General features: G+C 55.7%; 54 protein-coding genes and 1 pseudogene (1 of these 55 only partly in view). 17 read left to right on the top strand and 38 right to left on the bottom strand.

The genetic code is table 11. The annotated features are described in order from the left end of the window. Window positions 1-8: 8 nt before the first annotated feature. The 5 genes from creD to ACYZT0_RS28130 all read right to left on the bottom strand — a co-directional run bounded on the left by creD (window position 9) and on the right by ACYZT0_RS28130 (window position 4,786). A complete protein-coding gene (gene creD, locus ACYZT0_RS28150; protein ID WP_462043937.1) occupies window positions 9-1,379 on the bottom strand; it encodes a cell envelope integrity protein CreD in 1,371 nt (456 codons plus the stop codon). A gap of 89 nt (window positions 1,380-1,468) precedes the next feature. Continuing rightward, complete coding sequence (gene creC, locus ACYZT0_RS28145) at window positions 1,469-2,887, bottom strand: two-component system sensor histidine kinase CreC (RefSeq protein ID WP_462043936.1); 1,419 nt, start codon at window positions 2,885-2,887, stop codon at window positions 1,469-1,471. Continuing rightward, complete coding sequence (gene creB, locus ACYZT0_RS28140) at window positions 2,887-3,567, bottom strand: two-component system response regulator CreB (RefSeq protein WP_462043935.1); 681 nt, start codon at window positions 3,565-3,567, stop codon at window positions 2,887-2,889. Before creB ends, creC begins: the two co-directional genes overlap by 1 nt. 59 nt (window positions 3,568-3,626) lie before the next feature. After that, a complete protein-coding gene (gene rloA2 / locus ACYZT0_RS28135; RefSeq protein WP_462043934.1) occupies window positions 3,627-4,133 on the bottom strand; it encodes a retropepsin-like aspartic peptidase RloA2 in 507 nt (168 codons plus the stop codon). A gap of 98 nt (window positions 4,134-4,231) precedes the next feature. Beyond that, entirely contained in the window at window positions 4,232-4,786 is a 555-nt protein-coding gene (locus ACYZT0_RS28130) for a DUF2780 domain-containing protein (protein WP_462043933.1), read from the bottom strand. 215 nt (window positions 4,787-5,001) lie between these two features. On the opposite strand from ACYZT0_RS28130, the gene ACYZT0_RS28125 reads away from it, so the two are divergent. From ACYZT0_RS28125 to ACYZT0_RS28115, 3 genes are read left to right on the top strand one after another with little or no spacing between them, the layout of a single operon-like run. Continuing rightward, entirely contained in the window at window positions 5,002-5,592 is a 591-nt protein-coding gene (locus ACYZT0_RS28125) for a fasciclin domain-containing protein (protein ID WP_462043932.1), read from the top strand. A gap of 54 nt (window positions 5,593-5,646) precedes the next feature. Beyond that, window positions 5,647-6,282 carry an RNA polymerase sigma factor gene (locus ACYZT0_RS28120; RefSeq protein ID WP_462043931.1) on the top strand — a complete coding sequence of 212 codons (636 nt, stop codon included), beginning with the start codon at window positions 5,647-5,649 and terminating at the stop codon, window positions 6,280-6,282. Next, window positions 6,279-6,953 carry an anti-sigma factor gene (locus ACYZT0_RS28115; protein ID WP_462043930.1) on the top strand — a complete coding sequence of 225 codons (675 nt, stop codon included), beginning with the start codon at window positions 6,279-6,281 and terminating at the stop codon, window positions 6,951-6,953. The genes ACYZT0_RS28120 and ACYZT0_RS28115 overlap by 4 nt, the downstream gene beginning before the upstream one ends. Before the next feature lie 162 nt (window positions 6,954-7,115). Here ACYZT0_RS28115 and fdhA read toward each other — a convergent pair whose 3' ends face one another. From fdhA to ACYZT0_RS28075, 8 genes are all read right to left on the bottom strand, one after another. Further along, the gene (gene fdhA, locus ACYZT0_RS28110) at window positions 7,116-8,315 is read right to left on the bottom strand and encodes a formaldehyde dehydrogenase, glutathione-independent (protein WP_282380524.1); all 1,200 of its coding nucleotides are present in this window, start codon (window positions 8,313-8,315) and stop codon (window positions 7,116-7,118) included. Window positions 8,316-8,510: 195 nt separating this feature from the next. After that, the gene (gene purU, locus ACYZT0_RS28105; RefSeq protein WP_449645317.1) at window positions 8,511-9,368 is read right to left on the bottom strand and encodes a formyltetrahydrofolate deformylase; all 858 of its coding nucleotides are present in this window, start codon (window positions 9,366-9,368) and stop codon (window positions 8,511-8,513) included. 191 nt (window positions 9,369-9,559) lie between these two features. Beyond that, window positions 9,560-10,192: a sarcosine oxidase subunit gamma gene (locus ACYZT0_RS28100; RefSeq protein WP_462043929.1), complete on the bottom strand. Its 633-nt coding sequence runs from the start codon at window positions 10,190-10,192 to the stop codon at window positions 9,560-9,562. A gap of 133 nt (window positions 10,193-10,325) precedes the next feature. Beyond that, window positions 10,326-13,343, bottom strand: coding sequence for a sarcosine oxidase subunit alpha (locus tag ACYZT0_RS28095; RefSeq protein ID WP_462043928.1), 3,018 nt, complete (start codon window positions 13,341-13,343; stop codon window positions 10,326-10,328). After that, on the bottom strand, window positions 13,340-13,669 hold the full coding sequence (locus ACYZT0_RS28090; protein ID WP_109635425.1) for a sarcosine oxidase subunit delta: 330 nt from the start codon (window positions 13,667-13,669) through the stop codon (window positions 13,340-13,342). Before ACYZT0_RS28090 ends, ACYZT0_RS28095 begins: the two co-directional genes overlap by 4 nt. A gap of 14 nt (window positions 13,670-13,683) precedes the next feature. Beyond that, window positions 13,684-14,934 (bottom strand): sarcosine oxidase subunit beta, encoded by a 1,251-nt coding sequence (locus tag ACYZT0_RS28085; protein WP_038981138.1) that lies wholly within the window; start codon window positions 14,932-14,934, stop codon window positions 13,684-13,686. Between the two features lie 23 nt (window positions 14,935-14,957). Beyond that, window positions 14,958-16,211: a serine hydroxymethyltransferase gene (gene glyA / locus ACYZT0_RS28080; protein ID WP_461966772.1), complete on the bottom strand. Its 1,254-nt coding sequence runs from the start codon at window positions 16,209-16,211 to the stop codon at window positions 14,958-14,960. 168 nt (window positions 16,212-16,379) lie between these two features. Next, window positions 16,380-17,111, bottom strand: coding sequence for a TraX family protein (locus ACYZT0_RS28075; RefSeq protein ID WP_462043927.1), 732 nt, complete (start codon window positions 17,109-17,111; stop codon window positions 16,380-16,382). A gap of 131 nt (window positions 17,112-17,242) precedes the next feature. Here ACYZT0_RS28075 and ACYZT0_RS28070 point away from each other — a divergent pair, with 131 nt between their 5' ends. Beyond that, the gene (locus ACYZT0_RS28070; protein WP_462043926.1) at window positions 17,243-18,283 is read left to right on the top strand and encodes a threonine aldolase family protein; all 1,041 of its coding nucleotides are present in this window, start codon (window positions 17,243-17,245) and stop codon (window positions 18,281-18,283) included. Between the two features lie 160 nt (window positions 18,284-18,443). Here ACYZT0_RS28070 and ACYZT0_RS28065 read toward each other — a convergent pair whose 3' ends face one another. Next, on the bottom strand, window positions 18,444-19,613 hold the full coding sequence (locus ACYZT0_RS28065) for an IS4 family transposase (RefSeq protein ID WP_462041955.1): 1,170 nt from the start codon (window positions 19,611-19,613) through the stop codon (window positions 18,444-18,446). A gap of 222 nt (window positions 19,614-19,835) precedes the next feature. Between ACYZT0_RS28065 and ACYZT0_RS28060 the strand changes: the two genes are divergently transcribed. Then, window positions 19,836-20,369 (top strand): REP-associated tyrosine transposase, encoded by a 534-nt coding sequence (locus ACYZT0_RS28060; protein WP_462043925.1) that lies wholly within the window; start codon window positions 19,836-19,838, stop codon window positions 20,367-20,369. 190 nt (window positions 20,370-20,559) lie between these two features. Here the strand turns inward: ACYZT0_RS28060 and gbcB are convergent, their stop codons facing one another. Next, a complete protein-coding gene (gene gbcB, locus ACYZT0_RS28055) occupies window positions 20,560-21,660 on the bottom strand; it encodes a glycine-betaine demethylase subunit GbcB (RefSeq protein WP_462043924.1) in 1,101 nt (366 codons plus the stop codon). Between the two features lie 287 nt (window positions 21,661-21,947). Here gbcB and gbcA point away from each other — a divergent pair, with 287 nt between their 5' ends. Continuing rightward, a complete protein-coding gene (gbcA, locus tag ACYZT0_RS28050) occupies window positions 21,948-23,243 on the top strand; it encodes a glycine-betaine demethylase subunit GbcA (protein ID WP_462043923.1) in 1,296 nt (431 codons plus the stop codon). Window positions 23,244-24,007: 764 nt separating this feature from the next. Here the strand turns inward: gbcA and ACYZT0_RS28045 are convergent. From ACYZT0_RS28045 to ACYZT0_RS27995, 11 genes are all read right to left on the bottom strand, one after another. Next, window positions 24,008-24,412, bottom strand: a complete 405-nt coding sequence (locus ACYZT0_RS28045; protein WP_462043922.1) for a hypothetical protein — start codon at window positions 24,410-24,412, stop codon at window positions 24,008-24,010. 122 nt (window positions 24,413-24,534) lie between these two features. Continuing rightward, the gene (locus ACYZT0_RS28040) at window positions 24,535-25,365 is read right to left on the bottom strand and encodes a lipid II-degrading bacteriocin (RefSeq protein WP_462043921.1); all 831 of its coding nucleotides are present in this window, start codon (window positions 25,363-25,365) and stop codon (window positions 24,535-24,537) included. A gap of 10 nt (window positions 25,366-25,375) precedes the next feature. Then, window positions 25,376-25,561 carry a Com family DNA-binding transcriptional regulator gene (locus ACYZT0_RS28035; RefSeq protein ID WP_462043920.1) on the bottom strand — a complete coding sequence of 62 codons (186 nt, stop codon included), beginning with the start codon at window positions 25,559-25,561 and terminating at the stop codon, window positions 25,376-25,378. A gap of 977 nt (window positions 25,562-26,538) precedes the next feature. After that, entirely contained in the window at window positions 26,539-26,802 is a 264-nt protein-coding gene (locus tag ACYZT0_RS28030; RefSeq protein WP_462043919.1) for a hypothetical protein, read from the bottom strand. Window positions 26,803-26,895: 93 nt separating this feature from the next. Beyond that, window positions 26,896-27,462, bottom strand: a complete 567-nt coding sequence (locus ACYZT0_RS28025) for a GNAT family N-acetyltransferase (RefSeq protein ID WP_462043918.1) — start codon at window positions 27,460-27,462, stop codon at window positions 26,896-26,898. Between the two features lie 21 nt (window positions 27,463-27,483). Continuing rightward, window positions 27,484-28,254 (bottom strand): electron transfer flavoprotein subunit beta, encoded by a 771-nt coding sequence (gene etfB, locus ACYZT0_RS28020; protein ID WP_462043917.1) that lies wholly within the window; start codon window positions 28,252-28,254, stop codon window positions 27,484-27,486. A gap of 15 nt (window positions 28,255-28,269) precedes the next feature. Then, window positions 28,270-29,490 carry an electron transfer flavoprotein subunit alpha gene (gene etfA / locus ACYZT0_RS28015; protein WP_462043916.1) on the bottom strand — a complete coding sequence of 407 codons (1,221 nt, stop codon included), beginning with the start codon at window positions 29,488-29,490 and terminating at the stop codon, window positions 28,270-28,272. Beyond that, the gene (dgcB, locus tag ACYZT0_RS28010; protein ID WP_462043915.1) at window positions 29,490-31,439 is read right to left on the bottom strand and encodes a dimethylglycine demethylation protein DgcB; all 1,950 of its coding nucleotides are present in this window, start codon (window positions 31,437-31,439) and stop codon (window positions 29,490-29,492) included. The genes etfA and dgcB overlap by 1 nt, the downstream gene beginning before the upstream one ends. Window positions 31,440-31,612: 173 nt before the next feature. Beyond that, entirely contained in the window at window positions 31,613-33,673 is a 2,061-nt protein-coding gene (dgcA, locus tag ACYZT0_RS28005) for a dimethylglycine demethylation protein DgcA (RefSeq protein ID WP_462043914.1), read from the bottom strand. Window positions 33,674-33,688: 15 nt separating this feature from the next. After that, window positions 33,689-34,219 carry a DUF5943 domain-containing protein gene (locus ACYZT0_RS28000; RefSeq protein WP_008033249.1) on the bottom strand — a complete coding sequence of 177 codons (531 nt, stop codon included), beginning with the start codon at window positions 34,217-34,219 and terminating at the stop codon, window positions 33,689-33,691. Window positions 34,220-34,297: 78 nt separating this feature from the next. Next, window positions 34,298-35,275: a dipeptidase gene (locus tag ACYZT0_RS27995; protein WP_008033250.1), complete on the bottom strand. Its 978-nt coding sequence runs from the start codon at window positions 35,273-35,275 to the stop codon at window positions 34,298-34,300. 234 nt (window positions 35,276-35,509) lie between these two features. Here ACYZT0_RS27995 and ACYZT0_RS27990 point away from each other — a divergent pair, with 234 nt between their 5' ends. Continuing rightward, window positions 35,510-35,911 carry a lysozyme inhibitor LprI family protein gene (locus ACYZT0_RS27990; RefSeq protein WP_462043912.1) on the top strand — a complete coding sequence of 134 codons (402 nt, stop codon included), beginning with the start codon at window positions 35,510-35,512 and terminating at the stop codon, window positions 35,909-35,911. A 4-nt stretch (window positions 35,912-35,915) separates the two neighbouring features. Here the strand turns inward: ACYZT0_RS27990 and ACYZT0_RS27985 are convergent, their stop codons facing one another. Together ACYZT0_RS27985 and ACYZT0_RS27980 are read right to left on the bottom strand one after the other, a co-directional pair. Further along, on the bottom strand, window positions 35,916-37,154 hold the full coding sequence (locus ACYZT0_RS27985; RefSeq protein ID WP_462043911.1) for a type II toxin-antitoxin system HipA family toxin: 1,239 nt from the start codon (window positions 37,152-37,154) through the stop codon (window positions 35,916-35,918). Then, a complete protein-coding gene (locus ACYZT0_RS27980) occupies window positions 37,151-37,447 on the bottom strand; it encodes a helix-turn-helix domain-containing protein (RefSeq protein WP_462043910.1) in 297 nt (98 codons plus the stop codon). The genes ACYZT0_RS27985 and ACYZT0_RS27980 overlap by 4 nt, the downstream gene beginning before the upstream one ends. Before the next feature lie 330 nt (window positions 37,448-37,777). Between ACYZT0_RS27980 and ACYZT0_RS27975 the strand changes: the two genes are divergently transcribed. The 3 genes from ACYZT0_RS27975 to ACYZT0_RS27965 are packed head-to-tail and all read left to right on the top strand — an operon-like array spanning window position 37,778 to window position 38,787. Then, window positions 37,778-38,032, top strand: a complete 255-nt coding sequence (locus tag ACYZT0_RS27975) for a type II toxin-antitoxin system RelE family toxin (protein ID WP_462043909.1) — start codon at window positions 37,778-37,780, stop codon at window positions 38,030-38,032. Further along, on the top strand, window positions 38,016-38,339 hold the full coding sequence (locus tag ACYZT0_RS27970; protein ID WP_462043908.1) for a helix-turn-helix domain-containing protein: 324 nt from the start codon (window positions 38,016-38,018) through the stop codon (window positions 38,337-38,339). The genes ACYZT0_RS27975 and ACYZT0_RS27970 overlap by 17 nt, the downstream gene beginning before the upstream one ends. A gap of 31 nt (window positions 38,340-38,370) precedes the next feature. Next, on the top strand, window positions 38,371-38,787 hold the full coding sequence (locus tag ACYZT0_RS27965) for a DUF3010 family protein (RefSeq protein ID WP_462043902.1): 417 nt from the start codon (window positions 38,371-38,373) through the stop codon (window positions 38,785-38,787). A gap of 115 nt (window positions 38,788-38,902) precedes the next feature. On the opposite strand, the gene ACYZT0_RS27960 is transcribed toward ACYZT0_RS27965, so the two are convergent. The 9 genes from ACYZT0_RS27960 to ACYZT0_RS27920 form a co-directional block, all read right to left on the bottom strand. Then, entirely contained in the window at window positions 38,903-39,268 is a 366-nt protein-coding gene (locus ACYZT0_RS27960; RefSeq protein WP_462032433.1) for a helix-turn-helix domain-containing protein, read from the bottom strand. Between the two features lie 263 nt (window positions 39,269-39,531). Further along, window positions 39,532-40,881, bottom strand: coding sequence for a KamA family radical SAM protein (locus ACYZT0_RS27955; protein WP_462031130.1), 1,350 nt, complete (start codon window positions 40,879-40,881; stop codon window positions 39,532-39,534). 162 nt (window positions 40,882-41,043) lie between these two features. Next, complete coding sequence (locus tag ACYZT0_RS27950) at window positions 41,044-42,171, bottom strand: pyridoxal phosphate-dependent aminotransferase (protein ID WP_462043907.1); 1,128 nt, start codon at window positions 42,169-42,171, stop codon at window positions 41,044-41,046. Window positions 42,172-42,189: 18 nt separating this feature from the next. Then, window positions 42,190-43,278, bottom strand: a complete 1,089-nt coding sequence (locus tag ACYZT0_RS27945) for an aspartyl/asparaginyl beta-hydroxylase domain-containing protein (protein WP_462043906.1) — start codon at window positions 43,276-43,278, stop codon at window positions 42,190-42,192. Between the two features lie 128 nt (window positions 43,279-43,406). Beyond that, window positions 43,407-44,747, bottom strand: coding sequence for an MATE family efflux transporter (locus ACYZT0_RS27940; RefSeq protein ID WP_462046649.1), 1,341 nt, complete (start codon window positions 44,745-44,747; stop codon window positions 43,407-43,409). Window positions 44,748-44,784: 37 nt separating this feature from the next. Continuing rightward, window positions 44,785-45,624, bottom strand: coding sequence for a hypothetical protein (locus tag ACYZT0_RS27935; protein ID WP_462043905.1), 840 nt, complete (start codon window positions 45,622-45,624; stop codon window positions 44,785-44,787). 75 nt (window positions 45,625-45,699) lie between these two features. Beyond that, a complete protein-coding gene (gene blsG / locus ACYZT0_RS27930) occupies window positions 45,700-46,812 on the bottom strand; it encodes an arginine 2,3-aminomutase (protein ID WP_051414796.1) in 1,113 nt (370 codons plus the stop codon). 5 nt (window positions 46,813-46,817) lie between these two features. Beyond that, window positions 46,818-48,380, bottom strand: coding sequence for an asparagine synthetase B family protein (locus ACYZT0_RS27925; protein ID WP_462043904.1), 1,563 nt, complete (start codon window positions 48,378-48,380; stop codon window positions 46,818-46,820). Beyond that, window positions 48,381-49,784, bottom strand: coding sequence for an ATP-grasp domain-containing protein (locus tag ACYZT0_RS27920; protein ID WP_462043903.1), 1,404 nt, complete (start codon window positions 49,782-49,784; stop codon window positions 48,381-48,383). Between the two features lie 588 nt (window positions 49,785-50,372). Between ACYZT0_RS27920 and ACYZT0_RS27915 the strand changes: the two are divergent. Together ACYZT0_RS27915 and ACYZT0_RS27910 are read left to right on the top strand one after the other, a co-directional pair. Continuing rightward, window positions 50,373-50,534, top strand: a pseudogene (locus ACYZT0_RS27915) (helix-turn-helix domain-containing protein); the annotation flags it as partial. Between the two features lie 31 nt (window positions 50,535-50,565). Continuing rightward, window positions 50,566-50,982, top strand: a complete 417-nt coding sequence (locus ACYZT0_RS27910) for a DUF3010 family protein (protein WP_462043902.1) — start codon at window positions 50,566-50,568, stop codon at window positions 50,980-50,982. 115 nt (window positions 50,983-51,097) lie between these two features. On the opposite strand, the gene ACYZT0_RS27905 is transcribed toward ACYZT0_RS27910, so the two are convergent. Then, window positions 51,098-52,045, bottom strand: a complete 948-nt coding sequence (locus ACYZT0_RS27905; RefSeq protein ID WP_462043901.1) for a GlxA family transcriptional regulator — start codon at window positions 52,043-52,045, stop codon at window positions 51,098-51,100. Between the two features lie 370 nt (window positions 52,046-52,415). Between ACYZT0_RS27905 and choX the strand changes: the two genes are divergently transcribed. The 5 genes from choX to ACYZT0_RS27880 all read left to right on the top strand — a co-directional run. Continuing rightward, window positions 52,416-53,360: a choline ABC transporter substrate-binding protein gene (choX, locus tag ACYZT0_RS27900; protein ID WP_462043900.1), complete on the top strand. Its 945-nt coding sequence runs from the start codon at window positions 52,416-52,418 to the stop codon at window positions 53,358-53,360. Between the two features lie 74 nt (window positions 53,361-53,434). Beyond that, window positions 53,435-54,322 carry a beta-keto acid cleavage family enzyme gene (locus ACYZT0_RS27895; RefSeq protein ID WP_462043899.1) on the top strand — a complete coding sequence of 296 codons (888 nt, stop codon included), beginning with the start codon at window positions 53,435-53,437 and terminating at the stop codon, window positions 54,320-54,322. Between the two features lie 139 nt (window positions 54,323-54,461). Further along, on the top strand, window positions 54,462-55,427 hold the full coding sequence (locus ACYZT0_RS27890) for an L-carnitine dehydrogenase (RefSeq protein ID WP_462043898.1): 966 nt from the start codon (window positions 54,462-54,464) through the stop codon (window positions 55,425-55,427). Between the two features lie 131 nt (window positions 55,428-55,558). After that, entirely contained in the window at window positions 55,559-56,035 is a 477-nt protein-coding gene (locus ACYZT0_RS27885) for a thioesterase family protein (RefSeq protein WP_462043897.1), read from the top strand. A 13-nt stretch (window positions 56,036-56,048) separates the two neighbouring features. Further along, window positions 56,049-56,441: the beginning of a gamma-butyrobetaine dioxygenase gene (locus ACYZT0_RS27880; RefSeq protein WP_462043896.1), read on the top strand. 771 nt of this gene lie beyond the right edge of the window; the window shows 393 of its 1,164 coding nt (coding positions 1-393); the start codon lies at window positions 56,049-56,051; its stop codon lies off the right edge, out of view.

Here is a 56,441-nt window from a genome sequence, read left to right as displayed (position 1 = left end):
CGACCGGCTCATTCCACAGCCCCAATATCAAACGTCAGCGGTTTGGCCGACTTCTGCCCAATCCCATACCAGTCCAGCTTGCGGGTCAGCACCATGAACACGCCCAGCAAACCGAACAACAGCAGCGACCCCATCAACAACGCGTAATCCTCAGCACTCAGCAAGCCATAGAGCAAGCCGTAAAACGCCGCCAATCCTCCCGAAAAACCCAAGCCATGACGTACGCTGCGCAGCACATGGCAGACGTAAAAACCGATCAACAACACACAGCCGCTCGCCGACAGCAAATACGCCAGGGCAAAGCCGATGTGCTCGGACAGCGACAGCAACAACAGATAGAAGAACGCCAGGGCCACGCCGACCAGCGCGTATTGCACCGGGTGCACCGCCAGGCTTTTCAGCACTTCGAAGAGGAAGAAACCGGCGAAGGTCAGGACGATAAACAGCAACGCATATTTGATCGCCCGATCGCTTTTCAAGTACTGATCCACCGGGTCGATGAAGCTCACCCCGAAACTGCGGCCGGTGTAGGCTTCGCAACCGCCGCCGGACACACAGCTGCTCAAGGCCTCTTGCAAGTTGGTCGAGAAAAACGAGGTCTGCCAATGGGCAGTGAAGCCCTGATCGCTGACTTCACGCTGGGCCGGCAGGTAGTTGCCGATGAAACTCGGATGCGGCCAATTGGCGGCCAGCGAAACCTTGCTGGTCTTGCCCACCGGGAGGATCTGTAACTGACCAGTGCCTTGCAGACGCAGGTCGAAACCGAAGGCCAGTTCCGTGGCTTGTTTCGCGTTGAGCGCCGGCAGGGTTACATGCACGCCCTCCCCCAACCAGCCCACCTGGCTACCGGGAACGAAGTCGAGTTTCTGGCCATTGAGCTCGAGTATCAGGGCGTTTTCGATGCCGCGAATGTCGCTGATCCCGACTGCCAAAAACGGCTGGTCGAACTGGTAATCGACGAAGTCGTCCTTGATACCCAATTGAGCCGGGACCGAAAAATGCCCGCTGATGCGGTTATCCGCATGAAACAGACGCGCCTCGTAAATGCCCCGAGCACGCAGTTCGGTCTGGACGTCGCCGTCGAGTTCGAAGCGCTCCGGGAGGAAATACAAACGACCGCGTTCTTCACCCACTTCCTGGTAACGCTGGTTGGTTTTCTCGTTGCGCTTCCAGGCGCGCACCACTTTGCGATACGGCACCACCATCAGCGGCCCGCTCAGTTGCTGGCTGGAGCTGGAGCTGCGGGCGATGTCTTCGAGGACACCGTCGCGCAGTTGCTGACGGTCCTGGATGATGCCGTTGATCATCAGCAACGGGATGAGCAATAGCAGAATCAGAAGGGCAATTGCCCCGAGTTTTAGGGTCAGGCTGCGGTTCATGGGACTCTCCCTGTTTGGATGGGGGAGAGTCTGGGATGGGTGTGTGGGGAATTTATGGGAGAACTGTGGAGAGTGTGTGGAGACTGACGCTAAGGCAGGTGCAACATGACCTCTACACCACCATCGGCGTTGCCGATGCTCATCACCCCACCATGCAGCTTCACCACTTCCTCAACAAAGTTAAGCCCCAACCCCGTGCTCTTGCGCCCGCTGTCCGGTCGCGGCAATGAGTAAAACCGCTCGCTCAACCTCGGCAGCGCATAGTCGGGAATCGCCTCGGCCTGGTTGAACAGCCTGAACTCGATCTGCTGCCCAATGCGCTCGGCGCTGAATCGCAGCAAGCCCTGAGCCGGAGTGAAATCCAAAGCATTTTCCAGCAGATTCCCCAGCGCCTGACGCAATAGAAACGGTTCGCCGAGCAGGTTCAAATCCGCCGCAATTCGTTGTTCCACGCGCAACTTTTTGCCTTCGATGCGCGCCGCCTGAGCGCTCAGCAATTCATCTACCAGCTTCGCCAGCGGCACCGCCACCTGCTCCTCCAATCCTTGGCGCTGTTCAACTTGAGCCAGGTTCAACAGCCGCTCGATCAACTGCTGCATCCGCACACTTTCGCTGTCGATGTTGCTGACGAAACGTTGCCGCTGGGCCTGCGGCATCTCGCCTTGCAGCAACTCCGCCGCGCCGCGAATCGCCGCCAGCGGGCTTTTCAGTTCGTGGGTCAAGGTATGTACGTAACGCTCGACGTAGGCTTTGCCTTCGAGTTGCGTACGCATCTGTTCAACCGCCGTCGCCAGTTGTTCCAGTTCGCCGCCACGATAGTGCGGAACCTCGACCCTGCGGCCCTCACTCACCGCTTGGGCGTACGCCGTCAACCGCCGTAATGCAGCGCTCAGCCACCAGGACAACAACGCGCCGAACAGCAGACCAAGGCCGATTAGCCCGGCCCCCCAGGCGAGTAATCGCCGTTCAGTGCGATCAACGTAAGGCTGCAACGAGCTGTTGGGTTTGGCCACGGTGACCACGCCGATGATCTGGCCGTTGTCGCGAATCGGGGCACCGACGTGCATCACCGAGGAGTTCGGATCGCTCGGATCGCTGCGGCTGGAACGAGCGCCATATTCGCCGCGCAGGGTCAGTAAAACGTCGTTCCAGCGCGAGTAGTCCTGGCCCACCGCGACGCCACTGGAATCCAGAACGACAATGCCCTTGGCATCGGTGACGTAGATGCGGTGGTTGACCTGGTTCTTCGGCAACCCCCAGATGCTCGCCTTTGGTTGCCGTTCGCCATAGGCCTTGAGCAGTTCGGGCCAGCGGTTCTGATTCAGGGTGCCGGCCTTGAAGTCGTCGCGCAGGATTTCGGCCATCAGGTTGGCAGTGTCGACCAGCGTTTCTTCGGTGGACTGGCGCACGCCGGGACGGATTTCTTCCATCACGGTGTTCAGCACAAAGTAGCCGGTCAGGCCGATAAACAGCACGTAAACTAGAAAAATCCGGATCCCCAGAGGCATCAGCTACGCCCCGGGCTGTAGCTGTAACCGAGGCCGCGATGGGTCTGGATCGGGTCTGCGTCGGCCTTCACCAGGCGCAGTTTGGCGCGCACGCTCTTGATGTGGCTGTCGATACTGCGTTCGTAACCGGCATCAGCGGCGACCCCCAGCGCGTCGAGCAATAGCTCGCGGCTGAAAACGCGTTCGGGTTGCTCCAGCAGGCAGTGCAGCAGGCGGAACTCATGGCGAGTCAGGGTCAGAGGCTGACCGCGATAGCTGATCTGCACCCGCTCGCTGTCAATGCGAAACAGTGCCGAAGACACCTCGGCGGTCGCTCGCGGCGCCATGCGTTTGAGAATCGCCCGGACCCGCGCCGCCACTTCCCGTGGGCTGAACGGCTTGACCACATAATCGTCGGCACCGATTTCCAGGCCCACAACGCGATCGATTTCAGCATCACGGGCGCTGAGGAAGATCACCGGCACTTCGCTGAAACGCCGCAATTGCTTGCAGGTCTCGAAGCCGCTGATGTCCGGCAGACCAATGTCGAGAATAATCAAGTCGGCCGGGGTCTGGCGCTGATGCTCCAACGCCGCCGCGCCAAGGCTCAACCAGGTGGTGGTAAAGCCCTCGCCCTGCAACGCGAACGTCAGGGTGTCGGCAATCGCCACTTCGTCTTCGACAATCAGGATATGAGGCATGGCGTCCGAGCCCGGCAGTTAAGTGGGCGAACGGTGCCCCAAGGCTGATTCGCCGTCAATCAGCAGTCGGGTTTGTCCGCCGTAAAGCGCCGCGCCGGGTTCACCGCCGCGCCGAATTCACGCAAGGCTTTGGCGCCGATCAACAAAGGGTAGTTGAAGCTGCTGCGGTCGGTGAGGTTGACCTCCACGGTGCGCTTGACGTTGCCCAGGCACAGTTCCAGATCGACCACCGGACGCTTGGTGGGTTCGATCGCTTGCTTGTCATCCTCGTCTTCTTCGGAGCGGGTCTTGATTTTGCTGATCCGCGCAACTTTGTGTTCGTAGACCTTGTTGCTCGCGTCTTTGGTGCCGAGGCGAAAACGCACCCACTCGTCGCCATCGCGGGTGAAGGTTTCGATGTCTTTGGCCGACAGCGACGCCGTCAGGGCACCGGTGTCCATTTTGGCCTTGAGGACTTCGCCGCCGATTTCCGGCAGCGCGATGTATTCGTAGCGCCCGTACAGGGTCGGCTCAGCGGCCAGGACCGGCAGGGCCACGAGGGAAAGCAGTGCAAGGAGGGATTTCACGTATTGGGCTTCCTTGAGTAGTGGACAACGGGATTTTAGACCGTTGTTGAGTTGATCGTTCCCACAAGGTTAACGATCCCAAGGTAAAACATTCGTCGTCAACTACCGGTGCCTGCGCCCCAGATCCCGCCCAGGTTTTCCAGCAGCGAACCGCCGACGCCCTGCTGACCGAAAAATTGCAGAAGCACCGGGGCAAACTGGCCGATCATGCCGCTGTCCATGCCCAATGCGCTGAAAGCGTTGTTCAGGTCGATGATGTTCTTCACGTTGCCCAAGGCATTGTCCAGACCTGCCGCTGTACCGGATGAGCCGAGCAAGCCGCTGAGGGCACCCAGCTCACCACCGCCGGACAATATGTCGATCCCCGGTACGCTTTTGGCCAACGCTGAGTAATCGGTCGAACTCAATTGATTCTTCGCCAGACCGAGCATCGCCCCGGCACCGCCAACGGCTTGTTGTGGCGTCACGTTCAATTGGCTGAGCGCACTCAGCAGACCGGCCGTCTGCGAGGTCGGCGCGGCGGCTGCGGCGGCGTTATCGCCCTGCATGCCGGAGATGGCATTGGCCGCATCGTTCAGGCTGAACTGAGCGAAAACCGGACTGGCCGCCAGACACATCAGCGAAGCCAGTGCAAAACCGCGTGAAATCTTCATCCAGACATCCTCATGTGCCATGAAAACCGCCCGGCAATGGACGGCGAAAAACTGTGTGTTGGACTGGCATCCCAGGGGATTGTTCCCAGCTTTTGCGAGGCCCAGACGAACAGTCACAAAAGAATTTACCGGCGCTGCATCCAGTCGGGTCCCGCCCGCGTATATCCAGCACGGACAGACATTCCTGGCCGATTCCCTGCACGAGGATCATCACCATGAAACGCACTTCGATCAAAGCGCCATTGATTGCCAGCCTGCTGACCCTGGCCTTGGGCGGCGGGTTCGCCCTGAACACCGTGCAAGCGGCAGACACAAACCATGCTGTCATCGTTGGCGGCCAGAGCATGATGCCGAGCAAAGACATCATCGATAACGCGGTGAACTCCGCCGACCACACCACTTTGGTCGCCGCCGTGAAAGCCGCAGGCCTGGTGGATACCCTCAAGGGCAAAGGCCCGTTCACCGTGTTCGCCCCGGTCAATTCGGCCTTCGCCGCCCTGCCCGCCGGCACTGTCGACACCCTGCTCAAACCCGCCAACAAGGCGACCCTGACTCACATCCTCACCTACCACGTCGTCGCCGGGAAACTCGATATGATGACCCTGGCCGAGAAGATCAAGGCCGGTGGCGGCACGGCCGAACTGACCACCGTTGCGGGCGGCAAGCTGTGGGTGATGATGAACGGCCCGCACAACATCACGATCAAGGATGAAAAAGGTGACGTCGCCGACATCACCACCTATGACGTGTACCAGTCCAACGGCGTGATTCAGGTCATCGACAAAGTGCTGATGCCGAAAAGCTGAGGGCTGCCGCCGACCCTGTCCATCGGGGTCGGCGGATTTCAGAGGTGGCCACCCGTGAATGGAACAACCGCGCACAGTGAACTAACCTCTGCCTGCAACCGGCACCTCACGCAGCCCACCTCGATTGCCTGGAGAACTGATATTCCCACCGTCGATGCCGATCAGCTCAGGCAGCTTCTGGCCCAGTGTTCACTGGGCGACCGCCGCGCTTTCGAGACGCTTTACCGCAGCGTCGGCCCTCGGCTGCATGGCGTAGCGCTGCGGTTTATGGGGCGGCCGGACCTGGCTGAAGAAGTGCTGCAGGAAAGCTTCGTGCGCATCTGGAACAATGCTTCGCGCTATGAGGCGCATCTGTCGGCGCCGCTGACCTGGATGATCAACATCACCCGTCATCAGGCCATCGATCAGTTGCGCAAACACCGCGACCGTCCGTTGACCGACCTTGAAGAACAGGCGTTGGAGGATGAAAGTCCTTCGGCCCACGAACAGCTCAGCAGAGCCCGTGAGGCCAGCGCCTTGAACCGGTGCCTGGAAAGCCTTGAAGGTATGCAGCGTCAAACGATCACCGTGGCTTACTTTCAGGGGTTGTCGTGTTCCGAACTGGCCGAACATTTGGCCGCGCCATTGGGCTCGGTGAAATCCTGGATCCGCCGCGGTATGGAGCGACTGCGCAGGTGCCTTGAATCATGAACTATCAAACCCCGCCCCTGCGCCGTGCCCTCGCCGCCGATTACGCCATTGGCTTGATGCCTTCTGCCGCTCGTCGGCGCTTTGAACAGTTGCTGCTGGAAGACGCAGTGCTTCGCGAGGAACTGGCGCAGTGGCAGGAAAGCCTCGCGAGCCTGACCGAAGCCCTGCCTGAGCTGCCGGTGCCGGATCGGGTGTGGCAGGGAATTACTGCACGCATAGAACCGCAAGTGCTGCATATGCCGCAGAAACGTCCGTTCTGGAGCTGGATGCGAGTGACGGCTGCGGTTTGCTCGCTGGTGATCGCCGTCACCTTGGGCATGCTCTACAACCGCGACAGTGCGCGTTACAGCGCTACGCTGCTGACTGCTGACGCGCAGCCTGCGCTGAAGGTTGAAGCGCATGAGGATTATTTGAAGGTCGAGCCGCTGACCCTGGCAGCGGTTGATCCGGGCCGCAGCCTGGAGTTGTGGGCGATTCCGAAGGATGGCAAGCCGATTTCACTTGGGGTGATTCCCGCGGGCGGTAAGGGTCGCGTAGAGCTGAGCGATGTGCAGAAGGGGCTGATCGGCAAACCGATTGCGTTGGCGGTGAGTCTTGAGCCGAAGGGGGGATCGCCGACTGGGCAACCGACTGGGCCAGTTCTATATCAAGGAGCGTTGGCAGCCCTTTAATGATCGTTCCCACGCTCCGCGTGGGAATGCAGCCCGGGACGCTCTGCGCCCCAGAAGCGGACGCAGAGCGTCCATTGAGGTATTCCCACGCGGAGCGTGGGAACGATCAGTGGCCCAACAAAAACGGCGACCCAGGGTCGCCGTTTTGCAATGCCTGAAGCCTTACGCCGCACTAAACAACTTGTGCGGATCAATCACAAACTTCTTCGGTACGCCCGCATCAAACTCGCCGTAACCGCGTGGCGCGTCATCCAGGCTGATGACTTCCACACCGACGATGTCGGCAATATGAATGCGGTCCCACATGATCGCCTGCATCAGCTGACGGTTGTACTTCATCACTGGCGTCTGGCCGGTGTGGAAGCTGTGGGATTTGGCCCAGCCCAGACCGAAGCGGATGCTCAGGCTGCCCATTTTTGCGGCTGCATCGACTGCACCTGGATCTTCAGTCACGTACAGGCCCGGGATACCGATCTTGCCGGCAACCCGGACCACACCCATCAGCGAGTTGAGCACAGTGGCCGGAGCCTCGTGTTTCACGCCGTCATGGCCGTGGCCGCGTGCCTCGAAGCCTACGGCGTCGACGGCGCAATCCACTTCAGGCTCGCCCAGCAGTGCAGCGATCTGTTCGTGCAGCGGAGTATCCAGGGACAGATCGGCGATTTCGAAACCCTGAGCCTTGGCGTGCGCCAGGCGGACCGGGTTGACGTCACCGATGACCACCACGGCCGCGCCCAGCAGGCGAGCGGAAGCGGCAGCGGCCAGACCGACCGGGCCGGCGCCAGCAATGTAGACGGTGCTGCCTGGACCCACGCCGGCCGTCACTGCGCCGTGGTAACCGGTCGGCAGGATGTCGGAGAGGCAGGTCAGGTCACGGATTTTTTCCATGGCCTTATCACGGTCAGGGAGTTTCAGCAGGTTGAAGTCGGCATACGGCACCAAGGCGTATTCAGCCTGGCCACCGGTCCAGTCGCCCATGTCGACATAACCGTAAGCACCGCCCGGACGCGCCGGGTTAACGCTCAGGCAAACACCGGTGTGCATTTCCTTGCAGGAACGGCAGCGCCCGCAAGCGACGTTGAACGGCACCGACACCAGGTCGCCGATCTGCAGATTTTCGACGTCGCGGCCTTTCTCGATCACTTCACCCGTGATCTCGTGGCCCAGTACCAGGCCGGTTTGAGCGGTGGTACGGCCGCGCACCATGTGCTGATCCGAACCACAGATGTTGGTAGAAACTACGCGCAGGATGACAGCGTGTTCGATCTTCCTGCCGCGCGGGTCCTGCATTTTGGGATAGTCGATTTTCTGTACTTCGACCTGGCCATTGCCGAGATACACGACACCACGATTACCAGACATGCTTTCACCTCGCTGTTGTTTTTATGTAGCGGTCGCGTCGCAATGGGTCGGCGGCGCGTTGATTGCTCGGGTTGTTGCTTTTGTCTTGTGTTGTTTGTGAGGGCCTCTTCGCGGGCAAGCCTCGCTCCTACATTTGGAACGCAAGCCCCTGTAGGAGCGAGCGGTGCGGCGATCCGACTTGCCCGCGAAGGCGATCTAAAGAACGACTGTTCTGTTGGCGTTCAAAAACACTCGTCTTTCAATGTGATAACCAACAGCCCGGGCCAGGGTCAGCCCTTCGATATCCCGCCCCTTGGCGATCAGGTCTTCGGGGTAATGACTGTGGTCCACGGCCTCTACGCCCTGGGCGATGATCGGGCCTTCGTCCAGGTCGTTGTTGATGTAATGCGCCGTGGCGCCGACCAATTTCACGCCCTTGTTGTAGGCCTGGTGATAAGGCTTGGCGCCCTTGAAACCCGGCAGCAGGGAGTGATGGATGTTGATCGCCTTGCCGTCGAGCTTGCGGCACAGCTCTGGCGACAGGACTTGCATGTAACGGGCAAGGATCACCAGTTCAGCACCGGATTCTTCAATCACCTGCCAGACCTGACGCTCCTGCGACGGTTTGTCGTTCGGGTCCAGCGGGAAGTGGTAGTACGGAATCTGGTGCCAATCCGCCAACGGTTTGAGGTCCGGGTGGTTGGACACCACGGCGGCCACATCCATGGACAACTGGCCAATGCGCTGACGGTAGAGCAAATCGTTGAGGCAGTGATCGGCCTTGGAAACCATGATCACCACTTTTGGCCGGTAATTCGGCGGGGTCAGTTCGAAGATCATGCCGAAGGCTTGGCCACGCTCTCCCAGGCCTGCGCGGAAGGCTTGCTCGTCGAAGCCATCAGGCTGGCGGAATTCCACACGAATGAAGAAACGACCCGAGAGCCGGTCATCGAAGGAGTGGTGCTCGGTGACATAGCAGCCCTGCTCGAACAAAAAGCGGGTCACCGCGTCCACGGTGCCGAGAACGCTTGGGCAGTCGGCGGTCAGAATCCATGTGTCTGGGGCGCGGCTCATAGTGCGGTGACTCCTGTTCGAAAATACCTGAACAACTTCAAGGCTGTGCAGGATCCTGTGGCGAGGGGATTTATCCCCGTTGGGTTGCGAAGCAGCCCCAAAATTTGCAACCACGGTGTATCAGGCTTAACCGCATGCAATGGTTTACGACTGCTTCGCAGCCGAACGGGGATAAATCCCCTCGCCACAGATCAGGCCTGAACGCTTAGGCCGTATTCGGCAGCCGCATCCTGCAACCACAACCACCAGTAATCCGAGAAGCTGCGACGAATCAGCAGTTCCCAGGTGTCTTCGGCGGTATGGCGGATCACCAGTTGCGACTTGGCAAACACGGTGCCCACAGCCTTGCCCACCGGGAAGCTGTTGGGGTGCACGTCGTAGCTGGTGGACTTCATCAGCACCTGGCGCACGTTCGGGCCGCTCAGTTCGAGGATCTGCTGGCCGCCGCTGACGTTGGTGATTGCGATGTGCAGGTCACCCAACGCTTCACGCAGTTTTTGCTCGGCGGCGAATTCTTCACCGGTCGGCACGATCAGCAGCCATTCATCCGGCCCCATCCATTGCAGGCTGGTTTCGCCTTTGACGACGACGGTCAGCGCACCCGGCAATTCGATGCCGAGGGCCTTGTGCACGCCAGCAGCAAAGGCGGCATCGTGGCCATCGCCACGAATGGTCAGGTGGCCGAGGAGTTTTTTCTCACGCACGATCACGCCGGCGCTTTTTCGGCCCTTGCCCACCAGGCTGGCGAGGTCGGCATGATGCAGCGACGACTCGGCCTTGGCCCCAGTGGTTGGGCGTTGTTGGTAAACATTGGCTACGGTCATAAAGCACCTGTCCTGAATTCTTGATCGTTCCCACGCTCTGCGTGGGAATGCCGCCATGGACGCTCTGCGTCCGCTCTTGGGACGCAGAGCGTCCCGGGATGCATTCCCACGCAGAGCGTGGGAACGATCAGTGTCAGATGTTCTGGCGATCACCCTTTGGATCGAAGAACACCGAAGAAACGATTTCCGCCTCGATCACGCTGCCATCGGCCAGTGGTGCGAACACGCGCTCACCGATGCGCTTCAAACCGCCCTTCACCACACCCATGGCAAACGAATAGCCGAGGGAGTTGTGCAGGTAGCTGGACGTCACGTGGCCGACCATCGTCATCGGAATCGCTTGCTTGGTGTTGAACACCAGTTGCGCGCCTTCCGGCAGCCATTTGGTCGGATCGATCGGCTTCAGGCCGACCAACTGCTTGCGTTGATCACGTACGCAGTCTTCACGGTTCATGCCACGCTGGCCGATCCATGAGAAAGGTTTAGTGCGACCGACGCACCAGCCCATGTTCAGGTCGTCCGGAGTCATCGAGCTGTCAGTGTCCTGACCGACGATGATAAAGCCCTTCTCGGCCCGCAGAACGTGCATGGTTTCAGTGCCATATGGCGTCAGGTTGTACTGCTTGCCAGCATCAACAATTTTTTCCAGCACGCCCATCGCATAGTCGGCTTGCACGTTGACTTCGTACGACAGTTCACCGGTAAACGAAATCCGGAACACCCGCGCCGGCACACCGCCGACCAGGCCTTCTTTCCAGGTCATGAACGGGAACGCTTCGTTGGTCAGGTCGATGTCGGTAACTTGGCTGAGCAGCTTGCGGCTGTTCGGACCGGACAAGGTCATGGTTGCCCAGTGATCCGTCACGGAAGTGAAGTACACCTTCAGCTCTGGCCATTCGGTCTGGGAGTAGATTTCCAGCCATTGCAGTACGCGTGCCGCGCCGCCCGTGGTGGTGGTCATGACGAAATGGTTGTCGGCGAGGCAAGCGGTGACTCCGTCGTCGAAGACCATGCCGTCTTCTTTGCACATCAGGCCGTAGCGGGCCTTGCCCACGTCGAGCTTGGTCCACGCGTTGGTGTAGATGCGGTTGAGGAACTCACGCGCATCCGGGCCCTGGATGTCGATCTTGCCCAGGGTGGACGCGTCCAGCAGGCCGACGCTGTCGCGCACGGCTTTGCATTCGCGTTTCACGGCGGTATGAAGGTCTTCACCGTTTTTCGGGAAGTACCAAGGGCGTTTCCACTGACCTACGTCTTCGAACTCGGCGCCGTTCTTCACGTGCCAGTGATGCAGCGCGGTGAAACGAACCGGCTCGAAGATGTGCCCACAGTGACGGCCGGCCACGGCGCCGAAGGTGACCGGCGTGTAGTTCGGACGGAACATGGTGGTGCCCATCTGCGGGATGGTCACATTCAGCGAACGGGCGGCGATGGCCAGACCGTTGACGTTGCCGAGCTTGCCCTGGTCAGTACCAAAGCCCAGTGCGGTGTAGCGTTTGACGTGTTCGACCGACTCGAAGCCTTCGCGGGTCGCCAGTTCGATGCCGGCCGCAGTGACGTCGTTCTGCAGATCGACGAATTGCTTCGGTCCGCGTGTCGTGCCTTTTTCGTGCGGCACCTGGAACAGCGCCAGCGTCGGTTCTTCCAGACGACTCAGGGCTTTCGGCAAGGTGCCTTCGACTACGCTGAAACCGGCTTCACTGGCCGCGCGAGCGCCGCCTTCAAAGCCATCGGCCAGGGAATCACCGAGACTGTAGACGCCGTTGATGCCACCCACGCACACGCGTTTCTGCGGTGCTTCGCCCGGTACGAAACCGAGGATGTCTTCACGCCAGATCGGCTTGCCGCCCAGGTGCGAAGCCAAGTGAACCACCGGGCTGTAACCGCCGGAGCTGGCAACCAGGTCGCATTCGAGCCACTCACCAGGACTGGTCACGGTGTGCGCTCTTACGTCAATCGCGGCAACGCGAGCGGCGGTCACGTGCTTGCTGCCACGCGCCTCGATCACGGCGCTGCCGGTCAGGATGCGAATGCCTTTGGCACGCGCTTCTTCAACCAGCGCACCGCGAGGATTGCTGCGGGCGTCGGCAATAGCCACGACCTGCAGGCTGGCGTCGAGCCAATCCAGAGCAACGCGGTAAGCGTGGTCGTTGTTGGTCGACAGCACGAGTTTTTTGCCCGGTGCCACGCCGTAACGACGCACGTAAGTCGACACAGCGCCGGCGAGCATGTTGCCCGGCACGTCGTTGTTGCCGTAAACCAGTGGACGCTCGTGAGCGCCGGTCGCCAACACCACACGTTTGGCGCGAACACGGTGGATGCGCTGACGCACCTGGCCAATCGGCGCGCGGTCGCCGAGGTGATCGGTGAGGCGCTCGTGAATGGTCAGGAAGTTATGGTCGTGGTAACCGTTAACCGTGGCGCGTGGCAACAGCAGCACGTCCGGGGTGTCTTTGAGTTCGGCGATGACGCTGGCGACCCATTCGGTAGCAGGTTTGCCGTCGAGGCTTTCGCGGGAATCGAGCAGGCTGCCGCCGAACTCTTCCTGTTCATCGGCGAGGATTACGCGGGCACCGCTGCGCGCTGCTGCCAGTGCGGCGGCCAGGCCAGCAGGACCACCGCCGACGATCAGCACGTCGCAGTGCTGGTTCATGTAGTCGTAGGTGTCCGGATCGTTCTCGGTCGGCGAACGGCCAAGACCGGCTGCCTTACGAATGTATTTCTCGTAAGTCATCCAGAACGATTGCGGGTACATAAAGGTTTTGTAGTAGAAGCCCGGCGGCATCAGCTTGCCGCCGACCTTGCCGAGAATCCCCATCATGTCGTTGTTCACGCTCGGCCAGCCGTTGGTGCTGGTGGCGACCAGACCTTGATACAGCGCTTGTTGTGTGGCGCGTACGTTAGGGATCTGCGTGGCTTCGGTCGCGCCGATCTGCAGCACGGCGTTCGGCTCTTCAGCACCGGCGGCAAAGATGCCGCGCGGACGAGAGTACTTGAAGCTGCGACCGATGATGTCTACACCGTTGGCCAGCAAGGCGGCGGCCAGGGAATCGCCTTCAAAGCCTTTATAGGTCTGGCCGTTGAAGGTGAAGCTCAGCACTTTGTTGCGGTCGATCCGTCCGCCGTTGGACAGGCGATTGATCTGGCTCATACCTTCTCTCCCAGAGCCGTCGTGGCCGCTTTCGGGCTATCGGTCTTGTCGGTGAACTGCGGCTTGGCGCCGATCTTGTAGGTTTCGAGAATCTCGTAGGTCACGGTGTCACGGGTGGCGTTGAAGTACTGACGGCAACCGGCGACGTGATCCCACAGTTCGTGGTGCAGACCGCGAGGGTTATCGCGGAAGAACATGTAGTCGCCCCACTCCTCGTCGGTGCAGTTGGTCGGATCCAGTGGGCGCGGGATGTGCGCCTGGCCGGATGCGTGGAATTCCTCTTCAGAGCGCAGCTCGCCGCAGTGAGGACAGAAGATATGCAACATGGGGATTTCTCCTGTTAGTGGGCAACCGCAGCAGCGCCGTGTTCATCGATCAACGCACCGTTGTGGAAACGGTCGATGGAGAAAGGTGCGGCCAATGGGTGCATTTCACCCTTGGCCAGGCTCGCTGCAAACACGTTGCCCGAGCCAGGTGTTGCCTTGAAGCCACCGGTGCCCCAACCGCAGTTGAAGAACATGTTCGGCACCGGGGTTTTCGAGATGATCGGGCACGCATCCGGCGTGGTGTCGACGATGCCGCCCCACTGACGGTTCATGCGTACGCGGGACAAGACCGGGAACATTTCGACGATGGCCTGAACGGTGTGCTCGATCACCGGGTACGAACCACGCTGGCCGTAGCCGTTGTAGCCGTCGATGCCGGCGCCGATCACCAGGTCGCCCTTGTCGGACTGGCTGATGTAACCGTGTACGGCGTTGGACATGATCACGCTGTCGATAATCGGTTTGATCGGCTCGGACACCAGCGCTTGCAGCGGGTGGGATTCGATCGGCAGACGGAAACCGGCGAGTTTGGCCATGTGCCCGGAGTTACCGGCGGTCACTACACCGACGCGTTTGGCGCCGATGAAGCCTTTGTTGGTTTCAACGCCGATGCACACGCCGTTTTCCTTGCGGAAGCCGATCACTTCGGTCTGTTGAATCAGGTCCACGCCCAGTGCGTCGGCGGCACGGGCAAAGCCCCAGGCCACGGCATCGTGACGGGCCACGCCGCCGCGACGCTGGACGGTAGCGCCCATCACCGGGTAGCGCGTGTTCTTCGAGCAGTCGAGGTACGGAATCTCGTCGGCCACTTGTTTGGCGTCGAGCAGTTCGCCGTCCACGCCGTTGAGGCGGTTGGCGCTGACCCGACGCTCGGAATCACGAATGTCCTGCAAGGTGTGGCACAGGTTGTAAACGCCGCGCTGGGAGAACATCACGTTGTAGTTCAGGTCCTGGGACAGGCCTTCCCACAGTTTCATCGCGTGTTCGTACAGGTGCGCCGACTCGTCCCACAGGTAGTTGGAGCGAACGATGGTGGTGTTGCGCGCGGTGTTACCGCCGCCCAGCCAGCCTTTTTCGACCACGGCCACGTTGGTGATGCCGTGTTCCTTGGCCAGGTAGTAGGCGGTCGCCAGACCATGCCCGCCACCGCCGACGATGACCACGTCATAGACCTTTTTAGGGGTCGGCGTGCGCCACATTTTCTGCCAGTTTTCGTGATGGCTGAGGGAGTGTTTGAAGAGGCCGAAGCCCGAGTAGCGTTGCATAGTCATTTACTCCAAAACCGCGCTCAGCGATAAACCGGGAAGTCCGCGCACAGGGCCGAAACTTGCTGCGCGACGTTCGCTTCGACATCGGCGTCGCCGAGGTTGTCGAGGATGTCGCAGATCCAGCCGGCCAGCGTGACGCACTGGGTAACCTTGAAGCCGCGAGTGGTCACCGCCGGGGTGCCGATGCGCAGGCCGGAGGTCACGAACGGCGACTGTGGATCGTTCGGCACAGCATTCTTGTTCACGGTGATGTGGGCACGTCCCAGTGCTGCATCCGCCTCTTTGCCGGTGAGGCCCTGACGGATCAGGCTGACCAGGAACAGGTGGTTATCGGTGCCGCCGGACACTACATCGTAGCCGCGTTTGATAAAGATGCTGGCCATGGCCTGAGCGTTGTCGATCACTTGTTGTTGGTAAGCCTTGAAACCTGGCTCCAGCGCTTCCTTGAAGCACACCGCCTTACCGGCGATCACGTGCATCAGCGGGCCGCCCTGACCACCGGGGAATACGGCAGCGTTGAATTTCTTTTCCAGCTCTTCGTTGGCCTTGGCCAGGATCAGACCGCCACGAGGACCGCGCAGGGTCTTGTGGGTGGTGGTGGTGACCACGTCGGCGTACGGCAGCGGGTTCGGGTACAGGCCGGCAGCGACCAGACCGGCAACGTGAGCCATATCAACAAAGAGGTAAGCGCCGACTTTGTCAGCGATCTGACGGAAACGTGGGAAATCCAGGGTCTTGGAGTAAGCGGAGAACCCGGCGATGATCATTTTCGGCTTGTGCTCGACCGCCATGCGCTCGACTTCGTCGTAATCGATCAGGCCGGTGGCGGTGTCGATGCCGTACTGCACAGCGTTATAGAGTTTGCCGGAGAAGCTGACTTTGGCGCCGTGGGTCAAGTGACCGCCGTGGGCCAGGCTCATGCCCAGTACGGTGTCGCCAGCCTGCAGCAGCGCAAGGAAAACGGCGGCGTTGGCCTGGCTGCCGGAGTGCGGCTGCACGTTGGCGTAGTCGGCACCGAACAGCTGCTTGGCGCGTTCAATGGCCAGCGCTTCAACCTTGTCGACGTGCTCGCAGCCACCGTAGTAGCGCTTGCCCGGATAGCCTTCGGCGTATTTGTTGGTCAGGCCGCTGCCTTGCGCTTCCATGACGCGCTTGCTGGTGTAGTTTTCGGACGCGATCAGCTCGATGTGATCTTCCTGGCGTTGCTCCTCGGCATTCATCGCCGCCAGCAGTGCATCGTCGTAACCCTGGATTTGGTCTTGCTTGCTGAACATCGCGTCTCTCCCAGCGGCGGCGGTGCGCCATTCGTCTCGGTGAGGCACGTACCTTTCGGCAGTGCCCTTTGGATGCGATGGTATGACCGGCGCAGACAGGTCAAATGCCTATGGACGCCACGCAAAGGTGCGTTTACGACATGGGCGGGTGCACCGGGGTAAATGAGCTCAACCAGACAGCCGCGCCAACCCTTCACGCAAGGCCAGCAACAGCAGGAAATGCGCGGGATAGAGCGCGTACGCCCAGCGACGCATCGGCGGTGGAGGGTTGAGCCGACCGGCGTGGCGCAACAAAAACAGGCCGGCCAGTGGCGCCATCAGACAAGCGGCGATGCCAAGGATGGCTGCACTGTTGTGAAACTGCGCGGCGGAATACAGCACTGACCACTGATTGGCTGCCAGACAGACCAGTCCCGGCAACAGGCTGAAATACCAGGGACGCCTGATCACCAGCAACATCGCCAGCGGCAGCAGAACGCCGAAGAAGCCGAACATCAGTCGCTCCGGGAACAGCGCCGCCAGCAGCAAGGCGCCTGCCGCCAACAGTCGAGCTTGCAGGGTTCGGTCCGGCCAGCCACGGGCCACCAGCAATCCCAGCGCCAACGTGGGTATTACGTTCAAGGTGTCGGGATCAGGAATGTACATCCGGTAGGGAATTTCGCTGATAGCGCTAAACAGTAGCAACCAGCCCAAATAACGCCACTGGCCGTCGGTCGACACTGCGCGGGCCCGCGCCAGGTTTGCTGCCATCGCCAGACAGAACCACGGAAACGCCAACCGACCCGGCACATACAGCAGATCGACGGAATAACCGACATATCGCAGGTGATCGAGCACCATACTCAACAGCGCCAGCCACTTGAGCAGATCCAGTGCCCCGTCCCTTTGCGTCATGTGCATAATTGCCCGGCGTCTTTGTATTTTTCTGACAGCATCATCGCGTGTGCTCCCCGGACGATCTTCGGTAAAGTGCGCACCATCATTGACCACGATGCTCTTCACCATAAGAGTTTCGACCACGGAAGCCGGCCATGACCGATAAGAGCCAACAATTCGCCAGCGACAACTATTCCGGTATCTGCCCTGAAGCCTGGGCGGCCATGGAACAGGCCAACCACGGCCACCAACGCGCCTATGGCGACGACGAGTGGACCGCACGTGCGTCCGACGATTTCCGCAAACTATTCGAAACCGACTGCGAAGTATTCTTCGCCTTCAACGGCACCGCCGCCAACTCCTTGGCCCTGTCGTCGCTGTGCCAGAGTTACCACAGCGTGATCTGCTCGGAAACTGCCCACGTCGAAACCGACGAATGCGGCGCACCGGAATTCTTTTCCAACGGTTCCAAGCTGCTCATCGCCCGCACTGAAAACGGCAAGCTGACCCCGGAATCGATCCGCGAAATCGCGCTCAAGCGCCAGGACATCCACTACCCGAAACCGCGCGTAGTCACCCTGACCCAGGCCACCGAAGTCGGCAGCGTCTACACCCCGGAAGAAATCCGCGCCATCAGCGCCACGTGCAAAGAGCTGGGCCTGAATCTGCACATGGACGGCGCACGGTTTTCCAATGCGTGTGCGTTCCTCGGCTGCTCACCGGCAGATTTGACGTGGAAGGCCGGCGTCGACGTGTTGTGCTTCGGCGGCACCAAAAACGGCATGGCGGTCGGGGAAGCGATTCTGTTCTTCAACCACAAACTCGCCGAAGACTTCGACTACCGCTGCAAACAGGCTGGGCAACTGGCCTCGAAGATGCGTTTCCTCTCGGCACCCTGGGTCGGGATTCTGGAAAACGATGCCTGGCTTAAATACGCCAAACACGCCAACCACTGCGCGCAGTTGCTGGCTGAACGGGTGAGCGATATTCCAGGCGTAGAACTGATGTTCCCAGTGCAGGCCAACGGCGTGTTCCTGCAACTGTCGGAACCGGCCATCGCTGCATTGACGGCCAAGGGCTGGCGCTTCTACACCTTCATCGGCAACGGGGGCGCACGCTTCATGTGCTCGTGGGACACCGAAGAAGAACGCGTACGGGAACTGGCAGCGGATATTCGCGAGGTCATGTCCCGCTAATACCCTTGCCTGATCGTTCCCACGCTCAGCGTGGGAATGCCTCTAGGGACGCTCCGCGTTTCCTGCCTCACCGCCGATGTAGAGCCGGACACTGTTGTGACGCAGAGCGTCACGGGCTGCATTCCCACGCAGAGCGTCACTAGTGTCCGGTAAACATGCTTCATAGTTGAAGGCTGCCTTGGGCAGCCTTCAACTTTTCTCGCTCCTGCCTTCGTCGATCCCTCAATACTGGGGTTCCGGGCCGTTCAAACAGGACATGAACTATGCGAACCGTCAGTTCGAACAACGAGCCGGTAAATCCTGAGCGACGATGGAGTATTTGCAGTAACAGATAGCTGATCAAGGCACTGTAAATCTGCAAACGCACCGCATTTTCGGAGTAGGCATAAAAGCGTTTGAGCTTCAGATGTTGTTTGATCCACTTGAAAAATAGCTCGATCTGCCAACGATCTTTGTACAAGGACGCGATTTCTTCAGCTGTCCTCGTGAAGTCGTTGGTCACCAGAACTAACGGCGTCGCATGCCCCTCGCGCTCAACCACGACGCGTCTTACCGACTTTTCCCAATAGTCGTTCAGGCGTTTGCCGGCCAAATGCTTTTTGCCAAACTGGACGACTTCATCGGTCATGACCGAGCTTTGCTCAGTCACGGTCGAGTGCTCATGCAGCACTTTGATATTGGCGTTTTTCTTCAGGCGGGTGACGAAAAAAGCACCTTTGGTCTGCAACTCGTGCCACCAGTTGTAATCGCAGTAGCCCTTGTCGAAAACATACGTCATGCCGGTCTGGATCGGCATTTCCAGTGCATCGCTCAGGTCGTTGACGTTGGCAGGCGTAATGTTCACGTACACCGGGGCCAGCTGCGCCAGATCCAGTCCGACATGCACTTTGAGGCCTTGGGTGATGCGGGTTTTCGTCGCGGCTGTCCAGCCATCGAAGTGAGGTCCGCGCAAGGTGATCGACGTGGAGTCAATCAGGCTAACCATGGCCCCGACCTCCTTGCGCTGCTGGCGGCTGACGGCGCTCATCAGGTACCCACAAAGGTCCTGTAATGGCCGGTAGTCACGCTTGTTCAAGGCATCGGACATTGTCGAGCGGGCAATAGGGCCGGCATTAAGATGGTAGCTATGCGGGCCGAAATTTTCGGAGATAGTCGCCAAGGATCGCAGGCTTGAGGCTCGGGTCAAATGGCCGCTGATCAGTGTCACCAGCAATTGCCAGGTCGTGCAGCGTTTGACGTAGCGATCAGCTTGGTGTGTTTCGATGGATTGCTGGAAAAACTGGCGCGGGATCGCACTGAGTAGTTGGCTTAAACGGGTGCTGGAAAACATAAGTCAAAATCGAGTCTGAAAAAACCGATTATGCCTCACAGCCGCCAACAGCAAGGGGGAGCAAGCTCCCCCCTCGTTTTTTACCGGACACTAGTGACGCAGAGCGTGGGAACGATCACTGGCGGCGTGTCGCAATTTCCCACTCACTCAGCAGCGCCGTCCTCTAGTACCACCACCCAACCCCCGTTCACCCTAGTCATTCCCTTGCAAAGGAATGCACCCATGGGCCGAAGTCGTTACACCATCACTGAACCCGACAAACCTCACTTCCTCACCTGTACCCTCATGGAATGGCTGCCGCTGTTCATCCGCCCTTATATCGTCGATCACCTGCTCAATTGCTGGCGTTATCAGCAAAACCACCAGAGCCTGAAGCTGTATGGTTACGTCGTTCTGGAGAACCATCTGCACTTTGTTGCCGAGGCCCCAGACCTCAACAAATGCCTCAGCCAGTTCAAATCTTTCACCGCCCGACAAATCATCGACGACCTGCAAAGCAAAGGGGCCGATCGCTCGTTGCAGCGCCTGCGTTTCAGCAAACGCGCACACAAGCAAGATCGGGTGTATCAGCTGTGGCAGGAAGGTTCGCACGCGGAAATGGTGTACAGCGAAACGGTGATGCGCCAGAAGTTGGATTACATCCATTACAACCCTGTGAAGCGCGGGTATGTGGATTTGCCGGAGCACTGGAGGTATTCAAGTGCTCGAGATTACGCTGGCATGGATGGCTTGATTGAGATTCAAAGGTGGCACTGAGACGGCAACCGCACCCGTAACAGGATCGTTCCCACGCTCCGCGTGGGAATGCAGCCCGTGACGCTCTGCGTCACAACGGTGTTCGACTCCACGTAGGCGGTGAGGCTTGGAACGCGGAGCGTCCCGAGATGCATTCCCACGCAGAGCGTGGGAACGATCATCCCCCCGCTAGCGGGGGGATGAGGATGGCTTAGAACTCGATACGCACGTCACCTTTCGGCACGCTACAGCACGAAAGAATAAACCCCTCGGCCTCATCTTCCTCGGTGATCCCGCCGTTGTGATCCATTTCGACCTCCCCGCCCAGCTTCATCACCTTGCACGTCCCACAAATCCCCATCCCGCAAGCCTTCGGAATCAACAGCCCCAGCTTGGCCGCCGCCGCATGCACTGTTTCACCCGGTGCAACGCGAATGCTCTTGCCGGACGCAGTGAATTCCACTTGATGCAGGTCCGCCACGTCGATGTCCGGTGCGTCTGCTGCTATTTCGGCTTGTTCCACCGCATCGGCACGAGCTTCCGGTGGCGTAGCGCCGAAGGATTCTTCGTGATAATGCGACATGTCGAAGCCGACCGCTTCCAGCATGCGCTTGACCGCGGTCATGTACGGCGTCGGGCCGCAGCAGAAGACTTCGCGCTCAAGGAAGTCCGGCGCCATCAGCTCCAGCATCTTGTGATTCAGGTAACCGCGATAACCGGCCCACGGCTCGCCCAGACCATGCTTCTCGCAGATCAGGTGCAGGCTGAAGTTGTCGATCCGCGACGCCATGTGTTCCAGTTCGCGGTGGTAAATGATGTCTTTCGGCGAACGGGCGCTGTGGATAAACACCATGTCGACGTTGCCGTTGGTGTCATAGAACCAGCGAGCCATCGACATGACCGGCGTGATACCGACACCACCGCTGAGGTACAGCACCTTCGGCGCCGTGAAGTCCATGGCGTTGAACAGCCCGACCGGCCCGTGCACGGCCAGCTCCTGGCCTTCATGCAGGGTGTCGTGCAGCCAGTTCGAAACCTTGCCGCCCGGTACGCGCTTGATGGTCACCGAAAAGCTGTACGGCACCGATGGCGAGCTGGAAATGGTGTAGGAGCGCATGATCGGCACGCCTTCGATTTCCAGCTCCAGGGTGACAAACTGCCCCGGTTTAAAGAAGAACAAAATCGGCTGGTCAGCCATAAAGCAGAAGGTGCGCACATCCCAGGTTTCCTGGATGACTTTGACGCAACGGACGATGTGTCGACCATTGGCCCAGGTCTGGGTGGTTACCGGATTCAGGAAGCTGTTGGACATGCTGTTCTCCACCGCCGATGCTCGGCCTTATGTTGGCGATTCTGCGTATAGCGCGAACCACCCATTTACCTATCTGCGACATTCACATACTTATCGCGACCAGCCCATAACTACCGGGGGTTGCGCGTCGGGAACAGAGTGGGCCATGTCGCTCGTGGATAAGGTTCTGGCGTGCGCCGGCCCCACACTCGGCTCCACACAAAGACGTTTTCTTTACACCCTTGCGTAGCAAACCGTATCAGCCACTATTTCGCCGGCCACACTGAATGGCCTTGAGGATCAAATCGATGGACGTCACCGCAAAACTTAGCCTGGGCGATCCGCTGGAACCCGCACGCAAGGCCACCGCGCAAATGCTTCAAGAGCGCGAACGTACTTTCTCGCTGCCGCAGCCGTTTTACTCTGACGAGCGGCTGTTTGATATCGACATGCAGGAAATCTTCCAGAAAGAGTGGTTGATCGCCGGCATGACCTGCGAGATCCCGACCAAGGGCAACTACCTGACCCTGCAAATCGGCAAGAACCCGATCATCGTTATTCGCGGCGCCGAAGGCGTGGTGCATGCGTTCCACAACGTCTGCCGTCACCGCGGTTCGCGGCTGTGCACCAGCGAAAAAGGCAAGGTCGCCAAACTGGTTTGCCACTACCACCAGTGGACCTACGAACTGGACGGTCGCCTGCTGTTCGCCGGCACCGAGATGGGCGCCGACTTCGACATGAAACAGTACGGCCTCAAGCCGGTGAACGTGAAGACCGCCGGCGGCTACATCTTCATCAGCCTGTCGGAGACCCCGCCAGCAATCGATGACTTCCTGTCGACGCTGAACCATTACATGGAACCGTACGACATGGAGAACACCAAGGTGGCGATCCAGACCACCTTGTTCGAAAAAGCCAACTGGAAACTGGTGCTGGAAAACAACCGCGAGTGCTACCACTGCAACGCTTCGCACCCGGAATTGCTGAAAACCCTGCTGGAATGGGACGACGTCACCGACCCGCGCGCCGACCAGGCCTTCAAGGACCACGTCGCTGCCTCCGCCGCTGCCTGGGAAGCCGAGAAGATTCCTTACGCCCACGCCAGCTTCGGCCTGCGTAACCGCATTGTGCGCATGCCGCTGCTCAAGGGCACCGTGTCGATGACCCTGGACGGCAAGCAAGGCTGCGCCAAGCTCATGGGCCGCATCAAGAACCCGGACCTGGGCTCGATGCGCATCCTGCACCTGCCGCACTCGTGGAACCACTGCATGGGCGATCACATCATCGTCTTCACCGTGTGGCCGATCAGCGCACAGGAAACCATGGTCACCACCAAGTGGATCGTCCACAAGGACGCGGTCGAAGGCGTGGATTACGACGTGGAACGCATGCGCAAGGTGTGGGATGAGACCAACAACCAGGATCGTCGCCTGGCCGAAGAGAACCAGCGCGGCATCAACTCCACCGCTTACCAGCCTGGGCCATACTCCAAGACCTATGAGTTTGGCGTGGTGAACTTTGTGGACTGGTACAGCGAGCGCTTGCTGAACAACCTGGGGGCTGAACCTGCGCCTTACCTCAAAGGCGTGCCGGTTCAAGGCTGACCGACCCCGCTGAGACAAAAAACCGCGAACACGTTTCGCGGTTTTTTATTGTTCAAATTTCGATCAATTGCTTTAGAGCGGCCACGGGTGTGGGGCTGTAGAGGTTCGCGAACAAGTTATCCACACCTTCACCCACAGCTAATGGGGACAACTCAGTTTACAGCGAAAAAATTCTCCACAGAAACCGAAGAAAATCCGTGACTTATCCAGAAGCAGGGTTTTGAACTGCGATTGGTTGTTTTTTGATCGAAAGCCTGTAAGGCACGAATTACGTGGCCTGCAGAGGATGGCGAACACCTTATCCACAGAAGCGCCAACAGACTTTGGGGGCAACTTTGCCGGATCTGTGGAAAACCGTTGGAGGCCGCGATAAATCGGGGTTTGCGCGAGGTTTATCAGCTTAAAACGATGATTTGATCGTTTTATGATCACAAGCCTGATAAGCCCGTTTTGTATGGCCTGTAGAGGACAGCAAACATCTTATCCACAGATGCGCTAACAGAGATTGGGGGCAAGTATTGGCTCGTGTGAAAAGTTATCCTCAGGAAAAAGCGTGAAAAAACCGCAACTTAGACTGGTTGTTTATTGTACAAAGGGTGGCAGGCCTTGATTTGTATGGGGTGTGGCGAGCGGCGAACATGTTATCCACAGAAGCGCTAACAGGGATTGGGGGTAAATTCGAACCAACGACCAAAAAAACCAAATGACTGGGTTAGCGCCTTTCGGAAAATACACATCTTGGATACACCGTCATTCACGATGGGTTACGGACGTTTTGGGGCAGCAGTCGTTACTAAACAAATAACACCAATATAAAGGCTGATACCCGAGACTCCAGATATCGTTCCTAGTACAAACGATACAATCACAAAAATACCCATGAACGAGGCAAGTAAAAGAAAGATGTTTGATACAAAAAAAATAGACAGTTTTATGCCAAATGAGTTTGACTTTATTTTAGCTGCTACAAACATTCCCAGCCCTGAGAACACGATGGCCAAAAAGCCCACGACTTGCAGAGCTACCGTGTAAATGGTAACTACAGGCAACCCTCTCGTATCAAAAAGGTCATCCGGGTTCTCTGGAGTGCCAACTCCAGCAGACAACAAGCAAAACCAGGCACCAATGAACAATAAATTTGCAATTAACAAACGTTGATACTGGCGCATGAATAGTTTCCTTCCGAAGAAATCTTGATTGGCCGCCAGTGCATGCACGACCAAATTACACATAACAAAACCGATAAACTTTCAGGCCATGACACTTAGTCACAAGCTTTTATGCTAGCAGACTAACGTTCAATGAAGATCAAAGCTGTGCCTTGAATAGCGATTTCATACGGTTTAGCATTCAAATATTTTTCTACTGCGGCAAGTACGCTGGTCGCATTCTCACCCACCGAACTTCGAAACGTACTTGGATTCGCATCATAGATATCATTGTAAGCTCTTGCACCACCTTGAAAGAACAACTTACCGTTGTCTTGCTTAATTATAGTTCCTTCGATTTTTAGAGTAATATTACCGAGCCAAGATGCAGTCATCCAAGAGTCCGACGAGGTATTGTAAGGCACTTTATCCAAGGCGATTACAGTTCGTCCAACAGGTGCAGTAGCTAACGCGTTTTCCAGCATAGGAATTGATGTTCTAGATAGGTTTAGACCTAGACTATTGATGTTGGTCTCGGCAGCAGCTCCGTTTCCATAAAGAAAATGTCCAAGCGCGGCGACTGGAGTTAGCGCACCGCCAGAAAGGCCGGTAGACTCGGGAACAGAACCCGCTTTAAAGTTACGTGACGTATAGTTCAACGCTTGAGCCGGTGACATATTTGGATTCAAGCAAATGTAGTTATCAGCAAAAGGGATCGACTGCATGTCACGCACAATGGATGTGACAAGGCCTACAGCAACCCCATTTCTAATAGAAGCTTGTTGTTCATTAGTGATCTTTACAATCATCTCTCGCCACAGACCTTGGCTGTAGAGTTCGTTTCGCTCTTGTTGCTGGGCAATAAAAACCATTGCCGGATTAGGCGCCGGCCAAGCACCGCCTGGTGCCATCGGGCTATAGCCAGGCGCGGTTGCAGTAACCTTCAGGGGAGGAAGTACGATTCCATTGTTCATCTGTTATTTCCTACGAAATTATAAGTTTTTGCGCAGCAGGTGCTGCATGTAATTCGCTCGTAGGCGATTGTTCGAGGCTCGGGACCTTCACATGATTCAACGTGCCACATCGGGAACATTTGATCTGGAACTCGGTACACCCACCGACTCTGGCTAAAAGCCGATTACAATTACCACATCTGCAGTCTTTCAACATTTGTAAAGCCTTTTGGTTGAGTGACCCTCCTCATAGTTGAGCGCCGAACACCGGAGAGCCACACAAAATACTGCTGCTTAGATTCTCACTCTGTAACAGCGGACGAAAAAAATATATCTCAACGAAAACAATTGAACAAGATCACGACTATTCAGTTGAGCGGCCTACTCCTGAGCCTTGTAGGACGTCCTAAGATTGAATTTAAACGGCGACAGGTCCTGCCAAAATCGGAGCAACCTACTGATATATAAACAAGACTGTCCAAATAGATCGGAATAAAACGCGCGAACATTGCAACCGATAAACGCCTTAAGGCACCCCCGACAGGAAAGGCCTTACACCAATAATAAAATAAGCTTACAGATAATATTCTATTTGCCCACGAAAATAATTCAATCTAATGCTAGATCCTGTTGAAACACGACTGGCCCGAGTCGATATCCAGTTTCAACTCATAGTCATCGAATGCACGCCACCCAAGCAAAAGCGAAGGCACGTACTGACCCAGCAATAACGATGGCGGGATCGTAAAGCCCGGGTAGTAGTTGCAGGTGATCAATTGGATATTTCCCGACAGACTCAATTCACCCTTGAAGGTTTGGGAACGCGGTTTATCGGAGACATGGTGAGAGTCGGTTAACAACGTGATCCCCATCCGCTTCGCGGTTTCGTCGTTAACCCGGGTTTGAGGCGCGCCGGTGTCCAGGATAAATCGTGACGAGACACCATTTGCCGCTTTGACATCGATCTAGGGCAGTACCTCGTCAGTGACGTGAATGTCACTGGGGTAGGGTTGAATCGCCAGCACTTCGTGCCGCTTGGTTCTTTCCACCGAAAAATCGCCGACGGCCCGCAGAGTCGCGATCGACTCAGTGCCGAACATGGAAAATAGTGCGTTGAGCTCGGGGTCCTTCGCGATGGCCTGAGCATGGCGCCGCTTGATCGCCAGGTAGTATTCGGGAAGCTGGTTTGCGGTTTTAGCCTCGAACGGCGAAAACGGACACTGAACAATTGAGATTTTTTTCAGCGCCCAACACCTTGTCGCATTGCTGCTTCATCTGCGTCAAGGTCGCTTTTTGTCCCTGTTCAGACTCCAACCATTTGTAGAAATCCGGAGCTGCCTGCCTAGTTTCAGCCATCGAACTTGTAGCTGCACACATACAAAATGCAAACAGCATCAGAGACGACTTTAAATTCACGCCGCCGATCAGACATGTCTCACGCCGACTGACCGTTTTCATGTTCAACCCATTCTTGAAAACGAGTTTTATGAACTAGCGCTGCTGCAACCCCGCCCAGCTCATACAAGCCAGCTCATAGAAAAATGTAGCTCATCAGGGCCGATACATCAGATAAGCCTCACCCGTGACCCGAATCATCGGATGCGGTGTGATTTGGCAGGTATCGACGATACGAAAGCCATGTCGCTCGTAAAACCGGCGGGCGCCGGTGTTCACGGCGTAGTCGATCAGGCTCAAGCCATTGAGCCCAAGCTGGTTGGCACGGTCGTAGGCGTAGGCGAGGAATTGCTTGCCCAGGCCTTGATTTCGCCAGCCTTCATGAAGCGCCAGGCTGGAAATATAGAGGGTGTCGGGGATTTCCATCCTGGCATACGGCGCCAGGACCGGATCGGTCACGGGAGCCGCCAGCGGATCGTGACGCATCACATAGCTGTGCATCATGCCAATGACGTTTCCCCCTGCTTCGGCAATGAGGCAGTTCTGCCAGGAAAAATCCACGTCTTCACGAGCGTACCGACTGGCGCCCACATCCAGCAAGTCCTGGCCGGGCTGCGCCAGTTGGCTCCAGATGTAATCCGCAGCGCCTTCTGATGAAATCTGAAACAAACGAGCAATCTCCCGCGCATCCGCGCGCAGGGCCGAACGAAATTCAACTGCCATTTAGCTGACTCCACAGGACTGTTAGCGAACGACGCCTTCCTCAATCAACAACGTGAGAATCGCCTCAGCCCCAGCTTCCGCGCTCAACCCTTTAAGCACCTGCCCGCCCCCGCCACTGGCCTTGGCCGTCGCGGCTTTCATACGGTCCGCGCCACTTTTGGCCTTGATCACCTTCAAGCGTTTAGGCCGTGGCTTGGCCGGTTGCAGGGTGGCGACCGCCAGCAGTTCATCGTCGATCACTTCGACTTCATCCGCCTGCAACACCCCGCGTCGGGCCGGGCCGTAAGCGCTCTGCCGAGGTTTCGGCGCAGCGTTATCCACCGTCGCGAGAAACGGTAACCGCACTTTCAATCGACGACGCTGACCGCGTGGCAAGGCTTGCAGTACCAGCGCCGAACTACCGTCGATGGATTCAACTTGAGCCAGCCCTACGACGAGCGGCCAGCCCAGATTTTCCGCCAGTAGAAACGGCAACATGCCCGAGCCTTCACCGGTTTCCGCCTGACTTCCGGTCAGCACGACCTGAGCTCCGGCGTCACGCAAATACGCGGTCAATGCCGGCAGTGCATCGGCGCCTGAAGGTTGCTCAAGCACATGCAACTGCTCCAGGCCCATGCCCAGATACGCACGCAGTGCAGGTTCTGCGACGTCACCGGCATGCAGCACTTGCAGGTTATCCCCAGCCAGTTGCAGACCCAGTTCCACCGCTCGCGCATCCTGCTCAGCGCGACGTGGCCGGCCGGAAGTCGGGTGGGCGCCGATGGACACCAGGCTGATGATTTTCGTGCTCATAACCCTTTCCTTTCCTTAAGCCGCATCGCGCTTGGCTTCATTGCGGTAAGCCTCTACCGCATCGATCAAGGCTTGAAGAATCTCGGCGCTCTCGCCGATCACCGACAGGTCGGCACGTTTGATCATGTCGCAGCCAGGATCGAGGTTGATCGCCACCACCTTGTCGCAGGCACCGATGCCTTGCAGATGCTGGATCGCCCCGGAAATCCCCACCGCCACGTAGACCCTTGCGGTAACCCAGGTGCCGGACGCACCGACCTGACGGTCGCGCGCCATGAAGCCATCGTCCACTGCCACACGAGACGCGCCTTCGGTAGCGCCCAACGCTTCGGCCGTCCTGTGGAAAAGTCCCCAGTCCTTGACCCCGTTGCCGCCGGAGAAGATGAATTCGGCTTCGGCCATCGGAATCGCCGCCGGGTCCACTGCCACGGCGCCCAAATCTTCGATGCGCGAGAGACTGCGGGCAACCGCTGTGGATAACTCCACCGGCAAAGCTTCGTGACGGGTTTCGCTAACCGGTTCGGCGCATTCGACGGCGGCGAGAATCAAGCGAGCGACCGGGCGCGCCAAGTCCTGCAAACCCGCACCGGCGCGGCCGATGCATTCCTGATCCTTGACTTGCCAGACCCGCGTGGCCGGGCGTTCGCCCAGTGCAGCGGCAAAACGTCGACCCAGTTCACCACCGCCACTGCGGCTGTCCGGCAGCAACCAGTGGCGCGGGTTGAACTGGTTATCCACAGCCCGCAGGCCCTGGACTCTTTGTTCCGGTGCATAACCGCTGAATTCGTCGCCATCCAGCACCAGCAAGCGATCGACGCCAGCAGTGGCGAAAGCGTTTTCTTTGTGTTCGCCGAAGACCACGGCCAACACCGCGCCGTCCTTGCCAGCCAACTGATGAGCCAGACCGAGCAAGTCGCGGTCGTGGCTGCTCAAGCGGCCGCCGACCATGTCCGGCACCACGCTGATGTAAAACGCAGGTGCAGGCACTTGATGCAGCGGCAATTGCACTTCAACCGCGGCCGAGCGTTTGCTCGCCCCGCCCTGTTGTGCACCGCTGCGGTCGATCCGTTTGATGCCGTTGGGACCGATAAAACCGATGCCATGGGGATTCTTGCGGATGACGCCACTAGGCCCCATCCAGCTGTGTTGCGCCGGTTGCATGGCCGCGTGCAGCGGGTGCAGGCGGTTGCGGGCGATCCATTCGGCGCGTGGGTCGCGGCGGATAATGTCGCTCATCAGTGGGCCTCCGCAGGTTCACGTTGGACCGGTGTGGTCGGCTTACTTGGCGCAGCGTCTTCGAGCAACGCGTCCGCCACCAGTTCGGCGATGTCCTTGATCAGCGGCCGGGGTTCGACCACGCCCTCGAGCATCGCGGTGCATTGTGGACAACCCACGGCCACCAGTTCGGCGCCGGTTTCGCGGATGTCTTCCATGCGCATGTCGGGGATCCGCTGCTTGCCCGGAATGTCGGTAATCGGCGCACCGCCGCCACCGCCGCAGCAGCGCGAGCGGAAACCGGAGCGTTGCATTTCCTTGATCTCGATCCCGAGGGCGCGCAGTACTTCACGCGGTGCCTCGTATTCGCCGTTGTAACGGCCGAGGTAGCACGGGTCGTGATAGGTGACGCTGCTGCCTTTGTGCTGGCCGAGACTCAGGGCGCCAGCGCCGATGATTTCGGCCATGTAGGTGCTGTGGTGCTGCACGAGGTAGTTGCCGTCGAAGTCGCCGTACTCGTTTTTCAACACGTGGAAGCTGTGCGGGTCGCAGGTGACGATGCGGTTGAAGCTGTACTTGGCCAGGGTCTGGATGTTGCGTTTAGCCAACAACTGGAAAGTCGCTTCGTCGCCCAGACGTCGGGCCACGTCGCCACTATCACGCTCTTCAAGACCGAGCACCGCGAAGTCGACCTTGGCCGCTTTCAGCACTTTGACGAAGGCGCGCAAGGTGCGCTGGTTACGCATGTCGAAGGCACCGTCGCCGACCCAGAACAGCACGTCGACAGATTTCTTCTCGCTGAGCAGGTTCAGGTTCAAGTCCGCCGCCCAGTTCATCCGTCCGCCCGGCGCGAAACCGCCAGGGTTGTCGGTGGCGATCAGATTTTCGAGGACTTCGGCGCCCTTGTTCGGGGTTGCGCCTTTTTCCAGGGTCAGGTGGCGGCGCATGTCGACGATGGCGTCGACGTGCTCGATCATCATCGGGCACTCCTCGACGCAAGCACGGCAGGTGGTGCAGGACCACAAGGTTTCAGCGTCCACCAGACCGTTGACGATCGGTTGATGCGGGTTGCCGGCGTGCTCGCCGATTGGCTTCCCAGGATACGGGCTGCCAGCGAACTTGGCATCAGTGCCACCGGCAAGGCCGACCACCATGTCTTGAATCAGTTTTTTCGGGTTCAGCGGCTGGCCAGCGGCGAACGCCGGGCACGCAGCTTCGCACTTACCGCACTGCACGCAGGCGTCGAAGCCGAGCAGTTGGTTCCAGGTGAAATCCTTGGGTTTCTCCACGCCCAGTGGCGCGGTCGGATCGTTCAGGTCCAGCGGTTTCAAACCAGTGGAACGACCACCACCAAAACGTTCGGCGCGACGGTGCCAGGCCAGGTGCAGGGCACCGGCGAAGGCGTGCTTCATTGGCCCGCCCCAGGTCATGCCGAAGAACAGTTCGCTAACGCCCCACAGCACGCCGACGCCGAGGATCGCAGCCACCACCCAGCCGCCGAAGTTTTCCGGAAGGATGCCCGCCACCGGCAGGGTCAACAGGAAAAAGCTCGCAGAGAACGCCAACAGGCTTTTCGGCAGGCGCATCCATGGCCCTTTGGACAGGCGAGCCGGTGGGTTGCGACGACGCAGAAACATGAAAATCGCACCGACGAACATCACCGCCGAAGCAATCAACAGGGCAACACCGAGAATGCGACTGTGCAGGCCGAAACCGTGAACCAGTATCGCCAGCACCATCGACGCCACCGCACCACCCGCCGTAGCGACGTGAGTGTTGGCGATGTATTTGTCCCGCGCGACGACATGGTGCAAGTCGACCATGTAGCGCTTGGGCATGGCGAACAGGCCGCCGATCAGGTCGACTTTCGAAGCTCGACCTCGGCGCCACATAGCCACCCGCCGCAACGCGCCCAGGACAGCGAGTCCGGTGGCTGCGAACAACAGGATTGGAAGAAGGGTGTTCAACATGTGGAGCTCCCAAAGACCTCGGGGTCTTGCAGGCCAAACTACCTGGATGCCTTGCTCGATTCCCTGTAGGAGCAGAGCTTGCTCGCGAAGGCGATGGATCAGTCGACATCAATGTTGAATGTCAGTACGCCTTCGCGGGCAAGCCTCGCTCCCACAGGGTTATCCACAAGCTCTTAGAAATCCTTGCACAACCGCAGGGCGTCGTAGATCGCCGCGTGGGTGTTGCGCTGCGCCACGCAGTCGCCGATGCGGAACAGCAAGTAGCCGTCACCCGGTTGGCTCAGCGTAGGTTGCGGCTTGATCGCGAACAAAGCTTCGATATCCATCTGGCCTTTGTTGCGCGAGCCTTCCTTCAGGGCGTAGTAGATTTCTTCGTCCGGACGCACGCCGTTTTCGACGACCACCTGATCCACCACCCGCTCCTCTTTGGCGCCGGTGTATTCGTTTTCCAGTACCGCCACCAGCTTGTCGCCTTCGCGGTAGACCTTCTCCAGCATCATGTCCCCGGTCATGATCACTTCTTTGGGGTACATGCTGCGGTAGTACGTCGGAAACGATGTGCCGCCAATCGCCACGCCCGGTTTGATGTCGTCAGTGACGATCTCGACCTGGCTGCCCTTGTCGGCGAGGAAGTCAGCGGTCGACATCCCGGTGAATTCGCAAATGGTGTCGTAGACCAGCACGTTCTTGCCCGGTGCGACCTTGCCATCGAGGATGTCCCAGCTGCTGACCACCAGGCCTTCAGCCGCGCCCCAATGTTCGTTCTGCTCCAGGAATGGATGACCGCCGACGGCGAGCACCACCACGTCCGGACGCAGGTCCAGAATAGCTGCCGCATCGGCCGCCACGCCCAGGCGCAGGTCGACTTTCAAACGCGCCAGCTCAAGCTGGAACCAGCGAGTGATACCGGCAATCTGGTCACGCTGTGGCGCTTTCGAGGCAGTGGTGATCTGCCCGCCGATGAATTCTTTCTTCTCGAACAGGGTCACGTCGTGGCCACGTTCGGCCGACACGCGAGCCGCTTCCATCCCGGCAGGACCGGCACCGACCACCACAACTTTGCGCTTCACACCGGTCGATTTCTCGATGATGTGCGGCACGCCCATGTATTCACGGGAGGTTGCAGCGTTCTGGATGCATAGGACGTCCAGGCCCTGGTACTGACGGTCGATGCAGTAGTTGGCGCCGACGCATTGTCTGATCTGGTCGACCTGACCCATTTTGATCTTGGCGATCAGGTGCGGGTCGGCGATGTGGGCGCGGGTCATGCCGACCATGTCCACGTAGCCGCCTTCCAGAATACGGGTCGCCTGGTTCGGGTCCTTGATGTTCTGCGCGTGCAAAACAGGGGCCTTGACCACTTCTTTGATACCGGCGGCCAAATGCAGGAACGGCTCCGGTGGATAACTCATGTTCGGGATAACGTTGGCCAGGGTGTTGTGGGTGTCGCAACCCGAACCCACCACGCCGATGAAGTCGACCATGCCGGTGTCGTCGTAGTACTTGGCGATCTGCTTCATGTCCTCGTGGGACAAACCGTCCGGGTGGAACTCGTCACCGCACAGACGGATGCCGACGCAGAAATCCGGGCCGACTTCGGCCCGCACAGCCTTCAATACTTCCAGGCCAAAACGCATGCGGTTTTCGAAGCTGCCGCCCCATTCGTCGGTACGTTTGTTGACGCGCGGGCTCCAGAACTGGTCGATCATGTGCTGGTGCACGGCCGACAGTTCGACGCCGTCCAGGCCACCGGCCTTGGCGCGGCCAGCCGCGGTGGCGTAGTTGCCGATCACCCGCCAGATTTCTTCCGGCTCGATGGTTTTGCAGGTCGCACGGTGCACCGGCTCACGGATGCCCGAAGGCGACAGCAGGGTTGGCCAATGCTCGCCGTCCCAACGGGAACGACGGCCCATGTGGGTAATCTGGATCATGATCTTGGCGCCATGCTTGTGCATGGCATCAGCCAGGTTCTGAAAGTGCGGAATGATCCGGTCGTCGGCCAGATTGACCGACTTCCACCAGCCTTGCGGGCTGTCGATGGCCACACTGGAGGAACCGCCGCAAATCGCCAGGCCGATCCCGCCCTTGGCTTTCTCTTCGTAATACTTGACGTACCGGTCGGTGGTCATGCCGCCGTCGGTCGCATAGACCTCGGCGTGCGCAGTGCTGAGCACGCGGTTACGGATGGTCAGTTTGCCGATCTGGATCGGCTGGAACATTGCTTCGAAAGCCATGGCGGGGTCCTCGACTTACAACGGCTTGACGGTGAACAAACCGTCGTCGTGGCCTTCTTCGGAGCCACCGTAGACTTGTTCGGCAACGGTGCGGATCTTGCTGCCGCGAGCTTGCAGAATCTGGTCCATGGCACCGGCAAACCAGCCCGTGAACATGTAGTCGACCTTGCGCCCGACCTTGCCGTACACGTAGACGAACGCCGAGTGTTCGAGCTTGACGCTGGCAGTGCCTTTGTCGAGGTCGATGTCCTGGATCTTGAACAGGCCCCAGCCGCGCTGCGACAGGCGTTTCATGTAGTGCTCGAACACTGCGACGCCTTCCAGGCCGTGACATTCAGCTTCTTTTTCACACCAGTGCCAGGCGGATTTGTAGCCGGCCTTGTAGAGGATTTCGGCGTAGGCGTCGGCGCCCAGCACTTCCTCGATGCCCATGTGGTTGTTGACGAAGAAGTGACGCGGTACGTACAGCATCGGCAGGGCGTCGGAGGTCCAGACACCGGTTTCGCTGTCGACTTCGATTGGCAATTGCGGGGCGATCTTGGCCATGGAAACTTAACTCCAGAAAATTCGTGGTGTTGCCCCCGGCACGAACGGCCGGGGGAAAGGATTCAGAGATGCAGTGGCTTACTCGCCCCAGACGTCCTTCAGGACGTTGACCCAGTTCTCGCCCATGATCTTGCGGACCACGCGCTCGGAATGGCCGCGCTTGAGCAGGGTTTCGGTCAGGTTCGGGAACTCGCCGACGGTGCGGATGCCCAGCGGGTTGATGATCTTGCCGAAACTGGTCAGACGGCGGGCGTAGCCCTTGTCATGGGTCAGGTATTCGAAGAAGTCCTGGCCATGGCCCTGGGTGAAGTCAGTACCGATGCCGATGGCGTCTTCGCCGACGATGTTCATGGTGTATTCGATGGCTTCGGCGTAATCGTCGATGGTCGAATCGATGCCTTTGGCCAGGAATGGCGCAAACATGGTCACACCGACGAAACCGCCGTGATCGGCGATGAACTTCAGTTCTTCATCGGATTTGTTGCGCGGGTGAATTTTCAGACCCGACGGCAGGCAGTGGGAGTAGCAGACCGGCTTCTTGGATTCGAGGATGACTTCTTCGGAGGTTTTGGAGCCGACGTGGGACAGGTCGCACATGACGCCGACGCGGTTCATCTCGGCGACGATTTCGCGACCGAAACCCGACAGGCCGCCATCGCGCTCGTAGCAGCCGGTACCGACCAGGTTTTGGGTGTTGTAGCACATCTGCACAATACCGACGCCCAGCTGCTTGAAGACCTCGACGTAGCCGATCTGGTCTTCGAAGGCGTGAGCATTCTGGAAGCCGAACAGGATGCCGGTCTTGCCCTGCTCCTTGGCCTTGCGAATATCGGCGGTGGTGCGCACTGGAATCACCAGGTCGCTGTTTTCGCGGATCAGCTTCTGGCTGGCGGCGATATTGTTGACGGTGGCCTGGAAGCCCTCCCATACCGACACGGTGCAGTTGGCCGCGGTCAGACCACCCTTGCGCATGTCTTCGAACAGCTCACGGTTCCACTTGGCAATAATCAGACCGTCGATAACGATGCTGTCGGCGTGCAATTCGGCTGGGCTCATCAGGCTGTCCCCTATTAGCGATTCACGCGCCGAATCGTGTGTCGGCGCTTTGGGGCCAGCATATGCCTGAGGGACGGGGTAGCCGGGTGCAAAAACGACAGGGGGTTTGCCGAAAGCGTCAATCTGCGACAAAGGGTCATCGTCGGACGTCATCGGCCACCTGTTCAAGGGCCTTCGCATGGGCCAGAATTCGCGGCATTACTGGATGCTTCACTGATAAGGGGCGGCGACGCAATGAAATCGATCTTCCTGGCGTTAGCACTGATAGCGACCGGCGTACACGCGGCTGAAGAGTCCGACGACAACCCCTGCGACAAAGTCGAAAACGACGTCCAGACCCTGGAATGCTCGGTCTTCAGCAAAAACACCGCCGAACAGCTGCTCAAAGACAACTATCAGGGCCTGACCGAGCGCATGCAGACGGTCTACGGCAAGAGCCCGGCGCAACTGACCGACATCACCGCCAAGCTCAAGGCCGCTCAGCAGCAATGGCTGAAGACCCGGGACGCGGATTGCGCGGTTGAAGCGTTTCCGGCGACAAGTGGTAGCAAGGCATTTACGATTGCGCAGAATGATTGCGTGGCGCGAATGAGTGATGAGCGGTCGGAGTTTTTGGAGTCTATTGGGCAGGAATAAGGCGTTAGAGCGTCTGCCACACTGACTCAAGAACGGTCAGCAGTTTTTTGCTCGCCGCTTTATCGATCTCCAGATCGGCGCAACAGATACTCCACTCGGAAAAAGCATCCAGTGTCTGTTCGATGTAGCGTTCAGGCTCAAGGAAACTGAAAGGTTTGCACACCTCAATAAGAGCCTTGCGTGTGGGTATGCCTTTTCCCGCGAATGCAGTGGTGTGATCGTTGCCACGCCCTGCGGTGCTGGAAAAGGTCAGATCATAGGCTGGTGCCATTTTCCAGCCGACCTTGCCGCCAAAAAAGGAGAAGTTCTTCGCATGATCGTCGTGGTTATGAGCGAGAGCGTTGAAAACCATCAATCGGGCCATTTTCTCGACCTCGGACGCGTCCTTTGTCATTGCCAAGGTCGCTCGCAATAAATCACTGTAATCGAGGCTTGGCGCGCGGAAGTCGGCGTATAGAATCGCCGCAGCGGTAAGCATATGGCGCTTGGAACCGGCTTCTCGATCGAAACGTTTCGTGGCGAAGAATTGCTCTGCGCCCTTGGCGGTTTCTACCTTTAACAGTGTCGACTCGGAAATTTCGACCCCTGCCCTGTGGGCCATCAGGGCATAAGCCCGCTCAATAGCACCGCTATCACGATGTTCCTCTTCGCAGCGAAACTTGATCAACCAGTGCTCATAACCCCTGGGTATTTCACCAAACGACGAAACGGCGCGGTGTTTGTCCGGCGAAAGACCAATTACCGCTTTGGGTCGGGTACCACCGGGTGAACCACCCGCCAGTCGCAGCGAATTGATGACCTCGTCAGCGCTGCCTGAAAGTATCGTTTGTGATGCTTCATAAAGGGCGGCCAGATCGAGGTCTTCGTCTGTTTCAATGGTTTCGAACATCGGCACGTATTCAAGCGCGCCCATGCTTCGATTGCCCATGTAGGCCAGACGATGCAGCGGTCCGATTGCGTGGCGCTCGATTCTCAACTGACTTCGGAAGAATCGATCCATGAGCAGCAATCCCCAGCCATCGGGCAACGAATCGCTGAAGGCACCGTGCAGGCCGTCGAACAGCATCGGATCAGCCGCCCTCTGAGGTTTGACCGAGAATTCCATATGAAACGGCGCAAGATTGAATCCTTTCGCCAACCAGCCCGGATCATAAGAAAAGAACACACCCTGACGAGGAATCGCGACCAGTTCGCCGACACGTGATCCTTGAAGCATAACGCTGAGTGCGTTGACGGATTTCATTGTCGGCCACGAGCCCTTTCGTAGTTTTTCAGTTCTTGAAGCGTCAGCGACTGAGTCGAGGCGAACAAATTTGTCAGCGGCTCCTCTGCCCCCAGGCAAATCGCGATCAACAACAAGCCATCCAGAGAGATCTTGCCGGTGGTTTCAAAGCGCTTGATATTCGACTCGGGGACGCCCGACTTTTGTGCGAGCGTGCGCCGCGAAAAGTTTTTGCTGAGCCTCAGACGCTTGGCATTCCCGGCAATCTGTAAAGCGATCTCTCCGGGGGAGTAGAGAAAATGGGTAAGGGCCATGAGGCGACCTCAAGAGGAGTGTGAGCAAGTGTAGCAATGCAAGCAACCACTTACTTTTAAACGTTTATATTTTGTCCTTTATGATGCAAAAAGACATTTAAAGGTCAATATTTTATCTCTAAAAACCAGAATTTCGGCACAACGACTACCTTGGCCTCAATCTGTCCGAATATCTTTTCCCACATCCCCCTCAGATCAAACCTACAACGCCCCATCCACTGCGGCTTCGCACGCTTTTCTTGAGCAACATACTGACAAATTTCGTTTATTGGCCGCCTGAAAAATATAAGTAAAGATTCGCAAATCTTATAAACGACTTATATTCTCCCCATGAACAACATTCACTGGACTCGAAAGGCCGTTAAGCAGCTTCTGAAATTGCATTCCGCTCATCAGATCCAGGTTCGTGATGCTGTCACGGTGCTTGCTTGCATGCCTGATGTAAGCAACGTCAAAGCACTGGTTGGTCATGACTATGCCTATCGGCTGCGAGTCGGTAACTATCGGGTCATGTTCGACTGGGAAGGCGCAATCAAAGTAGTCAGTATTCAAGAGGTCAAAAAACGCGATGAACGCACCTACTGACGTTCAAATCATCAACGACGCAGACGGAAACCCCGCGTTCGTGGTCATTCCCTACGCGCAATATGTGGCACAGAAAATTGAGCCCGATCTGATCCCTCACGAGGTGGTAAGTCGCATTGTCGACGGGGCAACGCCTATCCGGGCCTGGCGCGAACACCTGAACCTTACCCAGGATGAAGTTGCCAAACGCATGGGCATCTCTCAACCGGCCTTCGCCCAGCAGGAGACTGTCGCCAAGCCGCGCAAGGCGACCCGTGAAAAAATCGCCGCGGCTTTTGGCATCAACACCGATCAACTTGAGCTGTAAGCTGCATGCCACTATCGGGAAAGGGATTCACATGAAAATCTGCGGCATCGAAATCAAAGGCAGCGAAGCGATCATCGCCGTGGCCTCCCTCGACGGTCAGGCCCTGAGCCACGTTACTCTAGCCACCAAGAAAATCGCTCTCGACGATAACGACGAAGCCGCGAACGTCAAAGTCTTTGCCGCTCAGGTGGCGTCGTTTGTGCGCGAGAACTCCATCGACCGGATCGCGATCAAGAAGCGCAGCAAGAAAGGTGAGTTCGCCGGTGGGCCGACCACGTTCAAGATCGAGGGTGTTTTCCAGTTGTTGGAAAATTGCGAGGTGACGCTGCTGTCGCCACAGACCATCAATGCGCAGTACAAGAAGTTCGGCTTTGAACTGCCGGGCACGCTGAACAAGTATCAGCATGAGGCTTACAAAGCGGCGTGCTCGGCGCTGATGAAAAAGTGAGTGCCACAAATTCTGTAGGAGCGTGGCTTGCCCGCGAAGAGGCCGGCACATTCAAAATTACTGTCGCCTGACACGCCGCCTTCGCGGGCAAGCCTCGCTCCTACAAGGGCCAGGTTCAGGCTTTTTGGCTTTGTCGGCGATCTTCCCGCGGACACCGCTCAAACCGCGCCCGATAGCTGCGGGTGAAATACGAAGGCGATTCAAACCCGCACGCAATACTCACTTCCAGCACGCTCATGTCCGTTTGCCGCAATAACTGCCGCGCTTTCTCCAGCCGTAAGCGCAGATAGATATTGGCTAAAAGCGGTGAAATAGGCGCACCTTGTGGTGTGCCCTGCTTCGCAGGAGTTCGCTTTCCGTTTTCAAGAACAACTGTACGCAGCCATCGGACTATAAACGCTAACACCCGTCGATCCGCGATTCGGTGTTGCAGAAAGCACATCATCCACTCGTGATCGATGGTGTCAAAGAACGCGCGAATAGTTGAGCGGGCTGCTCACATTGAAGTCGGTGGGGTGTGGAGCGCTTACTCAAAACCCAAGGCAGGAGCCGTATGCGGTAATTCCGCACGTACGGATCTGTGCGGGGGTGGCAGGTGGCTGCCATTCCTACCGCGACCAGTTGATCTCGCGTCCTGCGATTATGAAACGCGGATCCATGAAAACCGCGCACAGAGTATTGAGTGGGAGCACATTGTCCCAGGCTGGCAGTTTGATCATCAGCGGCAACGCTGGCAAAAACGGATTAAGAAACTTCCCTCTCGAAAAAGAACGCAGTCTCCCCAAAAGCCGGTTTTAGTTGATCGAACCACGTAGCATCGGGATCAAATCGTGCGAAGAATGGCCTCTGCACCCAATCCGGGTTTCGTGCTTGGATAAAACGTAAAACAAACACCTTTTCTCCTCGAATTTCAGCTACACCGCAGACCTCAACTTTCCCCGGATCTGCGCTCATCGAAGGTCCTCGGGCAGTCCTGGCAATACCTGAAACTTGTTTGACCGCGTCCCGGTAAATTTCCCACGCACATACAAGAGGGACTTCAAAATATCGGCGGGCCCCGGTATCACGCTCGATAAACATATAGTAAGGAATAATGCCTAGTTGAATTTGCGTCTGCCAGAGTCGCGCCCAGACGTCAGCAGAGTCATTGATATGAGCCAGCAACGGGCCCTGGCTACGTATTTGAGCGCCTGTTTGTCGAACACGAAGAATAGCCTCTCGAGCAATGGCAGGCTCAAGTTCCGCCCAATGATTATAATGAGCCATTAACGCTAAGTGTTTACCGCTGTTGATGATCTTCCTAAATAGATCAAGAAGTTCACCTGCGTCGCTGTCAGTCACAAACCGCTGAGGCCAGAAAGAAAGCGCCTTTGTACCAATTCGGATAGTGTGGATGTGCTCGAATTCAGGCGTCAAAAGAGGTTCTAGGTAAGCACGTAGATTGCTTGTCTTCATAACTAGCGGATCTCCGCCAGTAATTAAAACATCAGTCACTTTAGGGTTGGCCCGAAGGTAATCCAATAGCTGGGCGTTTTCCTTAGCAGCAATCTTGAGCGATTGGTCACCCGTGAATTGGGCCCAACGGAAACAAAAAGTACAGTAGCTATGGCAAATCTGACCAGCGCTTGGAAAAAACAGCACAGTCTCACGATATTTGTGCTGGACACCCGTTACTGTCACGCCAGACAGTGAAGGAATATTACGCTCCAGCTGTCCTGCTGGATGGGGATTGAGTCTAGCTCTAACCGCTTTTATCGCGACCTCACAGGATGAGCGGTCGGAATTCCTTAAAAATAAAGATGCTATTAGATCAAAAGACTCGTTATCCAGCATATCTTTCTGGGGAAAGGTAAGCTGGTATATAGGATCGTTGGGAATATTGCTCCAGTCGATCAATTCTTTGATAACATATTCATTGACTCGAAATGGAAGAACGCTTGCCACCACCTTCATCGCCCAAATAGTCTGGCTGTCTAATTTAGCAAGCTGAGGAATCTGGTCAATTTGATTCAAGGTATAAACCTTGAAACGTTCAACCTCGAATTTTTCTGTGAGGTTTTCAACACTTACCGCTATATTTTCAATAGTATGCATAATTAGTGACCAATAAAATTTTAGGGCAGAACATTGCTGGCTATAAAATATGGAGCTGTCTTGACCTAAAATAAATGTCGGGACCAACAATAATATCTGATGAAACCATGGAGCCTCCAAGCGACAACGGTTTCCACACTAGTAACACCTGTCGTATGAAAATCAGCGATGGTGGACAAGATCAATAATTCTCCCGCATGCTTCTTTAATTTCAGCTTCATTTACGGAAGCAATAGAGATGCGGATATGGTCCTTCATACCGTAAGAAGACCCTGGCGTGGTCGAAACGGATTTTACATTGAGGAGATCGTCTACAAATTGGGTATCCGAATTCCAAGTAGCACCCAATACTCGGGAAATGTCAGGAAATAGAAAGAAACCACCCTGCGGCCGTACAATGTCAAACGTAGTGCTTAATAATTGATGGCAGTAATAGGCTCGGTGTTGCAACTCATCAACACGTTTTTTAAGAATGCTCTTAGGCAACGCTATAGCTGCCAAGGCACCGTGCTGCGCAAATGTACACGCATTGTCCGTCATGACGCCCTGAAGCGTGGAGCATCGGTCGATGATTTTTCTATCCGCGAACATATAGCCTATTCTAAAACCAGACATAGAGAACAGTTTTGAGAACGTACGTGTAACCACCAGCAGGCTAGAGTCCACCATAAGATCCAGAGGGCTAACATATTCACCGCTACCGAAAATGATGCCTTCGTAGGCTTCATCGGAAATGAGTAGAAAGCCATACTCTTGAGATAACGCCACCAAGACTAGAATATCTTGTCGACTGAGAATCAAGCCAGTGGGGTTGTGAGGTGAGTTAATAATCAACGCCTTGGTTTTGAGAGTCACCAACTTGCGAATTTCAACTATGTCGAGACCCTTATTTCCCATTTCGTAATCGACGGCAATACCCCCGTTAAGTTCTATGTAAGATCTATAGGCGGGCCAGCATGGATTCGGAATCAGAACCTCGTCCGCGTTGGATAATATGCATTTCATCAACATGAACAAAGCTTGACTTGAACCATTAGAAACTAAAATTTCGGCCGGGTCGCACAACTTACTATGTTGTTGAAAGCATCTCTCGATCAACGCGTTTTTTAAAACATCTATGCCAGTAAGATTACAATAGCCAGTGTGCCCATTTATTAAGGCGTCAATCGTCGCGCGAGAAACTTCCTGCGGGACTTCAAGGTTGAGCTCACCGTCGTGCATCTGAATTAAGTCACGTATTTTAGGACTTTCACTCAAGACCTTCGATAACTGCTGGCTCGGGTTTGACATGATTTTCACCAACTGTAATTATTTTAAGTGTCGCAGCATCTGCCGCGAGTAAACTTCAGTGAAAAAAGCTTTCGCCGACGGGCTCAGGTCCCCGGGCCAGAAATCAAACATCAGATTTACACGAGTACATTCACTATGGTTCCAAGACTCATGCTGAAAAGTCGTGTCAATGATTGCTATTTCACCCGTTCTCCAACTAACGATCTCTTCCCCGATTCTCAGTCCAGATAATCCATCGTCAGCGCAAAGGATAGGAAGATGTAACGTCAGCATAGGATAAACATAATCCAAATGCGGCTCGATGTGACCGCCCGGTTCTAGGCTTGAAAGCACAACCTCTCTGATAGTAGCGCCTGGCACAACATCCTCGACAAAGCGAATCGTATTTGGAACAAGGTCAGTGTATACAGCAATTTTTTGACCTCCTTTATAAAGTGGAACTGATTTCCACAAAGGATCGCCATGAAAGGGATATTTTTCCTGGGTGTTCTTGTGTTTTTCATAGAGCTGGATTAGTTCCTGCGTCATCTCGGCAAGAAGCGTATCAATGCCTGAGAGGAAGCAGAAATCGTCTTTAGACCAAAGAGGCTTTCTGAGTCCGAATGACGACTTAAACCCGTTGATATTTATATTCGTAGCATAAGGTATAGGCATGACAGGCTTAAGCAAACCGTTGGATAGGCGGCTAGAGCGTGATAACTTTCTTCCATGAAATTCCGACTCAATTAGATCGAGGATACACTCGCGAGTTTTATCATCAATATCGCCAAGCTCATCTAATGCCTCGTACCATAATGTGAGCACAGGTTCCCGCCACTTTAGAGCAGACCTGCAGGTAATCACAACCGTCGCATATAACCAGATTAGGAGGCAAAGTAGTAATAACTGGCTTGATAGTAAAAGTCCAAATCCGACTAATTCAGTTCTGCTGTAGAGTCCCGCCACCAACGTAAAAATGGAGAGCGGAACGAGCCAACAGGTGTAGCTACTAAAACGTCGCACGGTGGAATAAGGTACGACGATATTGAGCATATCAAATTGGGAGCGAATAATCGGCCAAGCGCTGATGGAATAGAGAAGAAAAAATAACAAGCAGTAGTAAGACACTGAATATATCGACAAAAAACCCTTCGGTACTGCCAGAATAAGCAATATAGATAGTAATACTAAGTAAGCTATCACGAATATACTGTGTTTCAGTATGTAATTTATACCTCGAATGCCGTATAGATTTCTCATGCCGCAACCTGCGCCGGAGCCTTGTATCGGATCCATCTAAATAGAAGTAGAGAGAACAGCGCTATAAGTCCAAGCCCTACGCCACACCATACACCCGCCGCTCCTAGGTCAGTATAAAATGCCAAGAAGAGAGCGAGCGGTAGTCCCACTAGCCAAAAACAAATAATCGAAAGCAACATCGGAAAGACGGTCTGTTTCAAGCCCCTAAATATACCGAGCAGTACCATTTGACTTCCATCAAAGAAATGGAAAATTCCTAAAATGCAGACAAAAAGGCTAGATAGCTTGATAAGCTCGTCATCTCCACCTTCACCGCGAGCAACAAATAGCTGAACAATATCATGGGGAAAAATAATCAGGATAGAAGATATTACAGTGAGTACTATCCATCCGAGCCATAAAGCACTCCATCCGGCGTCACTCGTCCGCCGCGAATACACACCCAAAGGAGAGCAGAGGCTTATTCTCGTAGTAGAAGCTTGAGAAATGCCATTAGGTATTGTAAATACGACTTGAAGAACTTGCATTGCGATACCATGAGCAGCCAACGCAACGATTCCAAACTTACCCACTATGATTGTGAGGATGAAGAAAAATAGAGTGTCATTTGCCTGCGTTAAAGAGACCGGAATACCGTTTCTTAAAATAGGCAGCATCAACCACCCTCTCACTACTGTCAATTTTATACAGTGCTGCCGCTCCCCGAACTGCGGATTCATTAAGCCTAATATGACCAGCAATATACAAAGCAAAATGTTTGTTAGCGTCGTGGCGATACCTGCACCGAACAAACCCAAGGGGGGTATCCACAAAAAGCCAAATATTAGAATCAGGTTAGCAACGAAGTTAAAGATCGCTGCTATAATAATTGCGATAACTGTATATCGCGCTGATCCCATTATTGATAAAACATTTCTGAGGTGTACAAATAAAATCGCTGGGCCGATGCTCCACATCAGGCTATTCATGTATCTCTGAGCTTCGAGAGACAAAAGCGGATCCTGGCCAAAAAAAACTAATATTTCTTTCGTAAAATAGAGCATTGCTAAGCATATTAAAAACGCAGCTACTATGAGCTGAATGCAGCTGGTCGATACAGATGCATATTGTTCTTCTTTTGCCTTAGATCCCAATGCATCAGTAATAAACGGGATGGTAGAGATGAGTAGCCCGGAAAATAATAAAAACAGAAGATAGTAGAGGCCCTGTGCCAAAGTCGACGCAGCTAACGCCTCGGTACTAATCCATCCAGCCATTATTACGTCCGTAGTCGCAATAATCACATGCGCGATATTGCCAGATACAAAGGCTAGCGAGAGCCGGGAACTCTCGCGCATCTCGGATGTATATCTACGGGAAAGCCTCGCGGCACGGTTATATATCAGTGATGATGTCAAGACTGTACTCCCGGTCTAGGTGCTTAGACACATCCTTGGAAATCTGTACTCTTTTCAGCCATCGATCCGTTCCATCGTACTTTGGCGTAAATTTTGGCCTGCCATGAGCGCACTTATAGTTGTTGATAAACAAAACCTGTGCTTCGTTCATTGATAAGTCAAAGGTTGCTGACTCAACCAGCTTGATAAAATCCTTAAAATCTAGTTCTTCGTAGTGAGACATTTTGCTGTAGTCAACGTAGACAGGATCATAAATGAAGCTGTAGCCCTCGGTAGGTGCTTCTTGCAACACCGCCGTCTCTAGAGCTGTTGGCTTATATTCGATCGTAGAAGGTCGGTCGGAAAGAATGGTATAACGGCTCTCAGTTAACCTGTGCTTGAGTGTTGCATCAACAGCTGAAAAATCTGGGCAAGACAGCAAGTTGGGGACTTTATCGTCGTTTCTTACGCATAAAAAACCTAGTACATCTGCCCTATAAGGTAAAGCGGGGTCTTCAGTATGCAGTTCTAAATGCACAGAACCACTTCCCAACTGCTTATTTCTATCTTGGAAGATTGGGAATATTTCTTGAACAAGCTTACCGTTCTGCAGGTCGCTATAACCGAAGACATCACCAACATGCCTTGAAAGCTGAAGAAATAAATCATCGTAGTTTGAATGGCAGTCGTCTCTCCAATGTTTCGGCGTCGGTCGCTGTTGATTGGCTTTAGGAAGGTCTAATATTGTGACGTCAGATGAAAAATTAAAGTCCTCTTTAAATTGAGCGACAATAGATTCCGGGCTTAACATTGAGTAGTCTAATTTAGTAAATATCATATCTGTACCGAAGAAATGGTAAATTATTTAGTTTCAAAGCCACCAGGTAGTGACCCACTCGCGAGTCAGTTGACCTCAAGGGATTTCAAGCGTTTTATGATCATAGCCAAGCACAAAATTCTTAGAGCCAAGTTTATAGAAGTACTGGTTATTCAAAGGGATCTTCCCAAGTTTAGTGGTGTAAACATACTGTGGGACGCTGAAACCAGTTTCATAACCGTGCAGCTGCTCCATAATCTCAAGGCCCTTTTCTATCGACGTCCTAAAGTGCGACACGCCTTGAACATTGTCCGCGTGGTATAGGTAATAAGGCCTTACCCTGCCTTTCACCAGCATCCGGTTCAACGTTCTAAGTGTTTCGACGTCGTCGTTCACACCACGCAACAGCACTGTCTGGTTTTGCACCGGTATACCGTGGGAAAGAAGTTTATCTATCGCGCTTAAGGCCTCAGGAGTCACTTCCACGGGATGATTGAAATGGGTGCTAAACCAGATTGATTTGAATTCGGACAACATCTTACAAAAATCATCTGTTATCCGCTGCGGAAGAAAAACCGGGTACCGTGAGCCAATGCGTACAAAATCTACGTGGGGGATCGCATTGAGCCTAGAGATAATGCTATGCAAAAGCTTATCGGAAAGAATTAGCGGGTCGCCTCCAGTAAGTAATACGTCGCTGATGTTTTTGTTGTTTGCAATGTACTCTATGTCTTGATCATATGAGTCGGGAAGCTCTTTGTTGTAATAACTGCCTGACTTATCAGTTGTGTGAAACTTTCTAGTGCAGTGTCTGCAATAAACTGGGCAAGTATCCGACACTAGGAATATGACTCGGTTTGGATACTTATGTACGACGCGTCTGGTTTTCATATAAACCATATCACCCACAGGGTCTACATCCTCCTGCTGATTACTCTCATCAACTTCTTTTGGGTGGGGTATGCTTTGCAGCCGAATCGGACAATTCTCATTGGTCTCGTCCATCAGTGATGCATAATATGGAGTAATCATCCACTTATACTGGCTCTCTGTTTGCTCAATGCCCTTCAATTCTGTATCACTGAGAGTTACCCAGGCTTCCAGCTGAGCCTTGGTGCGAATTGCATTCTTCATTTGAAATTTGTGGTCGCCCCATTGGTCGGAAGACAGTAAATCCTGTTTACTCAAAGTGTCCTTTGCAATAATCATTTTTATTATCCTTCGCTGGTAGGGGAACTGACGAGGTTTTTATCAATGTCTTTAGTTGTCGAGGTCGTCCATCCGCCGCTATGATAGTCGAGACCTTGTACCTTATATCGATTGTCTGGAAGCTCAAAGCCGAACTCTTGGAATATCAAAGCAGCATTATTAATTGCATTATCTTCTAATGGAAAAGGCTTGCTATCCAGGCTCTCACTTATTGATTGAAGTACGTCAAAGATCAGTCCGCCTATACCTGACCCTTCAGACATCCTCATTTTTGGTCGCCAGGTGATATAGTCTGGTAATTCGAGGGAAAAAGCGTCCCTCAGTAGAACTTTTGTAAAATCATCTCTTACATGGAACTCCATCGGTGCCGATATTATAAAATCGAAAAGATCTTTGTCGAGAAACGGTACACGGCATTCCACTGTATTGAACATGCTCATTCTATCCACACGCTGTAGATCAGTTCGATACAAGTTCTTAACTTTATGTAGCTGAAGCGCACGACGGTCACTTGCCCCTTGAAAAAAGTCGTAACCAGCGAATAGCTCATCACTTCCATCTCCAGATAGAGCTATACGAATCCCGTCTTCTTTCATTCGGGAGAAAGCAGAATGTATAGTTAATGCATCAGTTATATCTACGGGTTCAAATTGTTCAGATACATATATGCTGGTTCTAATAGACTGCATCAGATCTACACGATCAACATCAGAAATAACTATCTTAATGTCAAGTTCTTTGCATAATCTCTGCGCGAATACTACGTCAACTGAGCCAGTCACTCCGACCGTGTAGGCGGTGACGTTCTTATGGTATAGGTTAGCAAGATAAAGAATTATTGCGCTATCTAGCCCGCCAGAGAAAACTACGCCTATCGGAAGATCAGTATTGACTTGACGCTTTACCGAGAGGTGCAGTAGCTCATTGCATTTATTTACCGTAGACTTGTAATCTAGTCGCGGCCCTATGCTTTCGCTAATTAAATAATATGCGTTCTGTCGACCGTCCACCCAATAATGTCCAGGGAGGATTTCTTGTGTCTTGTTGGTCAACCCAATTAGTGCTTTCAGTTCCGATGCGAAATAGAGGACAGTTCCTTCTTGAGTCAAGTATAGAGGCTTTACGCCCAGCCGATCCCTCGCAGCGAAAACAGTGTTGTCTCCCGGTGAGTAGATAATAAACGCGAATATACCATTGAGTCGGGTCAGACAAGATTCCCCCCAGTGAGCATATGCCCTAAGAACTAGCTCGGTATCTGAACAGCCTAAAAACTTTACTCCGTGTGATAATAAAATTAATCGCAACTCATTCAAGTTGTAAATTTCACCATTAAATATAATTGCGCGACCAGAAATGTTATCTATGAACGGCTGATTGTTGTCTTCTCTCTCCACGATAGGCAAGCGATTGGTACCAATAGCAGCATGAGAAAATATAAAACGCTCTCCAAAGCTTTCAGCAGCGCCTCTATGGGAGATTCTCCCCAACATTTTTAATAAAGTAGCCTCAAAGTCGCGCTTTTCATTAGAGCGGGCAGAAGTCTCAAATATTGCAGCTATCCCGCACATCTAGCACTGCTCCAGTATTTTGTCTTCGCGATATTCAGATGTTTCGACTTTAATGTTTCTCTCATACTCTTTATGGACGTGAAGTATCTCGTCTATAGACGTTGCCCTCACCCACATTTTTGCGATATAAGCTTCTTCGTTCTCTACATCGAAGAATCCATCTTTGTGGCCGTTAGTAGTAGGCAGTACCTGCGATAAAATCTCACACGCAGAATCAATTTCTGGAAGCTTTATAGCTTTGATGTAGCCTGAGCGAGTTGGATAGAATAGAAGCATCGCGTAGACGGCGTCCTCCGGCAATATCGGAAGGTCATCCGCCAAATGGTGCCCTATGGTTACTGGCTTATTTGTTATGAAATTGACGTTTAAGGCATACGCATCACATGAGCACAGATCCTTAAGTGCTTCGTCCACGAAGAACCCGCCCAGCCTCGGGTTTACCTCAATCACTTGGGGGCCGTTTTTGGATAATTTGAACTCGACGTGTAAAAATCCGTTCTTTACCTTCAGTGCTTTTATAGAATTGCTAATAGTTGATACGATCACCGATATCTGGTCGTTAGAAAAGCTTTGCGGTGGTGTAACTATGACCTTTTCTAAAACCGTACTGGAGGTGCTGCTTGTTATCATCTTTTCAAATATCAACATCGGGTGAATGCTCCCGTCGACAACCAAGCATTCTAAAGAACCTTCAGGCCCCTCAATGAATTCTTCAATTAACACGGAAACGCCCGGCGTATATAGCACAGGGCCTGCTTCTGGAGAACTAAGCCATTTTTCAGCTCCCGAGAAAGAATAGGCTCCAGGCACGTCAGGAAATCTTTGTATGAAGTGATTATATGCTTTTTCAAGACTCTTTCGGTCATCACATATCGAGACAAACGCCGAGCCGCCCCCGTATACCGGCTTCATCACTACGGGAAATATAAGATCATTTATAGTTTCGAAATCTCCATTGAAGAGTCTGAAATTTACCGACCTAACACCCTTTATATTGCTAAGTTGCGAACGCATTAAGTACTTATTGTTACAATTCTCTAGCGGCTCGGCGCTGTAATATTTAAGCCCGCATTGCCTAGCGATATCTTCAACTACATGGTTAGCGTCCCCACGCGGTGTGACATGCGCTGGGTAGCAAAACAGTCCTTTCACACTATATGTTCGGCTTAAACGTTCTACTGCGCAGAGTACTTCGCCAGTTTCAATACTATCTACCAAGACAACTTCATCACTTTCATCGCTAGCCTCCCTAATATTTTTGCTATCTTTTGCGATTATTGTTAAGCATCTGATACCTTCTTTTGGTGCGGCTTGAAAGTGCAATTTTCTATACAAATATAGTGAGGTTGATAGATAGTCGTTATCTATGAAAATTAATATTTCCGGCTTCATATATAGGTCCATGATCATTTTCGTGGTTGTAAAATGAGATAGCGGGCATTGTATGCACTGTTTGTCACACACGCATGATCAGTGGAGATCTTTTGGGAATAGCATAACTTTCTGCGCACCACGTAATTGTTGGCCGTTATCCTATGTAAATTCCCACGACGAAGTTGCACGCTGAATCCTCCTGCCATTACGAGGCTGGCTGCCCGCAGTTGCCACACGGTAGATAGCTGTGGGCGGATGAGCGTTGGCGTAAGCCTGTTGTTGCTCAATAATCCTCAAGACGTCTTTGTTCGCACCTTCAAGTTACTGCGAGAAAAGGTAATCTTCTTGGCTGCGAAGAAAATCAGGGGAGGCTTCATTGGTGTACAAAGGGGAGAGGGGAGCATTCATTTACAGACTCCTTAACTGTGAAGGGGTGTCCATGAATGATGCGGCACAAACTAAGTAATTCGTACCGCCGAATTCACAGTCACAGGAAGGAAAAGGAAACTTCGCAGTAATGGACACTAAAAATCCTACAGAAATTTCTGCTCGATAAGGCGCAAGACAATTTCAATCAAGCTTTCACAGTCCGTTGATCTTCCCTCGGACAGCGCTCCATGGCGCAAGCACTTGAACCTTACCCAGGATGAAGTTGCCAAACGCATGGGCATCTCTCAACCGGCCTTCGCCCAGCAGGAGACTGTCGCCAAGCCGCGCAAGGCGACCCGTGAAAAAATCGCCGCGGCTTTTGGCATCAACGCCGATCAACTTGAGCTGTAAGCTGCATGCCACTATCGGGAAAGGGATTCACATGAAAATCTGCGGCATCGAAATCAAAGGCAGCGAAGCGATCATCGCCGTGGCCTCCCTCGACGGTCAGGCCCTGAGCCACGTTACTCTAGCCACCAAGAAAATCGCTCTCGACGATAACGACGAAGCCGCGAACGTCAAAGTCTTTGCCGCTCAGGTGGCGTCGTTTGTGCGCGAGAACTCCATCGACCGGATCGCGATCAAGAAGCGCAGCAAGAAAGGTGAGTTCGCCGGTGGGCCGACCACGTTCAAGATCGAGGGTGTTTTCCAGTTGTTGGAAAATTGCGAGGTGACGCTGCTGTCGCCACAGACCATCAATGCGCAGTACAAGAAGTTCGGCTTTGAACTGCCGGGCACGCTGAACAAGTATCAGCATGAGGCTTACAAAGCGGCGTGCTCGGCGCTGATGAAAAAGTGAGTGCCACAAATTCTGTAGGAGCGTGGCTTGCCCGCGAAGAGGCCGGCACATTCAAAATTACTGTCGCCTGACACGCCGCCTTCGCGGGCAAGCCTCGCTCCTACAAGGGCCAGGTTCAGGCTTTTTGGCTTTGTCGGCGATCTTCCCGCGGACACCGTTCAAACCGCGCCCGATAGCTGCGGGTGAAATACGACGGTGATTCAAACCCGCACGCAATACTCACTTCCAGCACGCTCATGTCCGTTTGCCGCAATAACTGCCGCGCTTTCTCCAGCCGTAAGCGCAGGTAGAAATTGCTTGGCGTGTCGTTCAGGTGCAGGCGAAACAGGCGTTCGAGCTGCCGCCGCGTCACCTTGATCGATTCGGCTAACGCCAATGTGCTCAGCGGCGGTTCGCTGTGCTGTTCCATCTCCCCGATCACATGCACCAGTTTCTTGTTGCTGATGCCGTAGCGGCTGGCGACTTCCATGCGCTGGTGGTCTTTGCGGGGGCGGATACGGCCGAGCACGAATTGTTCGCTGACCTGGATCGCCAATTCCGGGCCGTGGGCCTGGCTGATGAGGTCGAGCATCAGGTCGATGGACGCGGTGCCGCCGGCGGAGGTAATGCGCCGGCGGTCGATCTCGAACAGCTCCTGAGTAACGCTGAGCTGTGGATAATATTCTTTGAAGGCGTCGATGGCTTCCCAGTGCAGGGTCAGGCGATGGCCCTCGAGCAGGCCGGCCTCGGCGAGGACGAAGCTCCCGGTGTCGATGGCGCCGAGGGTTACGCCTTCGTTGTCCAGGCGGCGCAGCCAGTGTTCCAGCGCGGGCGTGGCGAATTTCAGGGGTTCGAAACCGGCGACCACCAATAAGGTCGCACCTTTTTTCAGCGGTTCCAGCGCCGCGTCGGCGTTGACCGACATGCCGTTGCTCGCCAGAACTGCCCCGCCGTCAGAGCTCAGCACGTGCCAACGATACAGCTCGCCGCGAAAGCGATTGGCGACCCGCAGCGGCTCGATGGCCGAGATAAAACCGATGGCCGAGAAACCCGGCATCAACATGAAGTAGAAATCCTGGGACATGGAGCGCACTCGATTGGCAGGTAGCGAGAGGGCGGGGAGCGTGTGGACGTTGATACGCCACTTGCCGACGGCATTCAAGAGGACAGGTCGCTGCAGTGCAAGAGCTGGTCGCCGCAGTGCGCTTTAGCGGGCCTTAAGCTGCGTAACTTGGCATCACCGGCGCACGGCGCATCCGGTCTTACGGATAGCTGCTCAATTTTTGCGGCGTCTGTTGTCCTCAAACTGCGTTGCCGCTCCTCGTCATAGCCAGCTATGACTCGTCGCGGCGCCTTGCCTGAGGACAACAGCCAATCGCCAAAATATGAGCGCTATCCGCAAGACCGGATGCAGACGCCCGGACCCACAATAACGACCTGCCGAGGAACCCGACATGAAACGACTGATCAGCAGCTGTGTTCTTGCACTCAGCGGTACCGCTTTCTTGAGCGCCAGCGTCATGGCGGCCGAACCTGCTTCATGCCAGAACGTGCGCATGGGCGTCGTGAACTGGACCGACGTCATCGCCACCAGCGCCATGACCCAAGTCCTGCTCGATGGCCTCGGCTACAACACCAAACAAACCAGCGCTTCCCAGCAAATCATCTTCGCCGGGATCCGTGACCAGCGCCTGGACCTGTTCCTGGGCTACTGGAACCCGCTGATGACCCAGACCATCACCCCGTTCGTCGATGGCAAGCAGGTCAAAGTGCTTGAAGCACCGAGCCTTAAAGACGCCCGCGCCACCCTCGCCGTACCGACGTATCTCGCCGACAAGGGCCTGAAAACCTTCGCCGACATCGCCAAGTTTGAAAAGGAACTGGGCGGCAAGATTTACGGCATCGAGCCAGGTTCAGGCGCCAACACCCAGATCAAAGCGATGATCGCCAAGAATCAGTTTGGCCTCGGCAAGTTCCAGCTGGTCGAGTCCAGCGAGGCCGGCATGCTCGCGGCGGTGGATCGCGCCGTGCGCCGCAAAGAGGCCGTGGTGTTCTTCGGCTGGGCGCCGCACCCGATGAACGTCAACGTGAAGATGACGTACCTCACCGGCAGCGAAGACGCCCTGGGCCCGGACGAAGGCATGGCCACGGTCTGGACCGTCACCGCACCGAAATACGCCGAACAATGCCCGAACATCGGTCGTTTGCTGAGCAACCTGACGTACACCGCCGAAGACGAGAGCCGGATGATGCAGCCGCTGCTGGATCACAAGGACGCCTTCGAATCGGCCAAGCAATGGCTGAAAGATCACCCGCAAGACAAGCAACGCTGGCTCGAAGGCGTGACCACCTTCGATGGCAAACCGGCGGCTGAAAACCTGCAACTGACGACTAAATAAACCCGATTGAACCACCGACTCGCAGCCCGACCGGGCTGCGAACGGAATCATCACGCCTGCAAGGAACCCGCCTCATGAACCATGACGTCATCATCACCTGCGCACTCACCGGTGCTGGCGACACGACCGCCAAGAGCCCACACGTGCCGGTCACCCCGAAACAAATCGCCGCGGCCGCCGTGGAAGCCGCCAAGGCTGGCGCCACCGTGGTCCACTGCCACGTGCGCAACCCTGAAACCGGCAAATTCAGCCGTGACGTGGCGCTGTACCGCGAAGTGATGGAGCGCATCCGCGAAGCCGACGTCGACATCATCGTCAACCTCACCGCCGGCATGGGCGGCGACCTGGAAATCGGCGCTGGCGAGCACCCGATGGAGTTCGGCCCGAACACCGACCTGGTCGGCCCGCTGACCCGCCTGGCCCACGTTGAAGAACTGCTGCCGGAAATCTGCACCCTCGATTGCGGCACCCTGAACTTCGGCGACGGCGACACCATTTACGTGTCCACCCCGGCCCAGCTACGCGCTGGCGCCAAACGCATTCAAGAGTTGGGCGTGAAGGCCGAGCTGGAAATTTTCGACACCGGTCACCTGTGGTTCGCCAAGCAGATGATCAAGGAAGGGTTGCTCGACGACCCGCTGTTCCAGCTCTGCCTGGGGATCCCGTGGGGCGCGCCGGCCGACACCACCACCATGAAAGCCATGGTCGACAACCTGCCTGCCAATGCGGTGTGGGCCGGCTTCGGCATCGGTCGCATGCAAATGCCGATGGCGGCGCAAGCCGTGCTGCTCGGCGGCAATGTGCGGGTCGGTCTGGAAGACAACATCTGGTTGGACAAAGGCGTACTGGCGACCAACGGCCAACTGGTCGAACGCGCCTCGGAGATCCTCAGCCGCCTCGGCGCCCGCGTCCTGACCCCGGCTGAAGGGCGGGCAAAAATGGGCCTGACCAAGCGCGGTTAACACGAACACCCATCAACTGTAGGAGCGAAGCTTGCTCGCGAAGACGGCTTTCCTGCCGCAAGAAATCTGCCGGATGTACCGGCCTCTTCGCGAGCAAGCTTCGCTCCTACAGGGTCACCAAACTCTTTAGGAAGTCGCCATGAGCTTTATCACCGAAATCAAAACCTTCGCCGCCCTGGGCAGCGGTGTCATCGGCAGCGGTTGGGTGTCCCGCGCCCTCGCCCACGGCCTCGACGTGGTGGCCTGGGACCCGGCACCCGGCGCCGAAGCAGCCCTGCGCAAACGCGTCGCCAATGCCTGGGGTGCGCTGGAGAAACAAGGCCTGGCGCCGGGCGCATCGCAGGACCGGTTGCGCTTTGTCGCCACCATTGAAGAGTGTGTTGGCGACGCGGATTTCATTCAGGAAAGCGCCCCTGAGCGTCTTGACCTGAAACTGGAACTGCACGCCAAAATCAGCGCGGCGGCCAAGCCGAATGCACTGATCGGCTCCAGTACTTCGGGCCTGTTGCCGAGCGAGTTCTACGAGAGTTCGACGCACCCGGAACGCTGCGTTGTCGGCCACCCGTTCAACCCGGTTTATCTGCTGCCGCTGGTGGAAGTGGTTGGCGGCAAAAACACCGCTCCCGAAGCCGTTCAAGCGGCAATGAGAGTGTATGAATCCTTGGGCATGCGTCCGCTGCATGTGCGCAAGGAAGTACCCGGTTTTATTGCCGACCGCTTGCTCGAAGCGCTCTGGCGTGAGGCGCTGCACCTGGTTAACGACGGTGTAGCGACCACCGGTGAGATCGACGATGCCATTCGTTTTGGTGCGGGCCTGCGCTGGTCGTTCATGGGCACGTTCTTAACCTACACCCTGGCGGGTGGCGATGCAGGAATGCGGCACTTCATGGCGCAATTCGGGCCAGCGTTGCAGTTGCCGTGGACGTATCTGCCGGCGCCGGAATTGACCGACAAGTTGATCGATGATGTGGTGGACGGCACCACTGATCAGTTGGGCACGCACAGCATTTCGGCGCTGGAGCGCTATCGTGATGATTGTTTGCTGGCGGTGCTGGAGGCGGTGAAAAACACCAAGGAAAAGCATGGGATGGCCTTCAGCGAGTAGTCCACGCTGATCGTTCCCACGCTCTGCGTGGGAATGCAGCCCGGGACGCTCCGCGTCCCAAGAGCGGACGCAGAGCGTCCATTGAGGCATTCCCACGCGGAGCGTGGGAACGATCATGTCCGGAGAGAAAAATGCCCACCCTAACCACCTACCAAACCAAAATCATCCCCGACTGGGTCGACTACAACGGCCACCTGCGCGATGCCTTCTACCTGCTGATTTTCAGCTACGCCACCGACGCACTGATGGATCGCCTGGGAATGGACAGCAACAACCGCGAAGCCAGCGGCAGCTCGCTGTTCACCCTCGAACTGCACCTCAACTATCTGCACGAAGTGAAGCTCGACGCCGACGTCGAAGTGCACACCCGGATCATCGGCCACGACAGCAAACGTCTGCACCTCTATCACAGCCTGCATCTCGTGGGCGACGACAAGGAGCTGGCGGGCAACGAGCAAATGCTGCTGCACGTCGACCTCGCCGGCCCTAGATCCACACCCTTCAGCGAAGAAACCTTGGGCAAGCTGCAAGCCATCGTCGCCGAGCAAGCCGACCTGCCCGCCCCCGCCTACATTGGCCGAGTGATCGCGTTACCGCCGAAAAAATGACAAGGAGATCGCCATGAACAACGCCGCAGCTTTTGCCGACTTCCGTACCTATCCGTTGATCAGCGCATTGACCGCCGTACAAACACTGGCGGACCGAGTTCAAGTGAAGTGGGCCGATGACCGTGTCAGCCCGTTTCATCATCAGTGGTTGCGGGACAACTGTCCGTGCCCGCTGTGCGTCTACACCGTGACCCGCGAGCAAGTGCTGGAAATCGTCGACGTCGTCGAAAACCTGTTGCCCTCGCACATCAGCATTGATGCCGAAGGCTGCCTGCGTGTGGATTGGCAGGACGGCCATCTCAGCCGATTCGATCCTGGCTGGTTACGGGCCCACGCCTACGATGATGAGTCCCGCGCCGAACGCCGGAGCGCCAAGCCCAAAAGCCAGCTCTGGAACAACAACCTG

The organism is Pseudomonas sp. ZS1P83, from assembly GCF_054897825.1.
The sequence above is the reverse complement of the archived record's forward strand: the minus strand, read 5'-3'. Positions and strand labels throughout refer to the sequence as shown.

What these genes read in the sequence shown, in the direction of transcription:
- creD (WP_462043937.1), bottom strand. Translation starts at nt 1,379, where the DNA reads ATGAACCGCAGCCTGACCCTAAAACTCGGGGCAATTGCCCTTCTGATT.
- creC (WP_462043936.1), bottom strand. Translation starts at nt 2,887, where the DNA reads ATGCCTCTGGGGATCCGGATTTTTCTAGTTTACGTGCTGTTTATCGGC.
- creB (WP_462043935.1), bottom strand. Translation starts at nt 3,567, where the DNA reads ATGCCTCATATCCTGATTGTCGAAGACGAAGTGGCGATTGCCGACACC.
- ACYZT0_RS28130 (WP_462043933.1), bottom strand. Translation starts at nt 4,786, where the DNA reads ATGAAGATTTCACGCGGTTTTGCACTGGCTTCGCTGATGTGTCTGGCG.
- ACYZT0_RS28125 (WP_462043932.1), top strand. Translation starts at nt 5,002, where the DNA reads ATGAAACGCACTTCGATCAAAGCGCCATTGATTGCCAGCCTGCTGACC.
- ACYZT0_RS28115 (WP_462043930.1), top strand. Translation starts at nt 6,279, where the DNA reads ATGAACTATCAAACCCCGCCCCTGCGCCGTGCCCTCGCCGCCGATTAC.
- fdhA (WP_282380524.1), bottom strand. Translation starts at nt 8,315, where the DNA reads ATGTCTGGTAATCGTGGTGTCGTGTATCTCGGCAATGGCCAGGTCGAA.
- purU (WP_449645317.1), bottom strand. Translation starts at nt 9,368, where the DNA reads ATGAGCCGCGCCCCAGACACATGGATTCTGACCGCCGACTGCCCAAGC.
- ACYZT0_RS28100 (WP_462043929.1), bottom strand. Translation starts at nt 10,192, where the DNA reads ATGACCGTAGCCAATGTTTACCAACAACGCCCAACCACTGGGGCCAAG.
- ACYZT0_RS28095 (WP_462043928.1), bottom strand. Translation starts at nt 13,343, where the DNA reads ATGAGCCAGATCAATCGCCTGTCCAACGGCGGACGGATCGACCGCAAC.
- ACYZT0_RS28090 (WP_109635425.1), bottom strand. Translation starts at nt 13,669, where the DNA reads ATGTTGCATATCTTCTGTCCTCACTGCGGCGAGCTGCGCTCTGAAGAG.
- ACYZT0_RS28085 (WP_038981138.1), bottom strand. Translation starts at nt 14,934, where the DNA reads ATGCAACGCTACTCGGGCTTCGGCCTCTTCAAACACTCCCTCAGCCAT.
- glyA (WP_461966772.1), bottom strand. Translation starts at nt 16,211, where the DNA reads ATGTTCAGCAAGCAAGACCAAATCCAGGGTTACGACGATGCACTGCTG.
- ACYZT0_RS28075 (WP_462043927.1), bottom strand. Translation starts at nt 17,111, where the DNA reads ATGCACATGACGCAAAGGGACGGGGCACTGGATCTGCTCAAGTGGCTG.
- ACYZT0_RS28070 (WP_462043926.1), top strand. Translation starts at nt 17,243, where the DNA reads ATGACCGATAAGAGCCAACAATTCGCCAGCGACAACTATTCCGGTATC.
- ACYZT0_RS28065 (WP_462041955.1), bottom strand. Translation starts at nt 19,613, where the DNA reads ATGTTTTCCAGCACCCGTTTAAGCCAACTACTCAGTGCGATCCCGCGC.
- ACYZT0_RS28060 (WP_462043925.1), top strand. Translation starts at nt 19,836, where the DNA reads ATGGGCCGAAGTCGTTACACCATCACTGAACCCGACAAACCTCACTTC.
- gbcB (WP_462043924.1), bottom strand. Translation starts at nt 21,660, where the DNA reads ATGTCCAACAGCTTCCTGAATCCGGTAACCACCCAGACCTGGGCCAAT.
- gbcA (WP_462043923.1), top strand. Translation starts at nt 21,948, where the DNA reads ATGGACGTCACCGCAAAACTTAGCCTGGGCGATCCGCTGGAACCCGCA.
- ACYZT0_RS28045 (WP_462043922.1), bottom strand. Translation starts at nt 24,412, where the DNA reads ATGCGCCAGTATCAACGTTTGTTAATTGCAAATTTATTGTTCATTGGT.
- ACYZT0_RS28040 (WP_462043921.1), bottom strand. Translation starts at nt 25,365, where the DNA reads ATGAACAATGGAATCGTACTTCCTCCCCTGAAGGTTACTGCAACCGCG.
- ACYZT0_RS28035 (WP_462043920.1), bottom strand. Translation starts at nt 25,561, where the DNA reads ATGTTGAAAGACTGCAGATGTGGTAATTGTAATCGGCTTTTAGCCAGA.
- ACYZT0_RS28030 (WP_462043919.1), bottom strand. Translation starts at nt 26,802, where the DNA reads ATGAAAACGGTCAGTCGGCGTGAGACATGTCTGATCGGCGGCGTGAAT.
- ACYZT0_RS28025 (WP_462043918.1), bottom strand. Translation starts at nt 27,462, where the DNA reads ATGGCAGTTGAATTTCGTTCGGCCCTGCGCGCGGATGCGCGGGAGATT.
- etfB (WP_462043917.1), bottom strand. Translation starts at nt 28,254, where the DNA reads ATGAGCACGAAAATCATCAGCCTGGTGTCCATCGGCGCCCACCCGACT.
- etfA (WP_462043916.1), bottom strand. Translation starts at nt 29,490, where the DNA reads ATGAGCGACATTATCCGCCGCGACCCACGCGCCGAATGGATCGCCCGC.
- dgcB (WP_462043915.1), bottom strand. Translation starts at nt 31,439, where the DNA reads ATGTTGAACACCCTTCTTCCAATCCTGTTGTTCGCAGCCACCGGACTC.
- dgcA (WP_462043914.1), bottom strand. Translation starts at nt 33,673, where the DNA reads ATGGCTTTCGAAGCAATGTTCCAGCCGATCCAGATCGGCAAACTGACC.
- ACYZT0_RS28000 (WP_008033249.1), bottom strand. Translation starts at nt 34,219, where the DNA reads ATGGCCAAGATCGCCCCGCAATTGCCAATCGAAGTCGACAGCGAAACC.
- ACYZT0_RS27995 (WP_008033250.1), bottom strand. Translation starts at nt 35,275, where the DNA reads ATGAGCCCAGCCGAATTGCACGCCGACAGCATCGTTATCGACGGTCTG.
- ACYZT0_RS27990 (WP_462043912.1), top strand. Translation starts at nt 35,510, where the DNA reads ATGAAATCGATCTTCCTGGCGTTAGCACTGATAGCGACCGGCGTACAC.
- ACYZT0_RS27985 (WP_462043911.1), bottom strand. Translation starts at nt 37,154, where the DNA reads ATGAAATCCGTCAACGCACTCAGCGTTATGCTTCAAGGATCACGTGTC.
- ACYZT0_RS27980 (WP_462043910.1), bottom strand. Translation starts at nt 37,447, where the DNA reads ATGGCCCTTACCCATTTTCTCTACTCCCCCGGAGAGATCGCTTTACAG.
- ACYZT0_RS27975 (WP_462043909.1), top strand. Translation starts at nt 37,778, where the DNA reads ATGAACAACATTCACTGGACTCGAAAGGCCGTTAAGCAGCTTCTGAAA.
- ACYZT0_RS27970 (WP_462043908.1), top strand. Translation starts at nt 38,016, where the DNA reads ATGAACGCACCTACTGACGTTCAAATCATCAACGACGCAGACGGAAAC.
- ACYZT0_RS27965 (WP_462043902.1), top strand. Translation starts at nt 38,371, where the DNA reads ATGAAAATCTGCGGCATCGAAATCAAAGGCAGCGAAGCGATCATCGCC.
- ACYZT0_RS27955 (WP_462031130.1), bottom strand. Translation starts at nt 40,881, where the DNA reads ATGCATACTATTGAAAATATAGCGGTAAGTGTTGAAAACCTCACAGAA.
- ACYZT0_RS27950 (WP_462043907.1), bottom strand. Translation starts at nt 42,171, where the DNA reads ATGTCAAACCCGAGCCAGCAGTTATCGAAGGTCTTGAGTGAAAGTCCT.
- ACYZT0_RS27940 (WP_462046649.1), bottom strand. Translation starts at nt 44,747, where the DNA reads ATGCGCGAGAGTTCCCGGCTCTCGCTAGCCTTTGTATCTGGCAATATC.
- ACYZT0_RS27935 (WP_462043905.1), bottom strand. Translation starts at nt 45,624, where the DNA reads ATGATATTTACTAAATTAGACTACTCAATGTTAAGCCCGGAATCTATT.
- blsG (WP_051414796.1), bottom strand. Translation starts at nt 46,812, where the DNA reads ATGATTATTGCAAAGGACACTTTGAGTAAACAGGATTTACTGTCTTCC.
- ACYZT0_RS27925 (WP_462043904.1), bottom strand. Translation starts at nt 48,380, where the DNA reads ATGTGCGGGATAGCTGCAATATTTGAGACTTCTGCCCGCTCTAATGAA.
- ACYZT0_RS27920 (WP_462043903.1), bottom strand. Translation starts at nt 49,784, where the DNA reads ATGGACCTATATATGAAGCCGGAAATATTAATTTTCATAGATAACGAC.
- ACYZT0_RS27910 (WP_462043902.1), top strand. Translation starts at nt 50,566, where the DNA reads ATGAAAATCTGCGGCATCGAAATCAAAGGCAGCGAAGCGATCATCGCC.
- ACYZT0_RS27905 (WP_462043901.1), bottom strand. Translation starts at nt 52,045, where the DNA reads ATGTCCCAGGATTTCTACTTCATGTTGATGCCGGGTTTCTCGGCCATC.
- choX (WP_462043900.1), top strand. Translation starts at nt 52,416, where the DNA reads ATGAAACGACTGATCAGCAGCTGTGTTCTTGCACTCAGCGGTACCGCT.
- ACYZT0_RS27895 (WP_462043899.1), top strand. Translation starts at nt 53,435, where the DNA reads ATGAACCATGACGTCATCATCACCTGCGCACTCACCGGTGCTGGCGAC.
- ACYZT0_RS27890 (WP_462043898.1), top strand. Translation starts at nt 54,462, where the DNA reads ATGAGCTTTATCACCGAAATCAAAACCTTCGCCGCCCTGGGCAGCGGT.
- ACYZT0_RS27885 (WP_462043897.1), top strand. Translation starts at nt 55,559, where the DNA reads ATGCCCACCCTAACCACCTACCAAACCAAAATCATCCCCGACTGGGTC.